Below are 57,671 nucleotides of genomic sequence, written 5' to 3'. Positions count from 1 at the left end.
GTTAAAAGTATATGGAAAGTTTAATGAACCTTGTTTATCATGTGGAACTAAGATAATAAAAGAAAAACATGCATCAAGAAGTAGTTATTGGTGTCCAACTTGTCAAGTTTAGTTAAATTTTATCTTTTTCATCAAGGCTGTATTAACTAAAGTTGGCAATAAATTTGATACGTCTCCGCCACAATAAGCCAATTCTTTTACTAGTGAAGAAGAAATAAAAGAAACATCTTTAGATGTTATAAAAAATATACTTTCAAGTGTTGGTAATAGGTGTTTATTAACTTGTGCCAATTTCATTTCATACTCAAAATCAGCTGAGGTACGTAATCCTCTGATTAAAACACTTATTCTCTGTGTTTTTGCAAAATGCGATAATAAACCATTAAAACCCATTATTGTGATATTAGATAAGTGTTGTGTAACTATTCTAGCTAAATTAATTCTTTCTTCTAGTGTAAATAAATTTTTTTTATTGGATTTAGCAGATATACCTATGATTACATAATCAAAAATTTTTGCAGCGCGCGTAACAATGTCTAAATGACCTAGTGTAATTGGATCAAATGTTCCTGGATATATAGCTCTTTTTGTTGTCACACAAATTCCTTATAATAACTATTTTTATAACTTAAAAATATATAGATATCATAAGTATACTAAATAAAGTAGTCATTCAATAACTAAATTAATTGCACAATCAACTTTTTGTTAATATTCAATATTAGTATAATAATTATAAATAATTACTAAAAATATATGATATTTATTCTAAATAATAGTATATATACTAATATGTTAGTAATGATCATTTACAGATATTTATAAACAATTAGTGTTTTATGAAAAACTATACATTCAATGTGAAGTAATAGATAATCAAGATGATCTAAAATTTAAATATTATATTACTTATTAGTTCTTGTGTAAGATCATTTTATCTTTAGCAACTAGTAAAAAACACATAAAACAACAAGCAATCTTTTAAAAGAAAATCAATTATTTTTAATAATTATCCATAGTAATAAAATCAATTTATTTATTAAATATGTAACTTATTGTTTTTATATTATATATACAAAATATTTTTGAAAAAACAAGCTCATTAATGTCAATTATTTAAATATTACTAAGAATTAAAGTAATTTTAATAAACCATAATAAAATTTTGATTATAAAATTATAAATACTATTCTAAGAACACGCCCTACAGGATTTGAACCTGTAACCTACGGCTTAGAAGGCCGTTGCTCTATCCATTTAAGCTAAGGGCGCACAAATCTTTTAATAGTAAAATATATTAATTAAAAAAAATCAACTATTATTTTTTAATAAATGTTAAATTTTTTTGATAAATTTAACATTTATTAGTTTTTGTATTATTAGACTGTAATTATGATATTATAATAAATTATGTTTCATCTAAGCTTTATGTAACATAGTGGATTTATTAATGATCGCAAAAATTATTGATGGTAAAATTGTTGCTCAAAAATTGAAATTTGAAATAACCGAAAAAATCAAGAAACGTCTTAAAATAGGAAGGCGAATACCAAGTTTAGCAATTATCTTAATAGGAGATAACCCAGCATCAAAGATTTATGTAATTAATAAGCGTCGTGTATGTAAAGAAGTGGGTTTATTATCTTTTCTATATGATTTACCAGCAACCACTAGTGAACATGAATTGTTGAAATTAATTGATAATCTTAATAAGGATAATAACATTGATGGCATTTTAGTGCAGCTTCCATTGCCTAGAAACATCAATTATTTTAATATTCTAGATAGAATTAAACCAGATAAGGATGTAGATGGTTTTCATCCTTATAATATTGGCCGTTTATGTCAAAGAATTCCTAAATTAAGTCCATGTACTCCTCATGGTGTTATCGCATTACTTAAGCATTACAACATTAATACTTATGGACTTAATGCTGTCATTATAGGTGCTTCCAATATTGTTGGTAGACCTATGAGTATGGAATTATTATTAGTTGGATGTACTACTACAGTTACACATCGTTTTACTAAAAATTTATATCAACATGTAAAAAATGCAGATCTTTTAATTGTAGCTGTTGGTAAGCCAAACTTTATTCCTGGTTATTGGGTTCAACCAGGTGCAATAGTCATTGATGTTGGAATAAACCGACTTAATAATGGTAAATTAGTAGGAGATGTAGATTTTGAAACTGCTTATCAAAGAGCGTCTTTCATTACTCCTGTTCCTGGAGGAGTAGGACCTATGACTGTTGCTATGTTAATGAAAAACACCTTGCAAGTTTGTGAAAATTTTCATGATTAGTTCCTCATATACTATGACATTATTAATTTCATCTGTGTCTCCATGTAGATTGATATAAATTATCTTCAATCACTATTCCTAAGTCGTTAAGTTTATCACGAGCTATATCAGCTTCTTGCCAGTTCTTTAATTTTCTCGCTTGGTTGCGAATTTTTATAAGATGATTAATTTCCTCTCTCTTTTCTGAATTGATTTTATGATTTTTTTGTAAAAATTGTTCTGGATCTTGTTGTAGGATTCCCAAAACACTAGCTATTTCACGCAATTTAAATGCTAATGTGTTTGCCATTATAATATCTTGTTTCTTAAGACTATTAATAGTATGTGCCATATCAAATATTATAGAATAAACTTCTGGAATATTAAAATCGTCGTTCATTGCATTACGAAAACGACTTTCAAAATTTGTATATTTTTGACCGTTTGTATCTATAATATTATTGGTATTAGTATTCAATAAAGCTGTATATAAACGTTTTAAAGCTATATTTGAATAATGCATTTTATTTGCAGAATAATTTATAGGACTGCGATAGTGAGAAGATAACAAAAAATATCTAATACTTTCTGGATCATAATTGGATAATAAATCTCGTAAAGTCAAAAAATTTCCTAATGATTTAGACATTTTTTTGTTGTCTATCATCATCATCCCGGTATGGATCCAATAATTAATTACAGTGTTTTTATGAGCGCAAATTGATTGTGCTAATTCATTTTCATGATGAGGAAACATTAAATCTGATCCTCCTCCGTGAATATCTACAAATGAACCAATTTTTTTATGAATCATCGCAGAACATTCTATATGCCATCCTGGTCGACCATTACCCCAAGGAGAACTCCAATAAGGTTCGTTTTTTTTAGATATTTTCCATAATACAAAATCTATAGAATTTCTTTTTGTACTTAATGTTTCATTGCGGTTACTATTTTGCAATTGTTTTAATTTTTGATTAGATAAAATCCCATAATTTTGGTGTTTGTTAACTTCAAACACTACATCACCATTATCAGCAATATAAGCATAACCACTATTAATAAGTTGGTTTATAAATTCGATAATTTCTAATATATGATTTGTAGCTCTTGGTTCACTTGATGGTACCAAAAGATTTATAGAACGAAAATCATCATGCATATTTTTTATCATACGATCGGTAAGATCTTTAATATTTTCATTGTTTGCTTTAGCACGTTTTATAATTTTATCATCTATATCAGTTATATTACGCACATAATTTAAATCATAACCCATATAACGTAAGTATCTGGCTATTACATCAAAATTTACAAAAGTCCTGGCATGCCCTATATGGCATACATCATATACTGTAACTCCACAGACATACATGCTAATCTTGTTTTTGCAAATGGGTGTAAATATTTCTTTTTTATGGCTTATAGTATTGTAAATTTTAAGCATTCAAAATTTCCGCTTATTATTAATATTATACTTAATATTGTATTTTTATCTTGATAACACAAGTATTGTCTAATATGATATATTTGTTTTTGTTGTAAATAATTTAAATAAAATAGTTTTATTTAAATTAAAACTTTAATATACAAATTACCTTTGACAATTACTATTAATAATTTTATTAAATGAAGGAATTATTTTTAATATTTAATGTAAATAACAAATATTGTTATATTAATTAGATAATGAAACAAATACAATGCTATTGTATTTAATATACTTCATTATATATCATAATAACAATTATTATTGTATTCAAATAATTTCAAAAAAAATAGATTAATAAAATTTACAAAAATTTTTGTGAGTTTATTTTTTAATTATCTAATTAAGGCTGTTAATTTAGAGTATTCGTTATTGTATAATAATATTGTATTATAATAGAGATTATATTTTATATTTATTTTTATTTTTTGAATTTAACATATATTATATGCTAGTTTAGTTATTTAAAATAAAAATGTTTTCTATAATTATCCGAACCCTTTTTCTTAACTTAACACTAATTATTTACGTTAATAATTTTAAATTTTATTTTTCTGCTTATAGAAATTATTTTAATTATATCTTTCAATTAAGTAATTAAGAGTTTTAAAAATATGAATTTAGTCAATATCGCAATTATTATGGGTTCTAAAAGTGACTGGTATATAATGAAATTTGCTGCAGAAATTTTACAAGAATTAGACATACCATTTCATGTCGAAATAATTTCAGCACATAGAACGCCAGATAAATTATTTGTCTTTGCTGAATGTTCTAATGAGAACAATTATAAAGTCATTATTGCTGGTGCAGGTGGTGCAGCACATTTGCCAGGAATGTTGGCAGCAAAAACTATAATCCCAGTATTAGGAGTCCCGATACCAACTACATATCTAAATGGAGTGGATAGTCTCTACTCTATTTTACAAATGCCTTCTGGCATACCAGTTGCTACACTAGCTATAGGTAAAACAGGCGCAATAAATGCAGCTTTATTAGCTACCGCAATACTTGCAATTAACGATAATAATTTAGCTTTACGTCTCACTAAATGGCGTAAATCACAAACTAATATGGTACTAAACAATCCAGATCCAAGGAAAAATTAATGCAGTCTATTATTGTTATCGGAAACGGACAGCTTGGTCATATGTTACGTCAAGCTGGAGAATTATTAGGTATTGTTGTTTATTTAGTTAACTGTGATAATAGCGATTTTAAAAATATTCCATCACTATCTGACAGTGTAATTATAGCTGAGATAGAACATTGGCCGAGTAATGCTTTAACAGAAATTTTAAAAAATCATGTTTCATTTGTAAACAAACATGTTTTTTCTCATATTGTTGATCGTTTACAACAAAAAAAAATGTTGGATGATCTTAAAATAGATAATGTACCATGGCTATATCTATCAGACAAAAAAGATTGGGATAATATATTTGATATTTTAGGTAAATCAGTGATCATTAAGCGTCGTTTAGGAGGTTATGATGGCCATGGTCAATATCATATTAATCCTCAAAAAATAAAAGAATTATCTGATTCATATTATGGTAAATGTATTGTTGAGAAAAATATTCATTTCATTAATGAAGTATCGCTTATCGGTGCACGTAACAGAGAAGGAAAAACCGTATTTTACCCTCTTACTAATAATTTACATCTTCAAGGTATTTTACGTATTAGCAGCACAGTACCAAAAGTTAATGAAAAATATCAAAAACAAGCTGAAAATATCCTTAATATGATAATGCAGTATCTTGATTATATTGGAGTAATGACAATGGAATGTTTTATAACTCCCAAAGGATTATTAATTAATGAATTAGCTCCTAGAGTTCATAACAGTGGCCACTGGACACAAAATGGTGCATCTATAAGTCAGTTTGAATTGCATTTAAGATCAATATTAAATTTAGCATTGCCACAACCTATTGTATTTGGTTATTCAGTAATGATAAACCTAATTGGGATTTTAATAAATTTTGAATGGCTTAAAAATCCTGCATTACATCTACATTGGTATAACAAAAAAGTTTTAAATAGAAGAAAAGTAGGTCATTTAAATATAACTGATTTTGATCCAAATCGTTTAAAAAGTATTCTTAAATCTTTAATATCAGAACTCCCAAAAGAATACTCTAAAGTAATTCAATGGGCAATGTCAAATTGTGTATCGTAAAACAAAGTGGCGTTCTGTATGCTGATATTTGGGAAACACTTAAACTAATCATATATAGTTATATTAATTTAATAACTTCTGCTTAATTTTTTAGATTTTTTTATACACTTTTGCACTGCTCTCATAACAGCAGATCGAAAATTATTCTGTTCTAATGCTGAAACTGCTTCAATTGTTGTACCTCCTGGTGAACATACCATGTTTTTTAACTCTCCAGGATGTTTCTTGGTGCTTAATAACATTTGTGCAGATCCTTTTAATGCTTGAGCCGCACATTGATAAGCTTGTGAATATGTCATTCCACTTAAAACTGCAGCATCAGCTATTGCTTCTATAAAAATAAAAACATATGCAGGAGCGGAGCTACTGATACCTATCACGGAATGAATTAACTCTTCACTAACTATAATGGTTTTACCAAAGCTTTTAAATATATCTGTAATTATATTAATATCAAATTGATTTAATATTTTATTTGGTGTAATTGAAGTCATTCCTTCGCCAATACTTGAATTAATGTTAGGCATAGCTCTAATAATTTTCTTATTGTTGCCAATTATTTGTTCTATTTGATTAATAGTAATACCAGCTGCTACTGATATCAGTATTGTATTTTGCTTAATGTGATGAGAAATGTTTTTTAATACTTTTAGTAAAGTATTAGGTTTTAATGTGAGAAATAAAATGTCAACCTTCTGTGCTAAGCATACATCAGTATCAGTACAATTAATATTGTATTTAGCACTAATTATTTTATTAGTAGTTGATTTGTGGTCATGAATCCATATTTTACTAGTTGAAATACATTCGCTTTTTAATAATCCTGAAATAACAGCTATTGCTATATTACCGATACCAATGAAACCAACTTTTTGTTCCAATTGAATGTCCTCTTATTTCTTAAATTTGATTTTTTCTAAAAAATTAATATTATTAAATTTATAAATTCTAATTCTAATAATGAAAATTATATTTGTAATAAAAATTATATTTGATATATTAATACGTCAAATATCGTATATAGATTTCATAAAAATTTGCAAGTTAGATTTCATAAAAATTTGCAAGTAAAGAAATTAATATTTTATTGATCATACAGTAATTTATGCTACAAGTATTTAACTAAATCATTATATCTCAATGATTATAGTATAATTAAGAGTAAGAGATAGGGTTTTATAATTTAAAATTCAAAAATTATCTATTTTAATTTAAAACATAGATTATACCTAAAACATAGATTATACCTATTAGTAATTTATAATTATACTAATTAAGGTAAAATCATTTCCACATAATGGCTCAAATAATAAAAAATATTATGAAATATAGTTTGTCCTTTAAGGATGTTGTAGCTTTAGGTTTTATGACTTTTGCTTTGTTTGTTGGAGCTGGCAATATAGTTTTTCCTCCCATGGTTGGTATTCAATCAGGTGAATATTTATGGATGGCAGCTCTTGGTTTTTTAATTACTTCTGTTGGTTTACCAATTTGCACCATAATTGCAATATCAAAAGTAAATGGAGGGATTGAAGTACTTAGTAATCCTATAGGTAAAACAGCTGGTTTTATATTAGCAATTATTTGTTATTTGTTAATTGGACCTTTATTTGCTATACCACGTACTGCAACGATTTCTTTTGAAGTAGGTATAGCACCTCTAATTACTAATAATAGTATTATTCCGCTACTATCTTATAGTTTGATTTATTTTTCATGTGTGTTTTTTCTTTCTTTATATCCAGGTAAATTATTAGACATAATCGGATATGTACTTGCCCCAATAAAAATTATCGCATTAATCGCTCTTAGTCTTTCAGTATTAATATGGCCTGCAGAAAGCAATGTATTAACATTAGCAACTAAAGACTTTCAGCAATCGGCATTTTGTAGCGGTTTCCTTAATGGTTACTTGACCATGGATACGTTAGGCGCATTAATATTCGGCGTTGTTATCGTTAATTCAATTAAATCTCGAGAAATCAGTGAACAGAAATTATTGGTGCGTTATACTACAATGGCGGGGTTAATCGCTAGTATTGGTTTAATTATCGTGTATTTGTGTCTTATGAAATTAGGTTCTAGCATGAGTGGGCTAGTAAATCAAAGTGCAGATGGTGCAACTATTCTAAATGTTTATGTTCACAATACTTTTGGAAATTTTGGTAGTATATTTCTTACATTACTAATTTTTATTGCATGTATAGTAACTGCTGTAGGTTTAACCTGTGCTTGGGCCGATTTTTTTTCAAAATATTTTAATAAAATATCATATAAATTACTATTATTCTGCTTATGCATTTTTTCAATGTTAGTATCTAATCTAGGATTAAATATTTTAATAAAGTTTTCTATTCCAATTTTAACCATAATTTATCCTCCTTGTATAATGCTAGTAATACTAAGTTTTACTGAAAATTTATGGTATAAAAACAGTAGGATTTTTATACCAACCATATTTGTTAGTTTAGTTTTTGGTATTTTAGATGCTATAAAGTCTACTGATATTAAAAACAAAATCGTTTCTTTTATTCATATACCTTTAATTAATGAAATTTCTTGGTTAGTACCAGTAATAATAGTTTTAATTGCTGCTATTTTAGTAGATCGTATAAAGGGTTAAAATTTATATTGTTATATTTATATGAATTATCAATAAGTAAATATTAAAAATTGGATAAAATATTTTTCGAATATAAATATTTATGTTAGTTAAAGATTTTAGTTTACAACTACCTATATCTTTATATTGTATATTTTCCTATAAAAATTGACTAATTGCATATTATTATTGATTGAAGTTACTGATATTTATATAAATCATCTTAAGTTTGATGACATATTAAATAAAATTAATCCTAATAATTTATTAATTATTGAATAATACTTGTATCATCTCATCTAGTATGTTTTTATATTAAGTGGAGAGAAGGTAGGGATATCAATAAAAAAATCTATAAGTAATATAGAATATTTTAGGTACAATATTAAATTATATGCATAATTTGCATTATTAGCTTCTAATTTATGATATGCAAAAATATTTTTTAGAAAAAACTAGATAAATTCGCAAATAAATTTTATCATAGGTTAGTTAAATTAATCTAATTATTATTAATAATACACAAATACCAATAATTTTTAACAGAGGTATATTTAATGAATTTTTTAATTTCTGATGCATTTGCTACAACAGGAGCGCCTTTTCAAAGAAATTATTATTCTTTAATAATTATGCTATTAACTTTTAGTATAATTATTTACTTTATGATCTTACGTCCTCAACAGAAACGTATAGAAGAATATAAAAAATTAACTAATTCTATTTCTAAAGGTGATGAGATCATTACTACTGGTGGTTTAGTTGGTTTAGTAACAAAAATAACAACATTAGGATATGTTACTATAGCATTAAATGAAACTACTGAAGTGATTATTAAGCGTGATTTTATATCCTCTATTTTACCAAAGGGCACCATTAAAAAATTATAATTTATTACAAGAGTAATCACTTTGTTAAATCGTTACCCGAGATGGAAGTATATTGTTTTATTTACAGTAACTTTCATCAGTTTATTATATGCACTTCCGAACTTGTATGGTGAAGACCCAGCTATACAAATTACAGGAAAAAAGGGCAGTTTTGCAGATCAACAATCCGTTGATCTTATTAAAAACACAATGAATGATCACAGCATAAAATATAAATTGATTTCAATGAAAAACGGTGTTGTTACCGTGTGTTTTGATAATATAGATATACAACTATTAGCAAAAGATATTATTACAAAAAGATTGGGAGAAAAATATATTACTGCTCTTAATTTAGTTCCATCAATGCCTAGATGGCTAAATTGGATATCTGCTAGACCAATGAAATTAGGATTTGATCTTCGAGGTGGAGTTCAATTTTTAATTGAATTAGATATAAATAATCTAATAAAGAAAAATCAAAACCATACTATTAATAATTTGCGTGATGATTTAAGAAAACATAATATGCCATATAATACAATATATATGAATAAATCATCAAAAACAGAAATAAATTTTAAAAATTTTCATGACGTTAGTAATGCTTTAGTCTATTTGAGATCTCACTATAACAATCTACTGTTAAAAAACAGTAATAATACTATAATAGTCAGTCTTACTCCTTCTTATATTAATAAATTGAGAGAAAATGCAATTCAACAAAACATTTATATCTTACGTAATCGTATAAACCAAATTGGTATATCAGAATCATCTGTCCAACGTCAAGGTGCTGAATATATTATTATTAATATTCCTGGTATACAGGATACAGCACATGCTAAAGAACTTATAGGAACAACAGCAACTTTAGAGCTCCGTTTGGTAAATACTAATATTAATCCCATATTAGTATCTAAGGACATCATACCATTCGATTCTGAAATAAAGTATATGAGTGATGGTAAACCAGTTGTTTTGCATAAAGATACTATTTTAACTGGCGATCATATTACACATTCTAATTCTAGTATTGACGAGTATGGCAATCCTGAAGTCAATATTACATTAGATAGTGTAGGTGGAGATATAATGTCTCTATTTACTAAACATAATATAGGCAAATTTATTGCAACTTTATTCATAGAATATAAAGATAGTGGCCTAAAAGATTCTAAAGGCCATTCTATTTTACTGAAAAATGAAGCAATAATTAATATTGCTAACATTAAGTCAATGGTAGGTAGTAAATTTAGTATATCAGGAATCAAAAACTTAAATGCAGCACGTCAACTTTCAATATTACTTCGAGCAGGAACTTTAGTTACTCCTATTCATATTATAGAAGAACGTATTGTTGGACCTAGTATGGGACAACAAAATATTATTAAAGGATTTCAAGCATGTTTATGTGGTTTAATTGCTTGCACTATTTTTATGCTCTTATGCTATAAAATATTTGGAATCATTTCTATCTGTGCATTATTAATAAACTTGATTATTATTATTGGAGTTACATCAATTTTACCTGGTATAACACTTACTATGTCAGGTATTGCTGGAATAGTATTAACTTTAGCAGTATCTATAGATGCCAATATTTTAATAAATGAACGCATTAAAGAAGAACTTTATATTGGATATTCTATCCAACAAGCTATTCGTAGAGGTTATCAAAAAGCATTGCCAAGCATAATAGATTCAAATATAACTACCTTAATTAAAGCTGTAATTTTATATTCCCTAGGAACCAGTTCTATTAAAGGTTTTGCCATAATGACTATTATAGGTATAATGACGTCAATGTTTACTGCTGTTATCGGTACTAGAACAATAATAAATTTGATCTACGTTAATAGAGAAACTAATAGATTATCCATATAGGACTATATAATTGATACAAATTAGTGATATTAGTAAATCATATGAAGGATATAAAACTATTGATTTCATGCGTTGGAATAAATTAGCATTCCTAATATTATTATTCCTAGTTATATCTTTTATTTTTATTATTTATATTTTTAATTTTAATTGGAGTATTGATTTTACAGGAGGAACTGTAATTGAAGCTAATTTTGAAAAATCAATTGATACTGATCAGTTACGTGATCAATTGATAAAGATTGGTTTTAACTCACCTATAGTTCATAATTTAGGTGATAGTAAAAGCATAATAATAAAAATTAGACCACAATTGGATTTAGAAAGATCTAAACAATTTTCTAGTAATCAAATTATTTCAGTAATTAAAAGTATTACAAAACAAAAAACAACAATTAATCGTATTGATTCTGTAGGACCTAGTATAGGTTCTGATTTAACATTCAATGGATTTATAGCACTTTTATTTGCAATAGTAGCCATTTTTTTATATATAGGAATCCGTTTTGAATGGTATATAGCATTTGGCACGGTAGTAGCTTTATTAAGTGATTTAGTTATTACCTGTGGGATACTATCTTTATTATGCATAGAAATTGATTTAACTATTATTGCATCACTTATGTCTGTAATTGGTTATTCACTTAACGACAAAATAGTTATTTCTGATCGTATTAGAGAAAATAGCCGAAAAATGCAAACCACATCCTATTATGATATTATCAATATTTCTTTAAATCAAGTACTAAAACGCACATTAATGACATCCTTTATTACTTTAATAATTGTTTTAATTTTATTGATATTTGGAGGATACTTACTCAAAGGATTTTCATTAACTATGGTTATAGGTATTATTGTTGGAACAATATCATCAATTTATATTTCTCTATCTTTAGCGTTAATAACAAGTATTATAAAGAATAAAACATCCTATTCATTTTACCAATAGTAAGTAGATATAGTTTATTAGTAATTACCAATGAAATTGGTATAGTTTCACTAATATTTTTCTAGCGCTAACTGTAGTATATTTTTTAATATAGGTAGTATTTTTTATATCATATAATTTTAATATTATATAATTGCATTTATATGTTTGTATTTTTAATTAATTATAATTAATACTTTTGATAAGAAATAATATCTAAAAATGTTTGGATGATTTACTGATAATAAAGTAATTAATTATATTTTATATCGAATTATTTTAATGAATTAAAGAAATTATTATTCAATAATAGGTTTATTCATTAATCAAATCAAACACTTTATATTTTCTAATTAGTAATGTTTATAAATTGAGCAATTCTGTTATATACACTTAAAGTTAAATTAACTTAAATAATAAAATATAAAACATCAACAAATTTTATTATTGTTTTAGTTATAATAAATTTTAATTTTAAAATTAAATAACATTAATTATATTATTTTTTATATTGAATAATTAAAGATGTCTTTAATTATTCAATTAATAAGTTATAGGAGTTCATTTATTTGCCAGATAAAGTATTTATGTCTCGTGCTTTAAAGTTAGCAAAACGGGGGATGTTTAGCACCGCACCTAATCCAAATGTAGGTTGTGTAATAGTAAATAATGGTAATATCGTGGGTGAAGGATGGCATCAACAAACTGGAAAAGATCATGCTGAAATACATGCATTAAAAAAAGCTGGTAGTAAAGCTCAAGATTCTACTGTTTATGTAACTTTAGAACCTTGCTGTCATTATGGTTTAACAGCACCTTGCTGTTATTCATTAATTAAAGCCGGAGTTAATAGGATAGTATGTGCAGTAAAAGATCCCAATCCAAAAGTATCAGGAAAAGGTTTAAGTCTACTTCAACAAGCTGGTATTACAGTCAACCATGGTTTAATGATGAAAGAGAGCAAAGAAATTAATCGTGGTTTCTTTAAAAGAATGCATACTGGACACCCATGGTTACAATTAAAATTAGGCACATCTCTAGATGGTCGTATTGCAATGAATAATGGGGAAAGCAAATGGATTACTTCACAAGATGCACGTAATGATGCTCAACTTTATAGAGCACAAAGTTCAGCTATCATTAGTACTAGTTCTACTGTTTTAGCTGATGACCCATGCCTTACAGTTCGTTGGTCTCAAATCAAACAAAAAACTAATTTTTTTTCAAATAAAAAACAATTACGCCAACCTTTAAGAGTAATTATAGATAGGAATAACAGGATTACACCTAAATACAAATTGATTAATCAACCTGGTGAAACTTGGTTAATAAGAAAGAAACAAGATGATAATGTTTGGCCTTCTAATGTAATCCAAATAGTATTACCTGATTTCAAGCAAAAAGATAATTTATCTCAAATACTTTCACTGTTAGGTAAACATCAAATTAATAACGCATTAGTTGAAGCCGGTGGGACATTTGCAGGTACATTAATACAATCTGGTCTTATTGATGAATTAATTATTTATATTGCTCCAAAAATATTGGGGGGTGATAGTATTAGTTTTTGTACATTATCAGGTTTGAGTAATTTAAAGGATGTTCCTACATTCTTGTACTCTGACGTAAAAAAAATTGGTAATGATATACGTTTGATATTAATACCAGTAAAATCAAGGAAAAATTTACTAATAACAGACAGATAATACGTGTATAATATATGTTATTAAATAACAAGGATAAACATGAAAATAATTGAAGCTGCTGTTTCGGCTCCTGAAGCTAAGATAGGTGTTGTTATATCTCGTTTTAATAAATTTATTAATCTTAATCTATTAGATGGTGCAATCTCATCTTTAAAGCGCATAGGTCAAGTAAATCATGATAATATCACTGTTATCTGGGTACCAGGAGCTTTTGAATTACCTTTAGCTACAGAAACATTAATCAAAACTAATAAATATGATGCAATAATTGCTTTGGGTACTGTTATTCGAGGACATACTTCCCATTGTGAATATATAGCCAATGAAGCAAGTGCAGGTATTGCTAGAATATCAATAAATAACAATATACCAATTGCTTTTGGGTTGTTAACTACTGAAAATATCGAACAAGCTATTGAACGTTCTGGTACTAAATTAGGCAATAAAGGATCTGAAGCAGCAATTACCGTACTTGAAATGATTAATGTATTAAAAGCTATCAAATTAATTATCTGAAATTAAAAGGATTATACTTTATGAATATTGTTTATCGTCGTCGTGCTCGTGAATGTGCTGTCCAGGCACTTTACTCATGGGAAGTATCTAAAAATGATATATCTGAAGTAGAATTATATGTGTTAACAGAACAAAATATTGCTGATGTTGACGTTAATTATTTTCATAAATTATTATTTGGAGTAATAAATAATAATTTTTATTTAGATCAACTAATGAAACCATATTTATCTCGTCAGTTAGAAAGTGTAGGAAATATTGAAAAATCTATTCTGCGAATTGCTCTTTTTGAAATTAGCAAATGCAGTGATATGCCCTATAAAGTTGCAATTAATGAAGGGATTGAATTAGCAAAAACATTTGGAGCTCAAGACAGTCATAAATTTATCAATGGAGTATTAGATAAAGCTACTTTACAATTTAGATCAAATATTAAATAATTTAAATTATTAATTTTTTTATATATTTATTAAACAGAGATTTATTGAAATGAGTTTTGGTGAATTTGAATTAATCAAAAAATACTTCAATTATAAAAAAAAATATCACTGTGATTACATCGAGTTAGGTATTGGTGATGATTGTGCATTAATCAAACCACCAGATAATCAAATTTTAGCATTTAGTACTGATACATTTATTGCTAATGTACATTTTTTGCAAAATGTTCACCCTTCTGATTTAGCTTATAAAACATTATCTGTTAGCATCAGCGATTTAGCTGCTATGGGAGCTAATCCAACATGTCTAACATTATCAATAACTTTGCCTAAAATAAATAATCAGTGGCTATTTAATTTCAGCAAAAATCTTTTCAAATTTTTAGATTATTATAATATGCAATTAATTGGCGGTGATACTACACGTGGACCACTAAGTTTAACTTGTAATGTTTTTGGTTTTTTGCCAAATGGTTTTGCTATAAAACGTTCAGGAGCAAAATTAGATGACTTGATATACGTTACTGGTACTTTAGGTGATAGCGCAGCTGGTTTAAAATTACTACAAAATTGCATAAAAATAAAAGATAATAAAGTATATAGGTCATTAGTTAAAAAACACTTACGTCCAGTACCTCGCCTTATACAAGGAAAAGCATTACGTTGTATTGCATCTGCTGCAATAGATATTTCAGATGGATTAATATCAGATATTAAACATATTTTGAATAAAAGCAATTGCGGTGCTTATATTAATATAGATAATATTCCATTATCAACCAATTTGGTAAAAAATTTTAAATTTGAGCAAATATTATACTGGGCTTTAGCTGGAGGGGAAGATTATGAACTCTGCTTTACTATTCCTGAATCCAATTGTGATCAATTAAATATAGCTTTCAGTAATTTTAAAGTACCTTACACCTGTATTGGTAGAATAGTACATAAATCAAAAGGATTAGTATTATTTAAAAATGGTCAACCTTTAAAATTTCATTATAAAGGTTTTGATCACTTTATATGAAAGAATAAAAATGTATATTATGTTTATATAATTAACAACTATTTTTTAACCATTCATCAATTTGCTTTTGTATACCATAAGCATCTAATTTGTAGTCTTGGCGAATTTCATCTTGACTACCTTGAGGAATAAATTCATCTGGTAATCCGATATTTAACACTGGAATTTTTAATCTTTTTTTCATTATAAATTCATTGACCCCACTACCGGCACCACCTTTAATACTCCCTTCTTCTAAAGTAACTAAATCTTCATGACTAATTGCCAGTGTGTAAATTAGTTCTTCATCCAGTGGTTTCACAAATCGCATATCTACTAAAGTTGTATCTAATATTTCTGCAACATGAATAGCTTCTATTAATAGTGTTCCAAAATTAAGAATCGCCAATTTTTTTCCTTGTCTTTTAATCACACCTTTACCTACAGTAATTTCTGTTAATGGTGTTAACGGGATCCCAATTCCACATCCTCGCGGATACCTTACAGCTGTTGGTCCTTTTCCATATGTATAACCTGTATAAAGCATGTGCCGACACTCATTTTCATTACTAGGGGTCATTATAACTATGTTTGGAATGCACCGTAAAAAAGCAAGGTCAAATACACCTTGATGCGTCGGTCCATCAGCACCCACAATTCCTCCCCTATCAATCGCAAACAGTACTGGTAATTTTTGAATCGCTACATCATGAATTACTTGATCGTAAGCTCTTTGTAAAAAAGTAGAATAAATAGCTACAACAGGCTTATAACCACCAATGGCTATTCCTGCAGCAAATGTTACTGCATGTTGTTCAGCAATTGCTACATCAAAATATTGTTTTGGATATTGTTGCGAAAAGTTTACCATGCCAGAACCTTCACTCATAGCAGGTGTAATTGCTATAAGTTTCGGATCTGTAGATGCAATTTCACATAGCCAATTACCAAAAATTTTTGAATAGCTCGGTAAAGATCCTAAATGTTGGGGTAAAGTACCACTTGTAGGATCAAATTTAGGAACAGCATGCCATGTAATTGGATCCCTTTCAGCAGGAGCATATCCTTTTCCTTTTTTTGTAATTACATGTAGAAATTGAGGACCTTTTAATTTGCGCATATTTTTTAAAGTACTAATTAAATTTAATACATCATGTCCATCAATAGGCCCTATGTAATTAAATCCCAATTCTTCAAAAAGTACTCCTGGTGTAGTCATGCTCTTTAAATATTCTTCAGTACGCCTAAATATTTCTTTAATAGGTGGTAATCCATTAAGTATTTTTTTACTGCTTTCTCGAAGTCTAGAATAAGTTTTGCCGGAAAGAATTTGTGCTAATCTGCTATTAAGAGCACCTACATTCTTAGAAATAGACATTTTGTTATCATTTAAAATCACAAGTATATTTGGTTTAATATCACCAGCATGATTCATTGCTTCAAAAGCCATTCCAGCTGTAATTGCACCATCACCAATAATACATACAATATGCCGTCCGTTATTTTCATATTTTTCAGTTATTGCTATACCTATTCCAGCACTAATAGATGTAGAGGAATGTCCTACACTTAAAACATCGTATTCACTTTCTTCTCGCCAAGGAAAAGAATGTAATCCATTCCTTTGTCTAATAGTATTAATAAAATCACGTCTGCCAGTTAAGATTTTATGGGGATAAGCTTGATGACCTACATCCCATATTAAATAGTCAAACGGTGTATTATATACATAATGTGATGCAACTGTTAATTCGATAACTCCTAGACCAGAAGCAAGGTGCCCGCTAGAATGGCTGACACTACTTAATAGGTATTGACGTAATTCATCACATAACTCTACAAGAATTCCCATTGGTAAAGTACGTAATTCTTGAACTGTTTTTGTTAATGATAGTATCGGATATTTTATATTATCAAAATTCATGAAAAACTCATTTAATACTAATAATTAATTCAAGTTATAATATTTAAATATAATGAAGGAAATATAAAAATTCTATGAATAATATTCATTATATTAAAATTAATTTTAATATATACTGTATATTGTGAAAAAAATATTAATTAAATGCAAAAATTTTTGCATTTTAAATTAAAAAATTATTTTAGATAAATTTTGTTATTTTTATTAGAAATTTAAGTTCATTTTAATAGAAATCTTTTGTTTTTTTATTAAAATTTGTTAAAATTATTTACAAATAAAATTATTATCATTCATGTAATTTTTAAACTTTTTATTTAAAAGCAAGGGGTATCTAACATGCAAGCAAAAAATACAATATATTCTAATGATAGAGAGGGTATTATTGACATTCGATCTATTGATGAGCAAAAAAAAAACCATTAAAGTTAAATAATAATATTAGAGTTGTATCAATGCCGTTTTATAATCTTAATTCAAATTTTAAAAAACTAGATCAAAGTAAAACTTGGTTACTTTACTGTGATAGTGGTTTAATGAGTCGTTTACAGGTGTTATATTTGATTGAACAAGGATTTCATAACGTAAAAACATATAGATAAACATTATATTAATTTATAATTATAAACAATTAAGAAATTTTTCTATCTTACTTCTATCAGTTAATTTATTATCTATCTTAATATATAAACTTTTTTCTTCAGGTATGATTAGGGTTTCAAAAACTCCTTTTTGTTGTTTTATTTTTTGTTCCAAATTAGAAATAGCCAATATTTTATCATTTAATTTAATACGCATACTAATAATATATAGTGGTTCTGACATGTTTAAGCATATTATTAACCATACAACAGAAACTAATATACAATATAAAAATACAGCTTGAGCATCAAAATGACCAAATATCCATCCACCTATACTACTACCAAAAGCTACACCTAAAAATTGGCTAGTTGAATAAAAACCCATAGCAGTACCTTTATATCCTAAAGGTGATTCTTTGCTAACCCAAGAAGGTATAATAGCTTCTAGTAAACTAAAAGCAATAAGAAAAAGCTGTAAACCAATTATTATTGTCCAAAAGTAATTAAGAAAACTGTGCAATAAAATCTCTGCTATCAAAATAGTCATAATGCCAATTAAAAATACCTGTTTTGTAAATCGATTAATTTCAGTAAAAATAATAATAGGTATTACAGAAGCAAATGCAATTAACATAGTTATTAAATAAATCTTCCAATGATTTGATATCGGTATACCAAGTAATTCAAATTGATGTGGTAATACAATAAGAATACACATCAGTAATGTATGTAAACAAAAAATACTAATGTTTAATTTAATTAATTTATAATTACGTAATACTTTAAAAAAACTATTTTGTACTACACCAATTTCCCTGTTAATAATAAATTTATGGTTGGTTTCTATTGGAACAAAATATATAACTATAAAAAAACAAATTATTGAAAGAAAAGCAATAATCCAAAATAAAGAATGCAAACCAAAAGCATTAGTAACTATGGGACTAATTATTATTGCAATAGCAAATGTAATTCCAAAATTAATGCCAATACAAGCAGTTACTTTGCTTAAGTTTTGTTCACGAGTTAAGTCAGATAATAAAGCCATAATTACAGCAGAAATTGCACCGGAACCTTGCAAAGCACGACCAATAATCACACTCCATATAGAATTACTATTAGCTGAAATTAAACTACCAACCATAAGCAAAGATAAACCAAATATAATCATTGGCTTACGTCCAACACGATCAGAAATTAAGCCAAATGGAATTTGAAATATTGCCTGCGTAAATCCATAAATACCTATTGCTATACCAATAAGAGTTTTATTTGCATGTTGCAATAACATACCATAAGTAGTAAGCACAGGTAATACCATAAACATTCCTAACATTCGCAATGAAAAAACAATTCCTAATCCTACACTAGTACGTAATTCTGTAGTATTTAGTTTTTTATCTTTCATTGCATTCACCATATTCCTAAAAATTATTAACAACAATTTAAAATATTATTGTTTTATATTTTTTAATAATTAATCTATAGAAATCATAATACTTACTATCGTAATAGTAAAAATAGAATACATAAATAATTGACGTGCCCAAGAAGTATTATTATCTGTTTTATATCCTGATAAAGCTATAATAAACCATATCAAACTTACTATTAATGAAACAATTAAATACATATAACCAGCATATCCACCGATTGTTAACATTATAATGGATATAATAAACAATAAAATATAAAATATAATATGATTTTTTGTCGTTTGTATACCTTTTATTACAGGTAATACTGGAATATTAGCTGATTTATAATCCTTTAAAAATAATATAGCAATGGAATAAGAATGAGGAATTTGCCATAAGCTAAAAATTAACGCTAAAATCAACGCGCAAATATTAAATTTACTAGTTACCGCGCAGTAACCAATTACAGGAGGAGTTGCTCCAGCAATACTACCAATTAATGTACTATAAATAGATCTTCGTTTCATATAAAAACTATATATAACTACATAAATACCAGATCCTAATACTGCTAATATAGTTGATATGTGATTAACATAGAAATATAATAAAAAGAGACCTATAATTCCAGATATAACAGCATAAAAAATACTCGATCTTAATGACATAAAACCTGAAGCTAGTATTCTGTTTTTTGTCCTTTCCATTTTTTTGTCTATATCACGATCTATAATATTATTCAAAATGCAACTTGAAGCAATTACCAAAGATACACCAATGAGAGTAAACATTAGTAATATATAATTAACATTACCTTTCGCAGCAAGTAAAAAACCTCCTGCAACAGAAACTAAATTGCCAAAAATGATTTTCGGTTTTACTAATTGCACATGTTTTTTAAACATTAATAACTAATTTTAAATAATATTTAAATAATGCATTTTCTATTTAAAACATTATTAATTAGGCATCATATTATAATTTAGGTTAGACATAATCCAAATAGAACCTGTTACTATAATTAAAATAATCAATGCAGAAAAAACTAATGATATCATATTCCACCCATTTTCAGATTTACTATCTAAATGAAGAAAACAAAATAAATGAACTAAAATTTGAATAATTGCACAACTCACAATTATACCAAGCATAACATAATGAGATGTACTATGCGATATTACCATCCAAAAAGGAATATTAGTTAAAACAACAGATAAAATGAAACCAAAAATATATGATTTTGCATTTACAGGCGATATATAATCTGTATTTTCATTAAAGACATTATTCATTATATAACCCCCATTAAATAAACAATAGTAAATACTAAAATCCAAATTATATCTAAAAAATGCCAAAAAAGACTAAAACACATAATACGTGTTATATTATTTATGTTTTTACCGTATACTAATATCTGAAAAACGAGAACTAATATCCATATCAAACCACAAACAACATGAATTCCATGAGTACCTACTACTGTAAAAAAACTCGACAAGAACCCACTTTTATTTGGACCATATCCTTGTTTAATTAAGTTATAAAATTCATAAAATTCCATACCTATAAATACTAAGCCTAATAAAAAAGTAATAGTTAACCAGAAAATAATATTTGATGTTTTTTTGTTTATTGATACTACACTCATACCACACGTAACAGAACTAAGTAGTAATAAAGAAGTTTCTATTAAAACGAATGGTAATTCAAATATATCCTTTCCTGTTGGTCCATCTGCAGTATTATTGATCATGACCACATAAGTTGCAAACAGAATTGCAAATATTATACAGTCACTCATAAGATAGATCCAAAACCCAAATATTTTGTTGGATTCCATATGATTATAATGTTTAAGAGATTCACTTGACATTTTTAAAACCTGTTTCTCTAATCCTGTTAAGATGCTGTTTTTCAATTTCTTTAATTTTGTCTACTGAAACATAATAATTTGTATTATAATCAAAACTTTTTACGATCAAAGTAATAATCATACTAAAAAAAGATATTATAGCTAGCCACCAAATATACCACACTAATGCAAACCCTAGCGCTGTCCCAAAAGCACAAATTACTATTGCTGCAGAACTATTTTTGGGCATATGAATTCTTTCGTATTTTTCTGGTATTGTATAAGCTTTGCCTTTTTGTTTCATATCCCAAAATGCATCTAAATCTTCTACTTTAGGAATAAACGCAAAATTGTAAAATGGTGGAGGAGAAGAAATAGACCACTCTAATGTTCTGCCATTCCATGGATCACCAGTTAAATCTCGATTATTTTCACGATCACGTATAGAAACATAAAACATAATCAATTGACATAATATACCTGCTGCTATTAAACCCACTCCGCATGTTGCTATAACTAACAAAAAATGAAATTGAGGATCGATGTTCTGACTAATACGACGAGTCATACCCATAAAACCTAATGCATACAATGGCATAAATGCGACAAAAAAACCAGTTATCCAAAAAGCAAAAGAAAGTTTTCCCCAAGTTTCATTTAGGGTAAAACCAAATATTTTTGGAAACCAATAACTTATTCCAGCCATACAACCAAATACTACACCGCCAATAATTACATTATGAAAATGTGCGATTAAAAATAAACTATTATGCAACACAAAATCAGCACCAGGCATAGCTAACAAAACACCGCTCATACCACCTATAGAAAATGTAATTAAAAAACCGATAGTCCACAACATGGCAGAATGCATCCTTATACGTCCTTGATACATAGTAAATATCCAATTAAAGATTTTCACACCAGTTGGAACTGCTATAATCATAGTCATAATGCCAAAAAAAGCATTAACGTTAGCTCCTCCTCCCATAGTAAAAAAATGATGTAACCAAACAATAAATGATAAAACAGTAATAGCGATTGTAGCCCATACTAAAGAATTGTAACCAAATAAACGTTTTCTAGAAAAAGTTGCGGTGATTTCTGCAAATATCCCAAATACTGGTAATACTAATATATATACTTCTGGATGTCCCCAAATCCAAATTAGATTAATATACATCATCATATTACCGCCCATATCATTTGTGAAAAAATGGAATCCTAAATAACGATCAAGTGTCAATAGAAATATTGTAGCGGTAAGTACAGGAAATGATATTATGATCAAAACATTTGTGCACAAAGATGTCCAGGTAAATACTGGCATTTTAAATAAATTCATACCTGGTGCACGCATTTTTAAAATAGTAACAAAAAAATTAATTCCAGTTAAAGTACTACCAATACCTGCTAACTGCAAGCTCCATATCCAATAATCAACTCCTACTCCTGGGCTTGAATCAATTCCAGCTAAGGGTGGGTAAGCCAACCAACCTGTTTGTGCAAACTCACCTATACCTAGTGATAAATTAACTAGTACTACACCTATAATTGTAAACCAAAAACTTAAACTGTTTAAAAATGGAAAGGCAACATCTCGTGCTCCAATTTGTAATGGAACAATAATATTCATCAAACCAACAACTAAAGGCATCGCTACAAAAAATATCATAATGACACCATGAGCAGTAAATACTTGGTTGTAATGGTGTTCTGGTAAAAAACCTAATTTTCCGGCTGAAGATAAAACTTGTTGCATACGCATCATTATAGCATCAGCAAAGCCACGCAATAACATTATAAAAGCGACAATAATATACATAATACCTATTTTTTTGTGATCTAAAGATGTTAACCACTCTGACCATAAATATGACCATTTTTTAAAATAAGTGATAGCCGAAACTATCAACAAACCAATCAATATTATACAAGAAACTGTAACCATAATAATTGGTTCGTGATAAGGTATTGAATTTAATGTTAATCTTCCTAACATATTGGTATCTTTATTCCTCCAATCATTGCTCACATAAAAAATTTAGTTTACATCTTTTGTGTTAAATAACACTTAATTTAAAATACAATATTTTATCTATTTTTATGATGTATTTTATGATTCATTTTAAATTTTTCAATCACCTTTAAGAATAGATTAGGATCTACTTTAGAAAAGTACTTTACTGGATCATCTTTGCTGGGTATTGCAATATTTTCAAAATCCTTCATGTTATTTATTACATTTTTGGAGTTTTTAATATTAATTATCCATTTTTCAAATTCCATGTTATTTCTAGTAACAATAGTTTTAAATTTCATATTAGAAAAACCTAAACCACTGAAATTAGAAGAAATTCCATCATAAACTCCTGGTTGATTAGCAATTAAATTAAGTTTAGTTTGCATACCTGCCATAGCATAAATTTGACTACCAAGCTGTGGTATAAAAAAAGAGTTCATAACAGAATTAGAAGTAACTTTAAATAAAATTGGAGTGTTTACTGGAAATGCTATTTGATTAATAGTAGCAAATCCTTGTTTTGGGTAAATAAACAGCCATTTCCAATCTAAAGATACAACATCAATTTCTATCGGTCTAACATTAGATCTAATTGGTCTACTCGGTTCTAGTTCATGAGTTGATTTCCAGCTTAATATACTAAGAAAAAGAACAATTATTATTGGAATAGTCCAAACTACAGCTTCTATCTTATTAGAATGTGACCAGTTAGGACTATATTTTGCATTTATATTGGTCTCTCGATATTTCCATGCAAATAATATTGTCATAAAAATAGCAGGAATAACAACAATTAACATTAAGCAAAAAGCAGTTAATATCAATGAGCGCTGTTGTAATGCAATTTGTCCTTTTGGGTTTAATAATGCACTTTCACATCCACTTAATAATGTGGCGCACGAGGTAAATAAAAAAAAATTCTTTATTATTTTACTGCTGTAGTTTTTAGATATCATTTGATTACCTCATTAACAAAGGTTTTTAACTTCCTATGTTAAACAAATCTCCAATATTAGTATGGAAAAACTTTAATAAAAAAGAAAATATTAGAAAACAGTTTAATATTAATGTATTTATTTTAATATTAATGTATTTATATTGATTATTACAGTATTAATTACATAATCATTTATGATAAATAATTTAGTATTAGCTGCTAAACAATAAAGTTAATTAATAATTAACAGGGCTAATGGATTATAAATTTAATTAAATTACATAGTACTTTAAATATATGAAATAATTTTCAAAATTAATAAAATATTATCAATATACATTTTTATTAAGATAAATAAAATTTAATTTGCATAACTATAAAATATTAATAATATTTAGATATGATTTTTATCATTTACATGATATATGAAACAAAATTATAAATTAATGATTTTGAACAAACACAATATATAAAATAAAATTATAAATTAATGATTTTGAACAAACACAAGCAATATCGAATAATCGAATATTTGATTTAATTCCATAATGGATTAATACAAATAACATTCTATTCTGTAATACATATAACTAATAATTATTTAAATTGTTTTAAAATATTATAAATATAAATAACGATCTTTTACGGTTTCGTGTTATATTTCCTTGTTGAATGCTTCATTAAAGCTAATATTTATATATATTACAAAATAAATTAAATAAAAATTTTCGATCTTTATTTAATTGTTTAATATTTAAGCATTTAATTTATTGACCGAAAACATTGAATTATTCTTCGAGCATATTGTTATTGTGCCTTTATTGCTATTTAATATAGAAATATTTAATAATATTAGCCATTTAAATTAAAATAAATATTATTAAAGTATTTATGATATTAATTGTTTATAACTTATTAATAAATTAATAAAAATGTATTTTCATAACTGAATCCTATATTAGGAAAAGAGTTTGTAAAGATATTAATATTTAAATATATGCGATATGAAGTTTTCTATTGAAGGAGCAAAATAATGATTCGCGAGCAAATAGAAGAAAAACTTCGCTTAGCTTTTAATCCCTTTCATCTAGAAGTAAACGATGAAAGTTATAAGCATAATGTTCCTGCTGGATCAGAAAGTCATTTTAAGGTAATTATTGTTAGTGATTTTTTCAAAGGGGAACGTTTTCTTATCCGTCATCGTGCTATTTATAGCGAGCTTACTATTGAATTATCAAAAATACACGCTTTAGCATTACATACATATACTTTGAAAGAGTGGTCAGTATTACAATATGCTGTACCTAATTCTCCTTGTTGTAATAGTAAAAAAACCCAACAACTTGCTTAGGTTGCTTTCATTTCAACGGCCTAAGGGCCGTTTTCCCACCTTGAAAGGTTATTTTATTAATTCGACTTACTTTAATGATTTAGCTATAATATTTCAACTAATTTTGCCTGAAAATAATTTGAAATATTTTTACTAATTTTTATTAAAATGTTGTTTAAGTACGTAAATTAATTTTTTATTATATAAATTTCATAAATGTGTTAATGATGAGTTGGAGCTATGATATGCAATTAGCAGAAACTAATCAGGACTTAAATCGTAAAATCACTATTACTATAAGCTCTGAAAAAATTAATGCCGCTATAAAAAAAGAACTAGATGACATATCAAAGACAATTAGAATAAATGGTTTTAGAAAGGGAAAAGTACCAATGCAGATAGTCTCTCATAGATACAAAAATTCTATTGTTCTAAATATTTTAAGTAATTTAATGACAAATAATTTTATTGATTTAATAATGAAACAAAAACTAAATTTAGTTGGTTTACCAAAATATATACCAGGAAAATACACTGAAAATAAAGATTTTGAATATATAGTTGAATTTAAATCTTATCCATTAATTGAGTTAAAAAAATTAAAAAGCATTAAAATCGAAAAACCATTAGTTACCATTACAGAATCTGATATTGATGTAACTGTAGAAAGTATTAGGAAACAATATATAAAATGGATAGAAAAAAATGTTAAAGCAGAAAAGGAAGATCGCGTCACTATAGATTTTATTAGTTACATTAATGGAAAAGAGGTCAAAAATGGAACGGTGTTTAATTTTATTCTACCGTTAGGCAAAGGATATATGGCATCTAGTTTTGAAGACAATGTTATAGGTTATAAACCAGGAGATCATTTTGATATTGATTCACATTTTCCTGATAACTATCACTTAAAAAGTCTTAGAGGAAAAAAGGTACATTTTAATGTAACACTTAAAAAAGTTGAAAAACCTTCACTTCCTGAATTAAATAAAGAATTAATTGAATCTTTAGGTATAAAAGATGGATCAATATCTAGTTTGCGAAATCAAGTACGTAAAAATATGGAGCTAGATCTAAAAACAGCAGTGTATCAAGAATTGAAATATCAAATAGTTAAAGAAGTAATAAGTGTAATTCATGTACCAATGTCATTAATTGATTATGAAATTGAAATGATGAATAAAAAATATTCGCAAGAATCTTGTCTAAAGAATAAAGAAGTATCAAAACAGTATCAAAATATGCCTAAAAATTTATTAATAGATAAAGCAACAAGAGAAGCTGCCATTAAGTTACTTTTAAATAATATAATCACTCAATATGACTTGCAAGCTGATGAACATAGTATTAATGAAATAATAGAAGAAATAGCAGTTGGTTATAAAAACCGAAAAGAAGTTATCAACTTTTACAAAAAAAATGATAATATAATAAGAAATATTAAGAATTTAATAATAGAAAGGAAAGCTATTGACATAGTACTTAGCAATGCTGAGGTAACAGAAAAGAAAATTAATTTCAATATGATAGTAAATAATACAAATATAAGATAATTTTTAACGATTATGTATATTATTAAATTGGAAAAATGAAATTAATATTATTCATAATAGGTATCAAATGAATATAAATTAACATATTTAGGAGATCTTATAGTGTCATATAGTAGTGATAATTATAAAATTTTCACACCTTACAATACTTTGATACCAATGGTAGTTGAACGTACTGCTCATGGTGAACGTTCCTATGATATATATTCTCGTCTGTTAAAAGAAAGAGTTATCTTTTTAACTGGACAAGTTGAAGATTATATGTCTAACTCAATTGTTGCACAGATGTTATTTTTAGAAGCAGAAAATCCGAAAAAAGATATAAATATATACATTAATTCACCAGGAGGAATCATTACATCAGGAATGTCCATTTATGACACTATGAAATTTGTTACGCCAGATGTGAGCACCATTTGTATTGGTCAAGCTTGCTCAATGAGTGCTTTTTTATTAGCTGCAGGTACTGAAGGGAAGCGTTTTTGCTTACCCCATTCACGAGTGATGATACATCAACCTCTAGGAGGATATCAAGGACAGGCAACTGATATTGAAATTCATGCAAGGGAAATACTAAAAGTAAAAAAATGTATGAATGAATTACTAGCAAAACATACTGGTAAATCTTTAAAACAAATAGAAAATGATACTGAACGTGATTATTTTTTATCAGCAAAAGAGGCATTAGAATATGGAATTGTAGATTCAATTCTAACGTCTCGTTAATAAATACTGTATTATAACAAAACACAGTATTTACTAAAACGATTTAACTAACATAATAAAAATAAGATGCAATTAATGTGACAAATAGACAAATAATTGAATACATTCACCTAGTTTCTATCATATATTAAAACATAAAGAAGGGGTTGAATGATGACAGACAAACATGATAAGGATAATTCAGATAAATTGCTTTGTTGTTCTTTTTGCGATAAAAATCAACATGAAACACGCAAATTGATCGCTGGACCTTCGGTATATATATGTGATGAATGTGTGTTTATGTGTAGAGATATCATTTACGAAGAGAATAAAAAAGAGATTTATTCAGAACAGGAATCACATAAAATTCCCACACCACATGACATTCGTAGTTATCTTGATGATTATGTAATAGGTCAAGAATTAGCAAAAAAAGTATTAGCTGTAGCTGTCTATAATCATTATAAACGTTTATATAGTAATAATCTCACTAATAAGATAGAATTAGGAAAAAGCAATATCTTGCTTATTGGTCCTACAGGAAGTGGAAAAACGTTATTAGCTGAAACTTTAGCTAAATTACTTAATGTACCTTTCACTATAGCAGATGCAACTACATTAACAGAAGCAGGTTATGTGGGTGAAGATGTAGAAAATATAATACATAAATTATTGCAAAAATGTAACTACGATGCAAAAAAAGCACAACATGGCATTATATATATTGATGAAATTGATAAAATTTCTCGCAAATCTGATAATCCATCTATCACAAGAGATGTTTCTGGTGAAGGGGTTCAACAGGCTCTTCTAAAATTAATTGAAGGTACCTTAGCTTCAGTAGCTCCTCAAGGTGGACGTAAACATCCGCAACAGGAGTTTTTACAAGTCGACACTTCAAAAATTCTTTTTATTTGCGGAGGTGCTTTTGCAGGATTAGATAAATTAATTGCTCAACGTATTAAAATAGGTTCGGAAATTGGTTTTATTGCGAACATAAATGATCAATCTAAAAATCTTACTGAAAATAAATTACTTTCTCAATGTCAATCAGAAGATTTAATTAAATTTGGTTTGATTCCTGAATTTATTGGTCGTTTACCTGTTGTTACAATTTTAAATGAACTAAATGAAGAAACATTAATTAAAATTTTACACAAACCTAAAAATGCTCTTACTAAACAATATCAGGCTTTGTTTGAATTAGAAGGAGTTGAACTTAAATTTCTAGATAATGCATTAAATGCCATAGCTAAGAAAGCTATAATACATAAAACAGGTGCTCGTGGGTTACGTTCGATCATTGAAGGTATATTATTAGATACCATGTATAACCTACCTTCAATGAAAGGAGTAGGAAAAGTATTAATTGATCAATTAGTAATAGAAGGCAAATCAGAACCTACTTTTATTTATGTTAATTCTGATTCTAAAGAATCTTGTAAAGAACAAAATACAGCATTGATTTGATTTCATAAATTGAAAAAGGGAAATCAATAATCCCTTTTTCTTAATAATTGTAATATTGAATGTTATACAATCATCCCCATATGATTATCATCTATTCGATTTTAAATAAACTTTTATACAGATAATACCTATCTAGCAAATTTAGAATTAAGAGAGAGTTTCATGAATCCTGAGCGTTCTAAATGTATTGAAATACCCGTATTACCTTTGCGGGATGTGGTAGTGTACCCACATATGGTAATTCCGTTGTTCGTTGGAAGGGAAAAGTCAATTAGATGCTTGGAAGCTGCAATGGATCAAGACAAAACTATCATGTTAGTTGCACAAAAAGAAGCATCAACAGATGAACCCGGAATTAATGATCTCTTTTCCGTAGGAACTATATCATCAGTATTACAAATGTTGAAATTACCAGATGGAACTGTTAAAGTTCTAGTTGAAGGTTTACAACGTGCTCATATTAAAACATTAGCTGATAACGGTGATCATTTTGTTGCAAAAGCTGAATATTTAATTTCACCTAAAATTGAAGATAGAGAACAAGAAGTGTTAGTTCGTACGGCAATTAATCAATTTGAATGTTATGTAAAACTAAATAAAAAGATTCCACCTGAAGTTTTAACTTCTCTTAGTAACATTGAAGATGCAGCACGATTAGCCGATACTGTAGCTGCACATATTCCTTTAAAATTAGGAGATAAACAATCAGTACTTGAAATGTCAGATGTTAATGAACGTTTAGAATATCTTATGGCTATGATGGAGTCTGAAATAGATCTGATGCAAGTAGAAAAAAGGATTCGAAATAGAGTTAAAAAACAGATGGAAAAAAGTCAGCGAGAATACTATTTAAATGAACAATTGAAAGCAATTCAAAAAGAATTAGGTGAAATGGATGATTCACCAGATGAATATGAAATTTTAAAAAGAAAGATTGAAAATGCAAAGATGACTTCCGAAGCACATGATAAAGTCAAGTCTGAATTGCAAAAACTAAAAATGATGTCACCAATGTCTGCAGAAGCAACAGTAGTACGTGGCTATATTGATTGGATGATTCAAGTTCCTTGGTATAAACGCAGCAAAATAAAGAAAGATTTATGTGAAGCTCAAAAAATATTAGATTTGGATCACTATGGTTTGGATCACGTAAAAGAAAGGATATTAGAATATCTTGCAGTACAAAGCAGAATAAATAAAATTAAAGGACCAATTTTATGTTTAGTAGGACCACCTGGAGTAGGTAAAACATCTCTAGGGCAATCTATTGCTAGAGCAACAGGTAGGAAATATATTAGAATGGCATTAGGAGGCGTTCGAGATGAAGCGGAAATTAGAGGACATAGACGCACATATATTGGTTCGATGCCAGGCAAAATAATACAAAAAATGTCTAAAATCAAGGTGAAAAATCCACTTTTTTTATTAGATGAAATTGATAAAATGTCATCTGACATGCGTGGAGACCCTTCCTCTGCTTTATTAGAGGTGCTTGATCCTGAACAAAATATTTCTTTCAATGATCATTATCTAGAGGTAGATTACGATCTATCAGATGTAATGTTTATAGCTACTTCTAACTCAATGAATATTCCTGCTCCTCTACTAGATCGTATGGAAGTAATTCGTCTTGCAGGTTATACTGAAGATGAAAAATTAAATATAGCAAAACAATATCTTTTACCAAAACAAATTAACTGTAATGCACTTAAGTCGGGAGAGATTACTATTGAAGACAATACTTTTTTAGTAATCATTCGATATTATACTCGAGAATCAGGAGTTCGTAATTTAGAACGTGAAATTTCTAAGTTATGTCGCAAAACTGTAAAATTATTATTGATTGATAAAACAAAAAAAAGCATCTTAATTAGCAAAGAAAATTTACGTGATTTTCTAGGAGTACGTAAATTTGATTACGGTCGAGTAGACAATAAAAATAGAATTGGTCAAGTCACAGGATTAGCTTGGACTGAAGTAGGAGGAGATTTACTTACAATCGAAACTGCATGTGTTCCTGGTAAAGGAAAGCTAATTTATACTGGTTCTTTAGGTGAAGTTATGCAGGAGTCTATTCAAGCAGCATTAACTGTTGTAAGAGCTCGTGCTAAAAAGTTAGGTATAAACGAAGATTTTTATGAAAAAAGTGATATTCATGTTCATGTTCCAGAAGGTGCAACACCAAAAGATGGTCCTAGTGCTGGTATAGCTATGTGTACAGCTTTGGTATCTTGTTTAACTTGTAATCCAGTTCGTTCTAATTTAGCAATGACAGGTGAAATTACTTTACGGGGCCAAGTGTTGCCAATTGGTGGCTTAAAAGAGAAGCTGTTAGCTGCACACCGAGGTTATATTAAGACAGTACTTATACCTGATGATAATAAACGTGATTTACATGATATACCGAAAAATATAATCTCTGATTTAAATATTTATCCAGTAAAACGAATTGAAGAGGTGTTAAATTTAGCTTTTGAGAATGAACCATTATAGTATATAGATATGTGGTATTAGATATAAAAATATTATTTGTATTTTATTTATTATAATATTAATTGTATATAAGAAATTAAGTTATCATTATACAAACTATTTTAATATTATTTATACAAACTATTTTAATATTATTTTAAAAACATAAAGGAAATATTAAAAGTGAATAAATCACAATTAATTAATAAAATTGCTTTAGATTCTTCTTTACCTAAAGCGGTAGTAGGACGTGTCCTAAATGCATTTACTGGTTCTATTTCATCTGCATTAAAACAAGGAGATGATGTTGTTATAATAGGGTTTGGTACTTTTTCTGTACGTAATCGAGCAGCTCGAGTAGGGAGAAATCCTCAAACCGGACAGGAAATTAATATTCCTGCTGGTAAGATTCCAGGTTTCCGAGCAGGTAAAACATTAAAAAATTCTGTTAATTAAAGAAATATTATGATTAAACGTATAATATTTTTATTTTAAAATCAAGATAACATGTTTACATTAAGTTGAAATTATTTTTAAACATATTTTATAGAGTTCTATTATACTATGACAAGTAGTTTTCATAATTTATATAATTCATTACTAATTAAAGTTATTTTAAGTATTTCAATTTTACTGTTTATTATAACCAGTATCGGTACATATGTAATAAGTAACAGAAGAAATGATTATATTGCTAAAGTTAACGGTCAAAAAATTACCAATACAGAATTAGATCAAGCTGTTCAAGATGCAATTAATGATCAACAAAAATATTTAGGTGATGACTCTCAAAATCTTTTAAATAATGAATTTTATATAAATCAAGTACGTCAACAAGCTTTAGTTTATTTAATTGACAAATTATTATTACATAATTATGTGAATAATTTAAAATTTCATGTTGGCGATGATCAACTTAAACAAGTTATTTTAAATCAAAAATATTTTCAAGTTAAAGGTGTTTTTGATAATAATCAGTATAGAAATGTTATAAAAAAAATAGGATTAACTACTAATCAATATGTAGAGTTATTACGTAGAGAACTTTTAATTCAACAACTAGTGGGTACTATAGTAAATAGCGATTTTATATTACCTAATGAGATTTATAGATTGTCTGATTTAATTGCCCAAAAAAGATCTATTCGTCAAGCAACTATAAACGTAAATGCACTAGCTAAAAAACAGCATACAACTAATGATGAAATCGATCAGTATTATCAAAGATATAAAAATACATTTTTAATACCAGAAAAATTTCGCATTAGCTATATCAAACTTAGTGCTAATAAACTTAGTGCTAATAAATTAAAAAAATCTGTTAGCAAATCAGATATTAGTCAGTGGTATGATGATCATAAAAATGAATATTATATCCAGTCTCGTAATCATTACAGAATTATTCAAACTAATACTAGTGCAGATGCTAAAAAAGTTTTAGATAAATTTAATAAAGGAATACCTTTTTCTAGTTTAGCTAAAACTATGTCTACTGATCCAATTTCTGCTCGTAAAGGAGGAGATATAGGATGGATAGATATGACAAATATACCAGATGAAATAAAAGATTCAGGGCTTAAGAAAAAAGGAGAAATATCAAAGATAATTAATACAGGTAGGATGTTTTTAATTGTATATCTAGAGGATGTTATACCTGGTAGAATTAAATCATTATCAGAGGTTCATGACACTATTGTTGATCAAATCAATAAAAAGAACATTATTGATTTTTTTAGTAAGTTTAATCAAAAAGTTAGTTCATTAGCTCTTAATAATAATTCACTGAAAGATGTTGAGCTAGTCACTGGAGTTAAAAAAGTAAAAACCAATTGGTTTAATTTAAATAATATACCTAAAGAAATTAATTCTAGTGGATTCAGAGAAGCTTTATACAGCAAGGCTCTAAATATAGGTATGAATTCTGATGTAATTAAGATAGATGACTATAATGCAATAGTAATACATATTGATGATCATAAAAAAGAAACTGTAAAAACAATTGAGCAAGTTAAATTACAAATTGTAAATATGCTTAAAAAAGATAAAGCACACCAGCAAGCTAAGTTTCAAGCTAGTAAACTGTTAAACTCACCAAATAAACAAAAAGCGCTGGCTGCTGCAGGTATAACTTTAGGAAATAATAAAATAATTAGTCGAGGCGATATTCGTGATCCTATAAATAGAACAGCATTTAGCTTACCAGAACCTAATAAAGGTGAGTCTTCTTGGGGAATAACTGAAGATATTAATGGTAATATAGTATTGATTATGTTAAATAAAATAATTCCAAATCACATGCCTGAAGATAAATTAAATGAATTGGTTGTATTAATTAATAAAAGCAATTCCCAGCTTATACTAAAAATGCTACTAAATAATTTATCTAAAAAAGCAGTTATTAAATATAATCACATTAATAATCAAGTATGATATTATGACAGATAATTTATGATAAAATGTATTTTACATCCAATTTAATTTTATAAACATATATTTAATATTCAACTAAAAAAGAATATTACTGCCAGGAATAGATGTATTTGGAAAATAGGGATTTATATTGTTTTTATAATGTGTTACTGTTTATGACACATCACAATTACTATCAATAAATTAATTAAGCGCTTAAATATTTATAATTTTATTTGTATGAACACTTAATTTAGATGATAATTAATAAGCTATATTGAATATTAAACAGTAAAACGTTTCTTGATGGTAATTTGTAATAAAATATTATCTACATAATTTATTACAAATTAAATAAATCACATATGTTTATAATAAGATCTGAATGAATTCAGGAATTATTTGTTAAAAATTCCTTTCTGCAATGTTATGATTTTATAAACTACCTGCCTTAAAATCTTTAATAAAATATTTTACTAAAAATTGATTACAATATCTTACGATAGTTCCATTAATGAATTTTATGTAATTAACATATGTAAAATATATTAATTAATTTGGTATCCTATTCTGATAATATAAAAACTGAGAATAATTCTGTGCGATTATTTAATAAACTAAGTTGGTATTTTATACGTGAGTGGAAACGGTACTTAGGTGCTATTATTTTATTAATTATTGTTGCTATTATGCAATTATTACCACCATATGTAGTAGGTATTTTGATAGATGGTGTTAATCATAAAAACATGACTAATAACGACATATGTATTTGGATTGGTGTGATGTTAACAACTGCAATTATAATTTACATATTACGTTATGTTTGGCGTGTTTTATTATTTGGCGCTTCATATAAATTAGCAATTAAGCTAAGAGATGATTTTTACCGACAATTAAGTTTACATCAAAAAGCATTTTATTTAAGATATCGAACTGGAGATCTTGTCGCTAGAGTTACACATGATGTTGATTGTGTAGTATTTGCTGCTGGTGAAGGAGTATTAACATTAGTTGATTCTATAGTTATGAGTTTAATAGTTCTCGTAACTATGATTGTTCAAATAAACTGGCAATTAACCCTAATTGCACTAATGCCTATGCCATTTATGGCTTGTTTTATACATTATTATGGTGAAAAATTACATCAAAATGTTAAAATAGCTCAAGCTTCATTTTCTATTCTTAATAATTATATACAAGAAAGTATCACTAGTATTCGTATGATTAAATCATTTGGCATCGAACAAACGCAGTTAAATAAATTTGTTAAAATTGCAAATGATAATAGTAAAAAAAATCTTAATGTAACTAAAATAGACGCCTGTTTTGATCCTACAATTTATGTTGCAATAGGTATATCAAATATATTAGCTGTAGGTTTTGGAAGTTGGTTAGTATGGCATAATCAAATAACTTTAGGACAATTAACACGATTTATAATGTATCTTAGTTTAATGATTTGGCCAATGTTGGCATTAGCTTGGACATTTAATATTATAGAACGTGGCAATGCATCCTGGAATCGTATTAATATAGTATTATCCGAAAAATCTGCTGTAGAAGATATTCAAAATGATACTATTTTGCCTAACTGTCCAGGAATTTTAGAAGTTTCAATTAATAAATTTTTTTATCCTAATAATTCTGATTTGATTTTAACAAATTTACATTTCAAGTTAGAACCAGGTAAGATATTGGGTATATGTGGTCCAACCGGCAGTGGTAAAAGTACTTTAATTAGTTTAATTCAGCGACACTTCGAAATTCAAGAAGGTGAAATATTTTATCATGGTATATCGCTAAGAAATTTAAGTTTAGATACCTGGCGGAATAGATTAGCTGTAGTGAATCAAAATCCTTTCCTTTTTTCTGATACTATAGCTAATAATATTACTTTAGGAAAACCTGATGCTGATCAAGAAGAAATAGAATTTGTTTCAAAAATAGCTTGTGTACATAATGATATATTACTTTTAACTAAAGGTTATGATACGGAAGTAGGGGAAAGAGGTACAATGCTATCAGGTGGACAAAGGCAACGTATTATTCTAGCAAGAGCATTATTAATTAATTCTGAAATTTTAATTTTAGATGATTCATTATCTGCTATTGATAGTTCTACTGAAAATCAAATCTTAATCAATTTAAAACATTGGATTAAAAGTCATACATTAATTATGATTACAAATCATTTATCATCTCTAATTGACGCAGATGAAATTTTGGTTTTACATGAAGGCAAAGTGCTAAACTGCGGCAAACATAGTAAACTTATTAAAAAACCTGGTTGGTACAAAGATATGTATCGCTATCAACAGTTGGAAGCAGCGCTATATACTAATTAATATTAAAGGACTGCTTTATGAATAAATCACAACAACATTGGTGGCCAGTTTTAAAAAGGTTATTATATTATGCTCAATCTTGGAAAAGATATTTATTAATTGCTATAGGCATGTTATGGATTACTGTAATTATTGAAGTGAGTGGTCCACTATTAATCACTTATTTTATAGATCACTTAGTATCACAACATCAAATACCAGGAACGCTATTTAAATGCTTAATAGGTGTTGTTATAACTTTGCAGTTACTAGCAGCTGTTTTACATTATTGGCAGGTTTTTTTGTTTAATATTGTTTCTATTAATGTTATCAAAAAATTGCGAATAGATTTAATGAAAGTGGCATTGTCTCAACCAATGAATATTTTTGATGAAAAACCAATTGGTCAAATAATTTCACGAATCACTGATGATACAGAAGTCATTAAAAACTTGTATGTAACGGTAATTGCTACGGTTTTAAGAAGTACAATTTTAATTGTTACTATGATAGTTGCTATGTTGATATTAGATTGGCGAATGGCATTATTAGCAATGCTATTATTTCCTATGGTATTATTAGTAATAATAATTTATCAATACTATAGTACTCCGATCACCAGAAAGATAAAAAATTATCTTGCTGATATAAACAATAGTTTTAATGAAGCAATTATTGGTATGACAGTAATACAACAATTTAGACAGCAGGAACGTTTCAGAAAACGTATTAATGAAATTAGTAGATTGCATTATCTAGCTCGTATGCAGACTCTACGTTTAGATGGCTGGTTGCTTAGACCATTATTAAATTTATTATCTTCGGTAATATTATGTGGATTATTAATATTTTTCAACTTATACATAAATAACATTTTAAAAATAGGTATATTGTATGCCTTTATAACCTACCTCAGTAGACTAAATGAACCTCTAGTACAATTTGCTGCTCAACAATCTGTAATACAACAAGCAGTAGTTTCTGGAGAGCGAGTTTTTGAATTGATGGATTCTATCAAACAAAAATATGGATACGATAATAAACCGCTAAGTTCAGGAAGCATTATATTAGAAAAATTACATTTTTCTTATAACAAAGATCATAATATTTTAGTTGATATTAATTTAAGTATTCCATCATGTAGTTTTATGGCTATTGTAGGATATACTGGTAGTGGAAAAAGTACAATTGCAAATCTGTTAATGGGTTACTACTCTAGTAATCATGGTGAAATTTACCTTGACAATAGACCAATAAAGCAATTAACACGTCGGGTACTAAGAAAAGGGATAGCAATGGTTCAACAAGAACCAGTAATTTTAGCTGATTCTTTACTGGAAAATATAAGTTTAGGAAGGAATATAAAAGAACAAGTAATTTGGGATGTATTGGAAAAAGTTAAATTAATAGATTTAGTTAACTCTATGCCTAATGGTATTTATACAAAATTAGAGGAGCAAGGTAGTAATTTATCAGCAGGGCAGAAGCAACTGTTGTCTTTAGCACGCGTTTTAGTAGAATTACCTAAAATTATTATTTTAGATGAAGCGACTGCAAATATTGATATTGGTACAGAACAAGCAATACAGCAAACATTAGACGAATTACGTCATAATACCACGTTAGTAGTAATAGCTCATAGACTTTCTACTATAATAAAAGCCGACAATATTGTAGTATTATATAAAGGAAAAGTTCTTGAAAAAGGTAATCATAATAAATTAATTTTAAATAAAGGACATTATTGGAACATGTATCAATTGCATAAATCTCAAAAAGATTTTATTAGGAATGATTTTTCATCCAAATAAAAATATTATTTTAAGTGTTATTCCTGTTTTAACTGTTTATAAAATATAATTAAATCAAAACAAGGTTGTTGAATATATCTTTTTGTATAAAACTTGAAATATTTTTAATTTAATATTATTATTAATAGTAATTGGTCAATGTATAATTGAAGTATTGGTGAACTTGTTGGTTATTCTGCAATGTTTGTCCGTTAAATTGGTCAGGTCTGGAAAGAAGCAGCCAAAACGAAATAGGCATGTGCTGGAATGTGACTAACAGGGGCACCAAAAAAACAATCAATAAATTTGTGTCCTGCTAGTTGCTAGTATAATATGCTACTGTAATGCTACTTGCTTAAAGCAACTCTTTTTATTGTGATCTTTTATTTATATGTATTGATTGATGATTAGGCAAAAATGAGATCAACATAATTAACAGACACAACATGAAATAACAATCAACTTCAACGTATAAATATCCATACCATATATAGCTGTGAACTTTATCTTACAATTTATTCATAGTTAACTCCGCTAGTCTATGGTCTGCTGCTGAGTAAAATATTGCTAATTCATCATCTGACAACTTATATTTATTTTTTTCGATTATTCTTTCAAGTGTATCAATGAACGGAATCTTCTTAATCTCATTAAATAATCTATCTTTGTCATGTATTTGTTCGTAAATAAGCCATTTTAAATGTGTACTACAAATATAATAAATATTTTAAGATAATAATTATATTTTCTGAATATCTTAAAATATGGTGTAAATTATATTTAAATAACATTTAATTGAAGACATAAACTCATACCTATGTCTATCTAAGTTATATAGGATATATATTGATAAAAAATTACTTAACATATGTACTTTTATGTAAGCAAACTAAATTTTCGGTCTAATTTTCCTATTGTTTGTATGATATTCTATATATATACTATTATAGTAAAAATTATGTGTTATGATTTTAAATTACAATTGATAATATTTTATTATCAATAGCAATATGTGTTTAATTAACATTTTAAATTTATTAATAGTTTTTTTACAGTTAAATTTTGTTTTTACTAGTAAATTTTATTTAGAAAAACAATTAATAAAAAGTCGTAAAATAATTTCTTAACTAACAGTAAAGTCGTAAAATAATTTCTTAACTAACAGTATTATATATACAAAAATAAATCTCTATGATCTATAAAGTACTTGCTACAAAATGGCGACCAAAATTTTTTTCTGATGTAGTAGGACAAGAACATGTTCTTTTAGCACTAGTGAACAGTTTTTCATTAGGTAGGGTTCATCATTCTTATATTTTTTCAGGTGTAAGAGGTGTAGGTAAAACTACCATTGCTCGCATTTTAGCTAAGTGTTTTAGTTGTGAAGTTGGTGTTTCTGCTAATCCATGCGGAGTTTGTAATAATTGTTTGGCAATTAATCAAGGTAAATTTATTGATTTGATTGAAATCGATGCTGCTTCGCGCACTAGAGTTGAAGAAATGCGTGATTTACTTGATAATATACAATATTTACCAATTAAAGGTAGATTTAAAATTTATTTAATAGATGAAATACATATGCTATCACGCCATAGCTTTAATGCTTTACTAAAAACCTTGGAAGAACCACCATCTCATGTAAAATTTTTACTTGCTACTACAGATCCTAATAAAATACCTGCAACTATCTTATCGAGATGCATAAAATTTTATCTTAAAAAACTTAGTATAGATCAAATACATACAAAATTAAGTTTTATTTTAAAGAAAGAAAAATTTTTCAGTGAATCTGATGCAGTGGAAATATTATCAAGATCAGCTGATGGTAGCATGAGAGATGCATTAAGTCTAGCTGATCAAGCTATTGCATTATGCAATGGTAGGATTACTAATAATAAAGTAAAATCTATGATAGGTATTGCTGACAAAGAATATCCTTTGTGCTTGATCGAATCTTTAGTAAAAGGCGATGGTGAGCAACTTATTAAGTTGTTAAATAAAATAGAACTCAATGGTTATATAGATTGGGAAATACTTTTGGCAGATATATTGCGTTTGTTACATCGTATATTAATAATGCAATTATTACCAAATGCAAATATAAATAAAGGAGACAAGCGTTCTTTTCGATTATATAAATTAGCAGAGATATTATCTCCTAATGATTTACAACTTTATTATCAAATAATTTTATTAGGAAGAAAAGATTTGCCAATTGCTCCTAATTACCGTATAGGAACTGATATTACATTATTGCGTGCTTTAGCATTCAGTTACGAAAATCATATTCAATAATAGTCAATAACGAATAAATCATTTATACTGAATTAGTTATTTATATGATTATTAAAAATAAAATATAGTTATACAACTATATTTTTTGATTTAAGTATCAAATGTTAATATTTATAACCTTCTTTAAAATTTTAAATCAATAATTATTAAATATCTTGTCATATTAAATAAAAACTTAATTGGTTGTAATACATTATTTACATTGAAATATATTACTATAATTATTTAAAATAACTTACATTAATTAAAAATAAGTATTGTAAATTTAGCTGAGAGAGAATTATGTTTGGCAAAGGTGGATTAGGTAATATAATGAAACAAGCTCAACAAATGCAAGATAAGATGGCTAAGGTTCAAGAAGAAATAGCTTCATTAGAAGTTACAGGTGAATCTGGTGCTGGTTTAGTAAAAGTTACTATCAATGGAGCACATAACTGTCGGCTTGTTGAGGTTTCTCCAAGTTTATTAGAAGAAGATAAAGATATGTTAGAAGATTTAATTGCTGCAGCATTTAATGATGCTGCTCGTCGTATTGAAGTTATTCAAAAAGAAAAAATGGCTTTATTATCTTCTGATATGCAAATTCCGTTGGGTTTTAAAATGCCTTTTTAAGCAAAAATATAGACAGAACAATGATTAATAATTTTTAAGAAAGTTATAATATTTGTCTTAAATTATATTTAATATATATATATACGATATAGTTTTGTTATTTATTTATTGACTCGAAGAAATAATATTAAAACAGCTAATTATAGATAGCAAAATAAATATAATTTGTATTTAAGTATTTTAAGATTATTAATCATATATTGACAATTATGTTAAAAACAAAACATTTATACATGAATTGTTTTTAAATTATTATTCCTAATAATTATATCATTAATAATATACTAATAACTAATTATTACATTATTTATTTGTTTATTTAATATTAAGTTAATTGAGGTACTAATTAACATGAAAGGACAAGAAACTCGAGACTTTCAATCCGAAGTTAAACAACTTTTACATTTGATGATTCATTCACTTTATTCAAATAAAGAAATTTTTTTAAGAGAACTGGTATCTAATGCATCTGATGCAGCTGATAAATTACGTTTTCTGGCTTTATCAAATCCAAAATTATATGAACATGATAAGGAATTACATGTAAGGATATCTATAAATAAAAGTAATAGATCGATTAAAATCAGCGACAATGGTATTGGCATGTCTCGTCAAGAAGTTATTGATAATATAGGTACTATTGCAAGATCTGGTACAAAATCATTTATTGAAAAAATTAATTCTAATAATTATCAAGACGAACTTATTGGTCAATTTGGGGTGGGTTTTTATTCTGCTTTTATTGTTGCAGAAAAGGTATCATTACGTACTAGATTAGCAGGAAAATCTTTGGATGAAGGAGTTTTATGGGAATCTAACGGGGAAGGCAACTACATAATTTCAGATGTTAAAAAATTTGATCGGGGTACTGATATTACCTTGTATTTACGTAAAGAAGAAGATGATTTTCTTGATATATGGAATATACGCCGTATCATTAGTAAATATTCAGATCATATTGCATTGCCGATAGAAGTTGAAATTAAAGATAAAGATAGCAATATTACTAAATGGGAAAAGATAAATAAAGCTCAAGCACTGTGGATTCGTAACAAATCTGAAATCACCAATGATGAATATAACGAATTCTATAAGCATATTACAAATGATTTTAAAGATCCTTTAATATGGAGCCATAATAGAGTAGAAGGTAAACAAGATTATACCAGTTTATTATATATTCCTGCTCATGCACCTTTTGACATGTGGAATCGTGAGCATAAAGGAGGAATAAAACTTTATGTAAAACGAGTTTTTATAATGGATAACGCCAAGGAATTTTTACCTAATTATTTACGTTTTGTTCGTGGTTTAATTGATTCTAGTGATTTACCACTTAATGTATCTAGAGAAATATTACAAGACAGCAGAATTACTAAAAATTTATGTATGGCGTTAAGTAAACGTGTGCTTCAAATGTTAGAAACATTATCAAAAAATAATACTGAAAAATATAAAATCTTTTGGAAAGAATTTGGCTTGATTCTAAAAGAAGGTCCAGCTGAAGATAATTCCAATATTGAAACTATTGCAAAATTATTACGGTTCACTTCAACAAAAAATAATACAAGCGATGAAACTATATCATTAAGCGATTATGTCAATCGCATGGTAGAGGGTCAAGAAAAAATTTATTTTATTACTGCTGATAGTTATACTGCAGCCAAAAGTAGCCCTAATTTAGAAATATTTCATAAAAAAAATATAGAAGTACTATTACTTTCAGATCGTATCGATGAATGGATGATGAGTTATTTAAATAAATTCAATGATAAAACTTTTCAATCTGTTAGTAAATTAGATAATTCATTAAATAAATTACTAGATAAAGAAATTAAAGAACAAAAACAAATTGAGGAAAAATTAGAACCATTTGTAAAAAGAGTAAAAAAAATACTAATTAATAGAGTAAAAGAAGTTAGATTAACTCATCGTCTTACTAATACACCTGCGATGGTTACTACTGATGCAAATGAAATGACAACACAAATGGCAAAATTGCTATCAGCAGCTGGTAAGGAATTACCCGAAGTTAAATATATTTTTGAAATAAATCCTAATCACCCTTTAGTAAAACGTATATCAGATATTGAAGATGAAAATAATTTTAAAGATTGGATTGAATTATTACTAGAACAGTCTCTTTTAGCAGAATGTGGCACGTTAGAAGATCCTAATAAATTTGTTTGTCGAATGAATAAATTACTATTGATGTAGCAAAAAGCTAGTATATTATACTAGCTTTATTTGTTTTTTAACTATTGTAATATAGTGAGGATATTATCGCAATGCGTCTTATTTTGCTTGGAGCTCCAGGTACAGGTAAAGGTACTCAATCTCAATTTATTGCGAAAAAGTATGGTATTCCCCAAATCTCTACTGGAGATATGTTACGTAAATTAGTAAATGAAGATACAAAAATTGGTAAATCTACAAAAATTGTTATGGATACAGGACAATTAATTACTGATGATATAGTAATTAATTTAGTAAAGAATCGTATTAACTATAGGGATTGTAAAAATGGTTTTTTATTAGATGGTTTTCCTAGAACTATTATACAAGCAGAATCTATGAAAAAAGTTGGAATTAAGATAGATAAAATATTAGAATTGATAGTTCCTGACGATTTAATCATTAAACGCATAACAGGTCGTAGAGTACATATACCATCAGGCCGTGTTTATCATGTACTATTTAATCCTCCTAAATCAGATAATAAAGATGATATAACAGGAGAAGAACTTAATATACGTAGTGATGATCGAGAAGAGATCATCATTAATAGACTTGATGAATATTATAAAACAACAGCTGCATTAATTAAGTATTACATAAAAGAATCACAGTTAGGTAATATTCGTTATTTTAAAATAGATGGAACTAAAAAAGTATATGAAGTAAGTTCACAATTAATTGAAATTATTGAAGATAAATAGTATTTTTTGTAAAAATATTTGATATATTAAGTGAGTTTTATTATTAAAGGGTTGTTAATGAAAACAAGTAAAGCAGGTGTACTATTGGTTAATTTAGGTTCTCCTGATGCTCCAACAAGAAAAGCTATTAAACGTTATCTTAGACAATTTTTAAGCGATAAACGTATTATTGATATTCCTGCCTGGATTTGGTGGCCAATTCTAAATAGTATTGTTCTACCATTTAGATCAATATATTTATCAAAAATGTATTCTTCTATTTGGAGAAAAGAAGGATCACCGTTAATGATATACAGTAAAAACCAAAGAGATGCTTTAGCTGCTATGTTAAATTTACCAGTAGAAATTGGTATGAATTATGGAAATCCTAGTATAAAAAGTTCCATAGATAAATTGATGTTACAAGGAATAAACAGATTAATTGTGTTGCCTTTATACCCTCAATTTTCTTCTGCTACTGTTGCTTCAGTATGGGATAGTTTATATAAAGTTTTTAAAAATTATAAATCTTTGCCAAATATTTGCTTTATTAGAGATTATGCGGATCATCCAGCCTATATTAATGCTCTTAAAATTTGTATCAACCGTTCTTTTAAGAAACATGGCAAACCAGATCTATTGCTGATTTCTTATCATGGTATTCCAAAACGTTTGGTAAATGAAGGGGATGATTACTTTCAGCGTTGTTTAGATACTACCAATGCATTAGTTAAAGAACTCAAATTAAAAGAGAATCAATTTACATTAGCATTTCAGTCACGTTTTGGATATGAACCCTGGTTAACTCCTTATATTGATAAAATAATACAAACTCTTCCTGCTAAAGGAATAAAATATATTCACGTGATAAGTCCTGGTTTCTCATGTGACTGTTTAGAAACTTTAGAAGAACTAGATAGTCGCAATAGAAACGACTTTATTAAAGCAGGAGGACAAAGATTCGAATATATTCCTGCTTTAAATGCAGAAAATACACACATAGATATGATGTGCCAATTAATTGATAAATTTTTATAATTATTTTAATTTTTATTAATTATCTGCAGATAATTAATAACTAAATAATAGATGTTTCCTTCTCTTTTTGGATAGCATGTTCAAGCATTTGTAATATACTGTTTGCAATTTCCCTTTCTCCCATCACAACTTTATTAGCTCCTCTTTCCATAATATAATCTACTTCATCATCGTAATGTGCTCGTGCAATAATTTCAATATTTTGATATTTTTCTCTTACTATTGTAACAACCTCACCAGCTTCATATCCGTTTGGGATAGTAAGTAATAACCAGCGTGCACAATGTAAATTAGTAAGATTTATGATTGCTTCATGAGTAGCATTTCCAAGAACAGCATTAATATTCTGTTTACGTAATGATTCAACCATTGGACGAGAATTTTCAACTACTACCAAAGGTATACCAGCATCATCTAATTTTTTTCCTACTATACTACCAACACGGCCATAACCTATAATGATTGCATGATTGCATATGTTAACTGGTATCTGTTTTTCTTCTTTGGTTATTGCTTTTAGGTTTTGTTTTTTAATATCTTGATTTTTAGCTAAATAACTTTCTACCAAAGTAAAAAGAATTGGATTAATCATTATAGAAAGAATAGCTGCCGCTAATACTAAACTACGTACTTCATTATTTAATAATCCTAAAGACACACCTAATCCAGTAAGAATAAATGCAAATTCACCAATTTGCGCTAAACTAACTGAAATTGTTAAAGCAGTTTGACGAGAGTGACCTAATAATATAACTAAAGTCCATGCTACTAATGATTTTCCAACTACAACAATAATTAGTGATCCTAATACTGCTAAGGGCTGTTTAACTAAAATCATTGGATCAAATAACATGCCTACAGAAACAAAAAATAGTACAGCAAAAGCATCTCGTAAAGGTAGAGTATCATGAGCCGCTCGATGGCTTAATTCAGATTCATTTAATGCCATACCAGCAAAAAAAGCTCCTAGCGCAAAAGAAATTGTAAAAATTTTTACAGCCCCAAATGCAATACCTAATGCTAGTGCTAAAACAGCTAAAGTAAACAATTCTTGAGAACCTGTTGCTGCACTTTTGGCAAGTATCCAAGGTATAGCACGACGTCCTACTATCATCATTAATGCCATAAAAGCAATGACTTTACTAATCGTGATAGAAAAATCTAACAGTAATAGACTAATACTTATATTACCTTTTTCTAACATTTCAGCTATACTGGGTAATAGTACTAGTGTGAGTACCATTACAATGTCTTCTACAATTAACCATCCTATAGCGATCTGGCATCTATGGCTGTTTATCAACTTTCTTTCTTCTAAAGCGCGCATTAGAACTACTGTACTTGCAGTTGATAATGAAAGACCGAAAAATAAACCAGTGATCAACGACCAACCTATTGCCCAAGATAATCCTGTTCCTAATATGGTAGCCATAGTAATTTGAGCAATAGCACCAGGAATTGCTATATTTTTGACCGATAGTAAATCTACCAAAGAAAAATGCAAGCCAATACCAAACATAAGCAAAATGACACCTAATTCTGCTAATTCAGGTATTAAACTAATATCAGCGACAAATCCCGGGGTAAAAGGACCAGCTAATACACCAGCAGCTAAATAGCCTACTAGAGGAGAAATTCTTAGACGATTTGCTAGCATACCAAAGATAAAAGACAAAATAAATGCACCGACAATAGTATTAATCAATGGAGTGGGATGATGCATCATTATTTCCTCTTTATCTTATCTCTTACATATGCGTATTGTTTTAATAATTTTTTATATATATTGATAGTATTAATTAATAGAGTTATATGGTATATCATTAACAATGTTTCCTCATAAATTTATCTCCTATATTTACGTATTGTTTTCTTATACTTATATATATGTATGCAATAACGGTTGTGTATTACAAATTAATATATTTTTCAATATATTAATATCAATCCATTTATTATTTTATATATCATTAAACAAATATAGTGTATTTCCTTTGTTTAAGAAATAGAAAACATAAGCTACTATATTTAAATAAACATATTTTATTAGAAAAAAATTTCTATTACTATATGTATGATCAATGAAAATAATATTTTATATTATCAATTTATAACTTATATAACATTGATAATGTGATGTGACAGTAAGATCTAATATTAAAAAATATTTTATTTATCTATTAATTGAGTATATTTGTTTAATAATTTCTATCAAATACAAAATTTAATGTCATTGAAAATATATAATTTATATATCAGTTATACTTTATATTTCAAATGTATTACATTACTTAATATTGCGATGTCTGTTTTTTAGATAATAGTTTATAAATGATTTGTTTTTTCTCCTAAAGTTTTATTATTTAATTAATAATTATATGTTTTATTTTTTACATATTCGTATTATTTAATATGTTGATATCATATAATTATTATAAATAAATGTGTTTTTTTAATTTAAATTAGGAATATATTAATATTCAGCTTTTTTTTTAATAATATTACAAATCCCATCAGAATAAGCCTGTAAAGATAATGCTATATCATTAATATCAACAGATTCTTCTGGGTTATGACTAATACCTCGATAGTTACGTATAAATAACATAGCAACTGGCCAACGTTCAGAAATAGCAATTGCATCATGTCCTGCTCCACTTGGTAATAATATACTTTTTCCTTGTATTTTTTGAATTGAGGTACATAAAATATTGCGTAATATAGAATCACATATTACTTCAGAGGTACGATAGTATTCTTTATATTCAAATATCAAATGACGATTGTTAGCAATTACCTTTCCTTGTTTCAATAACAGAGATGATAACGATTCTAACATAATATCTTGAGGTCCTCTAATATCAAGTGAAAAATTTACTATTCCAGGAATTACATTTGTGGACCCAGGATTACAACTAATCATTCCTACAGTAGCTACTAATTGAGAATTTTTTTTAATAGTGGTATATTCTACATATTTCATCCATTCAGCAAAAGCAAAAAGAGCATCTTTACGGTACTTCATGGGAACTGTACCAGCATGTCCTGATTCTCCTATAAAACTACACTTGAAACGCCGTGCTCCATGTATATTAGTTACTACACCAATAGGTAAATTTTCTTGTTCTAAACAAGGTCCTTGTTCTATATGTAATTCGACATAAGCAGCAATATCTTTTTTATCCCTAGACGCCTGATATATATTTTTAATATTCAGTCCAAATTTAATCATAGCTTGTTCAATAGAAATTCCTTGATTATCAGTATAAGATAACCACTTATTTTTCCAAGTACCAGTTATACCTCTGCTTCCTAAAAGTGTTATTCCAAATCTGGCTCCTTCTTCATCACCAAAACCTATAACTTCAATTGCTAATTCTAATCGAATGTTTTTTTTATTTAACCAATATACTATTTCAATACCACTTAAGACACCTAATATACCGTCATAACGCCCAGCATTCTTTACTGTATCTAAATGCGATCCTAAAATCACTGCAGGAGAGCAAATAAATTTTGCGTTATAACGACCACAAATATTACCCACTGCATCTTGCCAAACTGACATTCCGGATTCCTTCATCCATTGTCCTACTAATTTGTTAACAATCAAATGTTCTTTAGATAAATAAAGACGTGTAATTCCAATGTCCTCACAAGTTATCTTAGCTAGTTCATTGCAGCGAGATATAATGCGCAGTGCTGAAATTTTAGCTTCATTACTATCTAACAGCATCACTAGTTGTCTCATAATAATTCCAAACAGCTTGCAATGCAGCTCCTTGTACAGTCTTAAAACCAAGATGATTCAATACCATTTCTAATGCTGATAATGTTTGCATAACGCAATCTTTGCGGGCATTATATCCCATAGAGCCGATTCGCCAAATCTTTCCTTCTAGTTGACCAAAAGAAGTACCTATTTCAATTGAAAAATCTTCCAACATTAATTTCCTTACTTGATTTCCATTAATACTGCTGGGGATAACAACTCCTAAAATATTATTCATTTTATGTTTTATATTTCCAAAAATTTCCAAACCCATGCCTTGTATTCCTTTTAACATTGCTTCACCATGAATTTTATGTCGCAAAATATTTTTATTTAATCCTTCCTGTAAAATAATACGTGCACACTCTCTAGCACCATACAGAGCTGTAGTAGCTTCAGTATGGTGATTAAGACGTTGTGGACTCCAATAGTCTATTATCATTCCAAGATCAAAATAATTAGAATATATCATTTCATTACAACCATTTTCATGTGATTTAGTGCGAATACCTTCTTCTATACATTTACGATTTCTAATTATTTTTTCTATTTTAGAATTAATAGTAATAGGTGCAGTTCCTGGTGGTCCTCCTAGACATTTTTGCATTCCAGCTGATACAGCATCCAACCTCCATTTATCAGTTTCTAATTTATTACCACCTAGTGATGCAGTTGCATCAGCATAAAATAGCACATCATATTTTTCACATATAATGCCAATTTCTTCTAAAGGTTGTAACATAGTAGTAGATGTGTCTCCATGAACTGTTAATAATAATTTTGGTCTGTTTTTTTTAACAGCATCTTCTACTTTATCTGATTCAACAATTTCACCCCAAGGAACTAAAATTGTGTCAACTAATGCACGACAACGACGAGCAATTTCACATAATAAATGGCCAAATCTTCCAAAAACCAAAACTAACACTCTATCTCCTGGGTGAATTATTGAAACTAAAATAGATTCAATTCCTGCTCTTGAAGTTCCGTTTATTAATATGGACCAATGGTTTTTGGTTTGAAATAAATACCGGTAAAGCATCATAACTTCGTTCATATAACCTGTCATATCAGGATCATATTGACCGATCAATTGAGTTGACATAGCACGTAGAACTCGCGGATCAGCATTTATAGGCCCAGGACCCATCAATAAACGCTGTGGTAAATTAATCTGCTGATATTGAGTAATATCCATATTGTATTTCCTAATAAATGAACATCTATTATCATAATTTATACACTATTCTTTAAAAGAAGAATACTATGATTTAGTAGTTTGTTATATACAAAATATTTATTGTTTTTAAAACATATTTAAATATGTTAATTAAACAAATATATAATGAACATTAATTATATGTAATCTTATTTTGCTATAAAAGGTTGCTATGATTGATTATCATGAATTTAATATTAACTATTATTATGATTATATAATTAATCATAATTATTAAATCTTTAATAAAAAAATACTAATAATAGATTAATTATATTAAATAATAAAATTATATAAAGTAAACTATTACTGTTAATAAATATTTGCTTCTAATTAAATGATTTTTAGTTTAGAGTAAATATATTAATTTTTTTTATTAACTAAATAAAAATGATTTATAGTAATATGGCATTATACGGTATGGTTGTAACACCTCATCATTTAGCAAGCGAAACAGCAATATCGATATTAAAAGAAGGAGGGAATGCAATTGAAGCTATAGTTGCAGCAGCTGCAACTATAGCAGTTGTTTATCCTCATATGAATGGGTTAGGAGGTGATGGTTTTTGGCTCATTATTCCTCCTGATAACAATCCAATAGCAATTGATGCTAGCGGTGCTGCTGGTTCTCTAGCTAATGTTGATTTTTATAGAAATGATCTTGTAATTCCATATCGTGGGTCAAAAGCAGCTTTAACAGTAGCTGGTACTTTAAGTGGCTGGAAAGAAGCTTTATCTGTTTCTGAAGAATTAAATATATATAATAAATCATCATCATTGCCATTGGTTCGTTTATTAAATGATGCAATTACATACGCTGGAGATGGAATTCCAGTTTCGGAATCACAATATATAGCTACTAAAACGAAAATAATGGAATTAAAAGATCAACCTGGTTTTGCATCTACTTTTTTACCTAGAGGAAAGATTCCAGAACCAGGTAGTATATTTTTACAAAAAGAATTAGCAATAACGTTAAAACAGTTAGCTTTAGAAGGAATAGATACTTTTTATAAAGGAAATTTTTCTTATTATTTAGCTGCACAAATGTCTAAACTCAAAATACCTATTACTCTTCAAGATCTTCAAAAACATCAAGCTTATCGATATAAACCATTACATATTACTCATAGTTTGGGTGACATATGGAATACAAGACCACCTTCACAGGGAATTGTATCTTTATTAATTTTAGGTATTATTGATCAATTAGATATGGCAAAAGTTGACGATGTACAAACAATACATCTTATAGTAGAAGCTACAAAACAAGCTTTTTTACTACGTAATAAATATCTTACAGATCCTAGATATATTACCAAAGATTTGCAATATTTACTCAACAAAAAAAATTTTGTACGATTGGCCAACCAAATCAATGATCACAAAGCTCTAAATTATTCAACATTAGGACATGGTCCTAGTGATACAGTGTGGATGGGCGCTATAGATAAAAATGGTTTGGCTGTATCATTTATTCAAAGTATCTATTATGAATTTGGTAGTGGAGTGGTTATACCAAATACAGGGATTATTTGGCATAACCGTGGTGTTTCTTTCAGTCTTAATCCAAAACATATTTTAGCATTATCTCCTGGTAAAAAGCCATTTCATACATTAAGTCCAGCTGCTGCCAGACTAAAAGACAATCGCATTATGGTTTATGGTTCTATGGGTGGTGATGGTCAACCACAAATTCAAGCAGCTATTTTTAACAGATATGTTGTTCAAAAGATCCCACTTCAAAAAACAATAACTATGCCAAGATGGATATTTGGAAGAACTTGGGGAGAATCTTCTGATTCTTTAAAAATTGAAAAAGGATTTAAATTAGATATTATAAAAAATTTATATAAATTAGGACATAAAATAGAAATATTATCTGCATTTAGCGAAGATGTTGGTCATGCTGGCGCTATAGTACGCCATGAAAATGGAATTCTAGAAGGAGCTAGCGATCCTCGTTGTAATGGTAGTGCAACAGGATTTTAATATAAGATGAAATAATAATGAACAATAAAATTAATTGGCAAAATTATATAATGCAAATGGAAAAGTTGATGAATTTAAATTTAAATCATTCAAGTCGTTTAGAATTAGCTATACAGATGGAGTATATTGCTGATATAGCTGTACCTTTAATGGCATTTCCTTTAGAAGATCGTTTATCAGTAGCAGGAGTGTATAAAGCATGAAACTGAGTGATATATCAATTTTAAACTTACATAAAGCGATCCAAAAGGGTGATATTAGCGCAAGTGAAATTGCAAATAAAACCATTGCAATGATAAAACAATATAATCCGAAATTAAATGCTTGGACTGAAATCACCGAACAACGCATCTTAAAAGAAGCAAACATAATAGACAAAAAAAAGAATAAAGGTGAATTTTTAACAAAATTAGCTGGTATTCCATATGCTGTTAAAAATTTATTCGATGTAAGTGGATATACTACTATATCAGGATCCAATATTTTTATTGGTCATCCTATAGCTCAAAATGACGCTTGGATTATATCTAAATTATCTAAATTAGGCGCTCTACTTTCAGGTATGTTAAACATGGATGCTTATGCATATGGATTCACAACTGAAAATAGCTATTATGGTACTACGCATAATCCACATGATTTAACAAGAATAGCTGGTGGCTCTTCTGGTGGTTCAGCTGCAGCAGTAGCATCTGGATTAGTTCACTTTTCATTAGGCACAGATACCAATGGTTCGGTTAGGGTTCCGGCATCATTATGTGGTATTTTTGGTTTAAAACCAACCTTTGGTCGATTATCCCGTAGAGGAACACATACTTTTGTTCATAGTCTTGACCATGTTGGTGTTTTTGCACGAAGAGTAGAAGATTTATCATTAGTTTATGATTATATACAAGGCAGAGATATTAAAGATCCATTTCAAGCAGATTTTTCTATAACACAGACTTTATTACAATTAGGCAAAAAAAATAAAGAACTAAGGTGTGCTATACTAGGAGGTTTTTTTTCACGTTGGTGTGGTGAAGATGCTCAACACGCAATCAATATAGCAGGTAAAGCACTACAAGCAAATGATGAAATCATGATTCCTGAAGCTGAAATAGCACGTTCTGCTGCATTTATAATAACAGCAGGAGAGAGTGGTAATCAATATTTACCATCCCTGCGTAAAACACCTGAAAAATTTGAATGTAATTCACGAGAACGTTTACTAGCTGGTGCAATAATTCCAGGTACTTGGTATATACAAGCACAAAGGTTTCGTCGCCATTTTCAAAAACAAGTATTACCACTTTTTAAGCAATTCGATATATTAATAGCACCTGCAACACCATGTACTGCAATTACTATAGGTCAAAAAAGTATTCGTATTAATGGTCATGATTTACCTGCAAAATCTAATATGGGAATGTTAACACAACCAATTTCTTTTTTGGGATTGCCTGTTTGTACAGTGCCATTGAGAACAAGGAATGGATTACCAATCGGTATTCAACTTATCGCTGCTCCATGTAAAGAAGAAACTACTTTATGTGCGGCATATTTTTTAGAAAAAAGAGGATTAACTATGCCACAAATCAGTATGTTTGATAAGTAAAATATGATTATGTTTTTATATAATAATAATTAATTAATTATTAGTTAATGTTTAAGCAGAATAAATTATTAATTAAGATGATTTTCCAACCAATGATCAGCAATCTGTTGGCGAGTACAAATCCAAATGTTTTCATAATTCTGTATGTAATCAAGAAATTTCTTTAATGCATAAAATTTTCCTGGACGACCTAATAGTCTGCAATGCATACCAATAGACATCATTTTTGGTGCGATTTTCCCTTCCTCATAAAGAATATTAAAGGTATCTTTAAGATATACAAAAAAATGTTCAGCTGTGTTAAACCCCTGAGGTAATGCAAAACGCATATCGTTACACTCAAGTGTATATGGAATTATTAAGTGTTGTTTTAAAGTTCCATCATATCTTTGTATATTTATCCAAAAGGGCAAATCATCTCCGTAATAATCACTATCATATGTAAATCCACCTTGTTCTACAAGTAAATTTCGGGTATTAGGACTATCTCTGCCAGTATACCAACCTGTAGGAAATTTACCAAATAAATCATAGTATAGTGCTATCGATTTTTGCATATGTTTACGTTCTGTTTTGATATCTATATTTTGATAATTAATCCAACGCCATCCATGATTAACTACATCATAATTTGCTTGTTTTATAGCTTGAACAATTTCTAAATTTTTAGCCAATGCTAAAGATACTCCAAAAATTGTTAATGGTAATTTACGTAGTTGAAATTCATTATGAATACGCCAAAATCCAACTCGAGAACCGTATTCATAAAGTGAATCTATAGACATATGGCGATTTGGATAAATATCAGGATCAATAAGATCTGAAAGAAATTTTTCGGAGTACTGATCTCCGTTAAATATATGACTTTCCGCTCCTTCTTCATAATTCAAAACAAATTGTATTGCTATAAAAGCATGTTTTGGCCAATTAGCATAAGGTGGTTTAGATGCATAACCAATTAAATCACGTTGATAATTTTTACTAATATTCATTTTGAATGTATTACCATTAATGTTATAAATTAATCAATTTAGATATTGAAATATACCTGAAACTGTTTGTTTTGAAGGAAAATTTAAATCACCATTTTTACTAGTAGCCAAACCTAATTTATTTAATGATTCAACTATCATCACTGCAGTGCTAATGCCATCTATTACTGGCATTTTAAGTTCTTGTGTTAATAAAGGAGCTAAATTAGACATAGCAGCACATCCTAAAATAATAGCTCCAATATCATCTTTATTTTTTGATTCCTTACAACATTTAAATATTTTTTCTTTAGCTATATTTACATTATTTGCTAATTCTAAAACTGAATAATTAATATTTCTTATTTTCGCGCATTTATTTGTCAATCCATATTGTTGCAATAATTGTTTTATAATCACTAATGTGCGTGGTAATGTAGTTATTATAGAGAATCTAGTTGCTAATAATGTAGCAATATACATAGCTGTTTCAGCCATTCCAACCACAGGTCTGACAGCTATTTCACGTGCTGCAAGTAATCCTGGATCTGCAAAACAAGCTATAATATGTCCAATAGCACCTTGTGATTTCCCAATGTTTATTTGTTCTAGTACACCCATAGCTCCAATGGTTCCATCAAAATGGCCTTCTATTGCTGCAAGACCTCCTTTAGTTGGAGAAACTATTGAAATATTAATATTATCCGACTTCACTCTATTAACTGATTGGTTAATGATATTATTAACTAATATGTTAGTATTTGGATTAATTACTTGAATGAAATTCATTGTGTTATTCTCTTGAATTGCAAAAATTATTATAGAATAATTTTTTTAAATGAAAATAATATTAATTTTTATATATTTATTAAACTTAAATATTATTAATATATTATGAAATATAAATATGAAATTATTTTTAATTGAGATAGGTTAATATAAGAAAAATATTTTAATAATTAAAAGATTGTCATGCAATGTAATAATAAATCAAAAACAATAATTTAAAAAAAATATCATATACATAAATAATAACATAAATACTATTTATCATTTTTAATAAATGGATGGGGATTATCTCTCCACAAGCACAAGCCTTTTTTGCTCTTTATTAAATCTAGATTTTTCTCATGAGATAATATTTCTTCCTTATTAGCAATAATTATTTTTAAGGGTATTTTGTTTTTGACTCTATTAAAAATTTTGATATAACTTTTTTTATGATCCTTATCTTTTACAAAAGAAAGAGATATTTGACCGCTAGTCATAATTAAAAATACTTTAGATAAAATCGTGGCATCTAAAATAGCACTATGTAATTTACGTTCATCATGATCTATGTTATAACGAGAACATAAAGCATCTAGACTGTTTCTTTTACCAGGAAAGATTTTACGTGCTATTGCAAGACTATCTGTAACATGACAAATTTTTTGAATTTTTTTTATATCTAGTTGTAGATTGTTTAGTTCATAATTTATAAAATCAATATCAAATGAAGCATTATGAATTATTAATTCAGTACCTCTAATATAATTAATAAATTCTTGAGCTATTTCTCTGAAAGTTGGTTTGTTAATTAGAAAGCTATTTGAAATACCATGAATTTTAAATGATTCATAACTGACTGTTCTATTAGGATTTAAATATTTATGAAAATTATTGCCTGTTGGAAGACGATTAATAAATTCAACTGCTCCGATCTCTATTATCCTATGACCTTCATAATAAATTCCAGTCTTATTAATTCCTGTAGTTTCAGTATCCAAAAATATTTGACGATTATAAATATTTTTCATTTATAAACAATTGATTAGAGTGTATAAAATGTATAAAGAGATAAAAATATTCACAGATGGTTCCTGTATTAAAAATCCTGGTCCAGGGGGTTGTGCTTATATTTTAAAATATAACTCTTATGAGAAGATATATAGTGCTGGATATTATCTTACTACAAATAATCGCATGGAACTTATGGCTACTATTATCTCATTAGAAATATTAAAACAACCCTTCAATATATTATTGACTACAGATAGCCAGTACGTGCGTTACGGCATTACCACGTGGATCCACAAATGGAAAAAACATAATTGGAAAACCTCTAATAAAACAACAGTTAAAAATATAGATCTCTGGCAGCGTCTTTATTTAGTGATTAATGGTCATATAATTAATTGGCAATGGATAAAAGGTCATACTAATCATCCAGAAAATAATTATTGTGACATATTAGCTCGGAAAGTAGCAAAAAATCCCACTTACTATGACCTGGGATACAAAAATAAAGAAACTAAATAAAATATATATGGAACGATTTGTAAATTATTAATAATACAAAAAATAATATTGTTGTATTGCTAATAATATATCAGACAATTTATGTAGGTACTACATAGACAAGCATTACAATTTTTATTAAGGAGGTGATCCAACCACAGGTTCCCCTACGGTTACCTTGTTACGACTTCACCCCAGTCATGAATCACAAAGTGGTAAGTGCCCTCCTTTAGCAGGTTAAGCTACCTACTTCTTTTGCAATCCA

Annotated in this window: 45 protein-coding genes, 1 tRNA gene, 1 rRNA gene, 1 other RNA gene and 3 pseudogenes (1 of these 51 running past the window's edge); 32 read left to right on the top strand and 19 right to left on the bottom strand. The window is 27.8% G+C overall.

Annotation, left to right across the window (positions count from 1 at the left end; genetic code table 11):
* Nucleotides 1–112: the final stretch of a bifunctional DNA-formamidopyrimidine glycosylase/DNA-(apurinic or apyrimidinic site) lyase gene (mutM, locus tag CRV11_RS03375; protein WP_136131926.1), read on the top strand. Its footprint begins 692 nt before the window's first position; only the last 112 of its 804 coding nucleotides appear in the window; the start codon falls outside the window, past its left edge; its stop codon occupies nucleotides 110–112.
* On the opposite strand, the gene coaD is transcribed toward mutM, so the two are convergent.
* Both coaD and CRV11_RS03365 read right to left on the bottom strand, forming a co-directional pair.
* On the bottom strand, nucleotides 109–597 hold the full coding sequence (gene coaD, locus CRV11_RS03370; protein ID WP_136131925.1) for a pantetheine-phosphate adenylyltransferase: 489 nt from the start codon (nucleotides 595–597) through the stop codon (nucleotides 109–111). The two genes, mutM and coaD, sit on opposite strands and share 4 nt — an antisense overlap.
* Nucleotides 598–1,198: 601 nt before the next feature.
* Nucleotides 1,199–1,272, bottom strand: a tRNA-Arg gene (locus CRV11_RS03365).
* Nucleotides 1,273–1,450: 178 nt separating this feature from the next.
* On the opposite strand from CRV11_RS03365, the gene folD reads away from it, so the two are divergent.
* Nucleotides 1,451–2,305 carry a bifunctional methylenetetrahydrofolate dehydrogenase/methenyltetrahydrofolate cyclohydrolase FolD gene (gene folD / locus CRV11_RS03360; RefSeq protein WP_136131924.1) on the top strand — a complete coding sequence of 285 codons (855 nt, stop codon included), beginning with the start codon at nucleotides 1,451–1,453 and terminating at the stop codon, nucleotides 2,303–2,305.
* Nucleotides 2,306–2,333: 28 nt separating this feature from the next.
* Here the strand turns inward: folD and cysS are convergent, their stop codons facing one another.
* On the bottom strand, nucleotides 2,334–3,731 hold the full coding sequence (gene cysS, locus CRV11_RS03355) for a cysteine--tRNA ligase (RefSeq protein ID WP_136131923.1): 1,398 nt from the start codon (nucleotides 3,729–3,731) through the stop codon (nucleotides 2,334–2,336).
* A 656-nt stretch (nucleotides 3,732–4,387) separates the two neighbouring features.
* Here cysS and purE point away from each other — a divergent pair.
* Nucleotides 4,388–4,882: a 5-(carboxyamino)imidazole ribonucleotide mutase gene (gene purE, locus CRV11_RS03350; RefSeq protein ID WP_136131922.1), complete on the top strand. Its 495-nt coding sequence runs from the start codon at nucleotides 4,388–4,390 to the stop codon at nucleotides 4,880–4,882.
* On the top strand, nucleotides 4,882–5,958 hold the full coding sequence (gene purK, locus CRV11_RS03345) for a 5-(carboxyamino)imidazole ribonucleotide synthase (protein ID WP_136131921.1): 1,077 nt from the start codon (nucleotides 4,882–4,884) through the stop codon (nucleotides 5,956–5,958). Before purE ends, purK begins: the two co-directional genes overlap by 1 nt.
* A 68-nt stretch (nucleotides 5,959–6,026) precedes the next feature.
* Here the strand turns inward: purK and proC are convergent, their stop codons facing one another.
* Complete coding sequence (gene proC, locus CRV11_RS03340; RefSeq protein ID WP_136131920.1) at nucleotides 6,027–6,839, bottom strand: pyrroline-5-carboxylate reductase; 813 nt, start codon at nucleotides 6,837–6,839, stop codon at nucleotides 6,027–6,029.
* Between the two features lie 440 nt (nucleotides 6,840–7,279).
* Here proC and brnQ point away from each other — a divergent pair, with 440 nt between their 5' ends.
* The 8 genes from brnQ to thiL all read left to right on the top strand — a co-directional run bounded on the left by brnQ (nucleotide 7,280) and on the right by thiL (nucleotide 15,933).
* Nucleotides 7,280–8,581, top strand: coding sequence for a branched-chain amino acid transport system II carrier protein (brnQ, locus tag CRV11_RS03335; protein WP_136131919.1), 1,302 nt, complete (start codon nucleotides 7,280–7,282; stop codon nucleotides 8,579–8,581).
* A gap of 536 nt (nucleotides 8,582–9,117) precedes the next feature.
* Nucleotides 9,118–9,450, top strand: coding sequence for a preprotein translocase subunit YajC (gene yajC, locus CRV11_RS03330; RefSeq protein WP_136131918.1), 333 nt, complete (start codon nucleotides 9,118–9,120; stop codon nucleotides 9,448–9,450).
* 21 nt (nucleotides 9,451–9,471) lie between these two features.
* Nucleotides 9,472–11,316, top strand: a complete 1,845-nt coding sequence (secD, locus tag CRV11_RS03325; RefSeq protein ID WP_136131917.1) for a protein translocase subunit SecD — start codon at nucleotides 9,472–9,474, stop codon at nucleotides 11,314–11,316.
* A 10-nt stretch (nucleotides 11,317–11,326) separates the two neighbouring features.
* A complete protein-coding gene (gene secF, locus CRV11_RS03320; RefSeq protein ID WP_136131916.1) occupies nucleotides 11,327–12,268 on the top strand; it encodes a protein translocase subunit SecF in 942 nt (313 codons plus the stop codon).
* Between the two features lie 548 nt (nucleotides 12,269–12,816).
* Nucleotides 12,817–13,953 (top strand): bifunctional diaminohydroxyphosphoribosylaminopyrimidine deaminase/5-amino-6-(5-phosphoribosylamino)uracil reductase RibD, encoded by a 1,137-nt coding sequence (gene ribD / locus CRV11_RS03315; RefSeq protein ID WP_136131915.1) that lies wholly within the window; start codon nucleotides 12,817–12,819, stop codon nucleotides 13,951–13,953.
* A 39-nt stretch (nucleotides 13,954–13,992) separates the two neighbouring features.
* On the top strand, nucleotides 13,993–14,469 hold the full coding sequence (ribH, locus tag CRV11_RS03310; RefSeq protein WP_136131914.1) for a 6,7-dimethyl-8-ribityllumazine synthase: 477 nt from the start codon (nucleotides 13,993–13,995) through the stop codon (nucleotides 14,467–14,469).
* Between the two features lie 20 nt (nucleotides 14,470–14,489).
* Nucleotides 14,490–14,909: a transcription antitermination factor NusB gene (gene nusB, locus CRV11_RS03305; RefSeq protein ID WP_136131913.1), complete on the top strand. Its 420-nt coding sequence runs from the start codon at nucleotides 14,490–14,492 to the stop codon at nucleotides 14,907–14,909.
* Between the two features lie 49 nt (nucleotides 14,910–14,958).
* Nucleotides 14,959–15,933 carry a thiamine-phosphate kinase gene (gene thiL / locus CRV11_RS03300; protein WP_136131912.1) on the top strand — a complete coding sequence of 325 codons (975 nt, stop codon included), beginning with the start codon at nucleotides 14,959–14,961 and terminating at the stop codon, nucleotides 15,931–15,933.
* A gap of 31 nt (nucleotides 15,934–15,964) precedes the next feature.
* On the opposite strand, the gene dxs is transcribed toward thiL, so the two are convergent.
* Nucleotides 15,965–17,836 carry a 1-deoxy-D-xylulose-5-phosphate synthase gene (gene dxs, locus CRV11_RS03295; protein WP_136131911.1) on the bottom strand — a complete coding sequence of 624 codons (1,872 nt, stop codon included), beginning with the start codon at nucleotides 17,834–17,836 and terminating at the stop codon, nucleotides 15,965–15,967.
* A gap of 381 nt (nucleotides 17,837–18,217) precedes the next feature.
* On the opposite strand from dxs, the pseudogene thiI reads away from it, so the two are divergent.
* Nucleotides 18,218–18,435: pseudogene (gene thiI, locus CRV11_RS03290) on the top strand (thiazole biosynthesis protein); the annotation flags it as partial.
* A 19-nt stretch (nucleotides 18,436–18,454) separates the two neighbouring features.
* On the opposite strand, the gene CRV11_RS03285 reads toward thiI, so the two are convergent.
* From CRV11_RS03285 to cyoA, 6 genes are all read right to left on the bottom strand, one after another.
* Entirely contained in the window at nucleotides 18,455–19,825 is a 1,371-nt protein-coding gene (locus CRV11_RS03285; RefSeq protein WP_136131910.1) for an MFS transporter, read from the bottom strand.
* Nucleotides 19,826–19,894: 69 nt separating this feature from the next.
* Nucleotides 19,895–20,740, bottom strand: a complete 846-nt coding sequence (gene cyoE, locus CRV11_RS03280) for a heme o synthase (protein ID WP_136131909.1) — start codon at nucleotides 20,738–20,740, stop codon at nucleotides 19,895–19,897.
* Between the two features lie 54 nt (nucleotides 20,741–20,794).
* Nucleotides 20,795–21,130, bottom strand: a complete 336-nt coding sequence (gene cyoD / locus CRV11_RS03275) for a cytochrome o ubiquinol oxidase subunit IV (protein ID WP_136131908.1) — start codon at nucleotides 21,128–21,130, stop codon at nucleotides 20,795–20,797.
* Nucleotides 21,130–21,714, bottom strand: a complete 585-nt coding sequence (gene cyoC, locus CRV11_RS03270; RefSeq protein WP_136131907.1) for a cytochrome o ubiquinol oxidase subunit III — start codon at nucleotides 21,712–21,714, stop codon at nucleotides 21,130–21,132. The genes cyoD and cyoC overlap by 1 nt, the downstream gene beginning before the upstream one ends.
* Nucleotides 21,704–23,695, bottom strand: a complete 1,992-nt coding sequence (cyoB, locus tag CRV11_RS03265; protein WP_136131906.1) for a cytochrome o ubiquinol oxidase subunit I — start codon at nucleotides 23,693–23,695, stop codon at nucleotides 21,704–21,706. The genes cyoC and cyoB overlap by 11 nt, the downstream gene beginning before the upstream one ends.
* A gap of 92 nt (nucleotides 23,696–23,787) precedes the next feature.
* On the bottom strand, nucleotides 23,788–24,672 hold the full coding sequence (gene cyoA, locus CRV11_RS03260; RefSeq protein WP_136131905.1) for a ubiquinol oxidase subunit II: 885 nt from the start codon (nucleotides 24,670–24,672) through the stop codon (nucleotides 23,788–23,790).
* A gap of 1,011 nt (nucleotides 24,673–25,683) precedes the next feature.
* On the opposite strand from cyoA, the gene bolA reads away from it, so the two are divergent.
* The 10 genes from bolA (at nucleotide 25,684) to ffs (ending at nucleotide 38,994) form a co-directional block, all read left to right on the top strand.
* Entirely contained in the window at nucleotides 25,684–26,004 is a 321-nt protein-coding gene (gene bolA, locus CRV11_RS03255; RefSeq protein ID WP_199732492.1) for a transcriptional regulator BolA, read from the top strand.
* A gap of 203 nt (nucleotides 26,005–26,207) precedes the next feature.
* On the top strand, nucleotides 26,208–27,536 hold the full coding sequence (gene tig, locus CRV11_RS03250; protein WP_136131903.1) for a trigger factor: 1,329 nt from the start codon (nucleotides 26,208–26,210) through the stop codon (nucleotides 27,534–27,536).
* 129 nt (nucleotides 27,537–27,665) lie between these two features.
* Nucleotides 27,666–28,262, top strand: a complete 597-nt coding sequence (clpP, locus tag CRV11_RS03245; RefSeq protein WP_277870343.1) for an ATP-dependent Clp endopeptidase proteolytic subunit ClpP — start codon at nucleotides 27,666–27,668, stop codon at nucleotides 28,260–28,262.
* A 153-nt stretch (nucleotides 28,263–28,415) separates the two neighbouring features.
* A complete protein-coding gene (clpX, locus tag CRV11_RS03240) occupies nucleotides 28,416–29,714 on the top strand; it encodes an ATP-dependent Clp protease ATP-binding subunit ClpX (protein ID WP_136131902.1) in 1,299 nt (432 codons plus the stop codon).
* Between the two features lie 162 nt (nucleotides 29,715–29,876).
* The gene (gene lon, locus CRV11_RS03235; RefSeq protein WP_136131901.1) at nucleotides 29,877–32,207 is read left to right on the top strand and encodes an endopeptidase La; all 2,331 of its coding nucleotides are present in this window, start codon (nucleotides 29,877–29,879) and stop codon (nucleotides 32,205–32,207) included.
* A gap of 162 nt (nucleotides 32,208–32,369) precedes the next feature.
* Nucleotides 32,370–32,642: an HU family DNA-binding protein gene (locus CRV11_RS03230; protein ID WP_136131900.1), complete on the top strand. Its 273-nt coding sequence runs from the start codon at nucleotides 32,370–32,372 to the stop codon at nucleotides 32,640–32,642.
* A gap of 108 nt (nucleotides 32,643–32,750) precedes the next feature.
* Complete coding sequence (ppiD, locus tag CRV11_RS03225) at nucleotides 32,751–34,616, top strand: peptidylprolyl isomerase (protein ID WP_136131899.1); 1,866 nt, start codon at nucleotides 32,751–32,753, stop codon at nucleotides 34,614–34,616.
* Between the two features lie 578 nt (nucleotides 34,617–35,194).
* Nucleotides 35,195–36,943, top strand: a complete 1,749-nt coding sequence (locus tag CRV11_RS03220; RefSeq protein WP_136131898.1) for a SmdA family multidrug ABC transporter permease/ATP-binding protein — start codon at nucleotides 35,195–35,197, stop codon at nucleotides 36,941–36,943.
* A gap of 17 nt (nucleotides 36,944–36,960) precedes the next feature.
* Complete coding sequence (locus tag CRV11_RS03215) at nucleotides 36,961–38,733, top strand: SmdB family multidrug efflux ABC transporter permease/ATP-binding protein (RefSeq protein WP_136131897.1); 1,773 nt, start codon at nucleotides 36,961–36,963, stop codon at nucleotides 38,731–38,733.
* Between the two features lie 164 nt (nucleotides 38,734–38,897).
* Nucleotides 38,898–38,994, top strand: an RNA gene (gene ffs, locus CRV11_RS03210) — signal recognition particle sRNA small type.
* A gap of 226 nt (nucleotides 38,995–39,220) precedes the next feature.
* Here the strand turns inward: ffs and hha are convergent.
* Nucleotides 39,221–39,384, bottom strand: a pseudogene (hha, locus tag CRV11_RS03205) (hemolysin expression modulator Hha).
* 519 nt (nucleotides 39,385–39,903) lie between these two features.
* On the opposite strand from hha, the pseudogene dnaX reads away from it, so the two are divergent.
* From dnaX to hemH, 5 genes and pseudogenes are all read left to right on the top strand, one after another.
* Nucleotides 39,904–40,983: pseudogene (gene dnaX, locus CRV11_RS03200) on the top strand (DNA polymerase III subunit gamma/tau); the annotation flags it as partial.
* A gap of 306 nt (nucleotides 40,984–41,289) precedes the next feature.
* Nucleotides 41,290–41,619: a YbaB/EbfC family nucleoid-associated protein gene (locus tag CRV11_RS03195; RefSeq protein WP_136131895.1), complete on the top strand. Its 330-nt coding sequence runs from the start codon at nucleotides 41,290–41,292 to the stop codon at nucleotides 41,617–41,619.
* A gap of 345 nt (nucleotides 41,620–41,964) precedes the next feature.
* Nucleotides 41,965–43,836: a molecular chaperone HtpG gene (htpG, locus tag CRV11_RS03190; protein ID WP_136131894.1), complete on the top strand. Its 1,872-nt coding sequence runs from the start codon at nucleotides 41,965–41,967 to the stop codon at nucleotides 43,834–43,836.
* Nucleotides 43,837–43,907: 71 nt separating this feature from the next.
* The gene (gene adk, locus CRV11_RS03185) at nucleotides 43,908–44,558 is read left to right on the top strand and encodes an adenylate kinase (protein WP_136131893.1); all 651 of its coding nucleotides are present in this window, start codon (nucleotides 43,908–43,910) and stop codon (nucleotides 44,556–44,558) included.
* Between the two features lie 57 nt (nucleotides 44,559–44,615).
* On the top strand, nucleotides 44,616–45,575 hold the full coding sequence (gene hemH, locus CRV11_RS03180; protein WP_136131892.1) for a ferrochelatase: 960 nt from the start codon (nucleotides 44,616–44,618) through the stop codon (nucleotides 45,573–45,575).
* Nucleotides 45,576–45,615: 40 nt separating this feature from the next.
* Here hemH and ybaL read toward each other — a convergent pair whose 3' ends face one another.
* From ybaL to CRV11_RS03165, 3 genes are all read right to left on the bottom strand, one after another.
* Nucleotides 45,616–47,298 (bottom strand): YbaL family putative K(+) efflux transporter, encoded by a 1,683-nt coding sequence (ybaL, locus tag CRV11_RS03175; RefSeq protein WP_136131891.1) that lies wholly within the window; start codon nucleotides 47,296–47,298, stop codon nucleotides 45,616–45,618.
* A 750-nt stretch (nucleotides 47,299–48,048) separates the two neighbouring features.
* Complete coding sequence (gene hpxK, locus CRV11_RS03170; protein WP_136131937.1) at nucleotides 48,049–49,311, bottom strand: allantoate amidohydrolase; 1,263 nt, start codon at nucleotides 49,309–49,311, stop codon at nucleotides 48,049–48,051.
* The gene (locus tag CRV11_RS03165) at nucleotides 49,298–50,545 is read right to left on the bottom strand and encodes a pyridoxal-phosphate-dependent aminotransferase family protein (protein ID WP_136131890.1); all 1,248 of its coding nucleotides are present in this window, start codon (nucleotides 50,543–50,545) and stop codon (nucleotides 49,298–49,300) included. Before CRV11_RS03165 ends, hpxK begins: the two co-directional genes overlap by 14 nt.
* A gap of 411 nt (nucleotides 50,546–50,956) precedes the next feature.
* Here CRV11_RS03165 and CRV11_RS03160 point away from each other — a divergent pair, with 411 nt between their 5' ends.
* Genes CRV11_RS03160 through CRV11_RS03150 form a run of 3 tightly spaced genes read left to right on the top strand, consistent with a single transcriptional unit; the run spans nucleotide 50,957 to nucleotide 54,155 of the window.
* Nucleotides 50,957–52,558 (top strand): gamma-glutamyltransferase family protein, encoded by a 1,602-nt coding sequence (locus tag CRV11_RS03160; protein ID WP_136131889.1) that lies wholly within the window; start codon nucleotides 50,957–50,959, stop codon nucleotides 52,556–52,558.
* A gap of 17 nt (nucleotides 52,559–52,575) precedes the next feature.
* Nucleotides 52,576–52,761 carry an oxalurate catabolism protein HpxX gene (gene hpxX, locus CRV11_RS03155; RefSeq protein WP_136131888.1) on the top strand — a complete coding sequence of 62 codons (186 nt, stop codon included), beginning with the start codon at nucleotides 52,576–52,578 and terminating at the stop codon, nucleotides 52,759–52,761.
* Entirely contained in the window at nucleotides 52,758–54,155 is a 1,398-nt protein-coding gene (locus tag CRV11_RS03150; protein ID WP_136131887.1) for an AtzE family amidohydrolase, read from the top strand. Before hpxX ends, CRV11_RS03150 begins: the two co-directional genes overlap by 4 nt.
* A 68-nt stretch (nucleotides 54,156–54,223) precedes the next feature.
* On the opposite strand, the gene puuE is transcribed toward CRV11_RS03150, so the two are convergent.
* The 3 genes from puuE to dnaQ all read right to left on the bottom strand — a co-directional run bounded on the left by puuE (nucleotide 54,224) and on the right by dnaQ (nucleotide 56,925).
* Nucleotides 54,224–55,147, bottom strand: coding sequence for an allantoinase PuuE (puuE, locus tag CRV11_RS03145; RefSeq protein WP_136131886.1), 924 nt, complete (start codon nucleotides 55,145–55,147; stop codon nucleotides 54,224–54,226).
* Nucleotides 55,148–55,180: 33 nt separating this feature from the next.
* On the bottom strand, nucleotides 55,181–55,915 hold the full coding sequence (locus tag CRV11_RS03140) for an aspartate/glutamate racemase family protein (RefSeq protein ID WP_136131885.1): 735 nt from the start codon (nucleotides 55,913–55,915) through the stop codon (nucleotides 55,181–55,183).
* A gap of 254 nt (nucleotides 55,916–56,169) precedes the next feature.
* On the bottom strand, nucleotides 56,170–56,925 hold the full coding sequence (gene dnaQ, locus CRV11_RS03135; RefSeq protein ID WP_136131884.1) for a DNA polymerase III subunit epsilon: 756 nt from the start codon (nucleotides 56,923–56,925) through the stop codon (nucleotides 56,170–56,172).
* Between the two features lie 28 nt (nucleotides 56,926–56,953).
* Between dnaQ and rnhA the strand changes: the two genes are divergently transcribed.
* A complete protein-coding gene (rnhA, locus tag CRV11_RS03130; RefSeq protein WP_136131883.1) occupies nucleotides 56,954–57,427 on the top strand; it encodes a ribonuclease HI in 474 nt (157 codons plus the stop codon).
* 118 nt (nucleotides 57,428–57,545) lie between these two features.
* On the opposite strand, the gene CRV11_RS03125 is transcribed toward rnhA, so the two are convergent.
* A 16S ribosomal RNA gene (locus CRV11_RS03125) occupies nucleotides 57,546–57,671 on the bottom strand; the annotation flags it as partial.

It is taken from the genome of Candidatus Pantoea edessiphila (assembly GCF_002933335.1).
Lineage (GTDB): Bacteria > Pseudomonadota > Gammaproteobacteria > Enterobacterales > Enterobacteriaceae > Pantoea_C.
Note: the sequence above shows the minus strand (reverse complement) of the source record. Positions and strands in the feature narration are given on the sequence as shown.

Coding starts and splice junctions, on each gene's coding strand:
- folD (WP_136131924.1), top strand. CDS start 1,451: ATGATCGCAAAAATTATTGATGGTAAAATTGTTGCTCAAAAATTGAAA.
- cysS (WP_136131923.1), bottom strand. CDS start 3,731: ATGCTTAAAATTTACAATACTATAAGCCATAAAAAAGAAATATTTACA.
- purE (WP_136131922.1), top strand. CDS start 4,388: ATGAATTTAGTCAATATCGCAATTATTATGGGTTCTAAAAGTGACTGG.
- purK (WP_136131921.1), top strand. CDS start 4,882: ATGCAGTCTATTATTGTTATCGGAAACGGACAGCTTGGTCATATGTTA.
- brnQ (WP_136131919.1), top strand. CDS start 7,280: ATGAAATATAGTTTGTCCTTTAAGGATGTTGTAGCTTTAGGTTTTATG.
- yajC (WP_136131918.1), top strand. CDS start 9,118: ATGAATTTTTTAATTTCTGATGCATTTGCTACAACAGGAGCGCCTTTT.
- ribH (WP_136131914.1), top strand. CDS start 13,993: ATGAAAATAATTGAAGCTGCTGTTTCGGCTCCTGAAGCTAAGATAGGT.
- nusB (WP_136131913.1), top strand. CDS start 14,490: ATGAATATTGTTTATCGTCGTCGTGCTCGTGAATGTGCTGTCCAGGCA.
- thiL (WP_136131912.1), top strand. CDS start 14,959: ATGAGTTTTGGTGAATTTGAATTAATCAAAAAATACTTCAATTATAAA.
- dxs (WP_136131911.1), bottom strand. CDS start 17,836: ATGAATTTTGATAATATAAAATATCCGATACTATCATTAACAAAAACA.
- CRV11_RS03285 (WP_136131910.1), bottom strand. CDS start 19,825: ATGAAAGATAAAAAACTAAATACTACAGAATTACGTACTAGTGTAGGA.
- cyoE (WP_136131909.1), bottom strand. CDS start 20,740: ATGTTTAAAAAACATGTGCAATTAGTAAAACCGAAAATCATTTTTGGC.
- cyoD (WP_136131908.1), bottom strand. CDS start 21,130: ATGAATAATGTCTTTAATGAAAATACAGATTATATATCGCCTGTAAAT.
- cyoC (WP_136131907.1), bottom strand. CDS start 21,714: ATGTCAAGTGAATCTCTTAAACATTATAATCATATGGAATCCAACAAA.
- cyoB (WP_136131906.1), bottom strand. CDS start 23,695: ATGTTAGGAAGATTAACATTAAATTCAATACCTTATCACGAACCAATT.
- cyoA (WP_136131905.1), bottom strand. CDS start 24,672: ATGATATCTAAAAACTACAGCAGTAAAATAATAAAGAATTTTTTTTTA.
- tig (WP_136131903.1), top strand. CDS start 26,208: ATGATGAGTTGGAGCTATGATATGCAATTAGCAGAAACTAATCAGGAC.
- clpX (WP_136131902.1), top strand. CDS start 28,416: ATGACAGACAAACATGATAAGGATAATTCAGATAAATTGCTTTGTTGT.
- lon (WP_136131901.1), top strand. CDS start 29,877: ATGAATCCTGAGCGTTCTAAATGTATTGAAATACCCGTATTACCTTTG.
- ppiD (WP_136131899.1), top strand. CDS start 32,751: ATGACAAGTAGTTTTCATAATTTATATAATTCATTACTAATTAAAGTT.
- CRV11_RS03215 (WP_136131897.1), top strand. CDS start 36,961: ATGAATAAATCACAACAACATTGGTGGCCAGTTTTAAAAAGGTTATTA.
- CRV11_RS03195 (WP_136131895.1), top strand. CDS start 41,290: ATGTTTGGCAAAGGTGGATTAGGTAATATAATGAAACAAGCTCAACAA.
- adk (WP_136131893.1), top strand. CDS start 43,908: ATGCGTCTTATTTTGCTTGGAGCTCCAGGTACAGGTAAAGGTACTCAA.
- hemH (WP_136131892.1), top strand. CDS start 44,616: ATGAAAACAAGTAAAGCAGGTGTACTATTGGTTAATTTAGGTTCTCCT.
- ybaL (WP_136131891.1), bottom strand. CDS start 47,298: ATGCATCATCCCACTCCATTGATTAATACTATTGTCGGTGCATTTATT.
- hpxK (WP_136131937.1), bottom strand. CDS start 49,311: ATGCTGTTAGATAGTAATGAAGCTAAAATTTCAGCACTGCGCATTATA.
- CRV11_RS03165 (WP_136131890.1), bottom strand. CDS start 50,545: ATGGATATTACTCAATATCAGCAGATTAATTTACCACAGCGTTTATTG.
- CRV11_RS03160 (WP_136131889.1), top strand. CDS start 50,957: ATGATTTATAGTAATATGGCATTATACGGTATGGTTGTAACACCTCAT.
- hpxX (WP_136131888.1), top strand. CDS start 52,576: ATGAACAATAAAATTAATTGGCAAAATTATATAATGCAAATGGAAAAG.
- CRV11_RS03150 (WP_136131887.1), top strand. CDS start 52,758: ATGAAACTGAGTGATATATCAATTTTAAACTTACATAAAGCGATCCAA.
- puuE (WP_136131886.1), bottom strand. CDS start 55,147: ATGAATATTAGTAAAAATTATCAACGTGATTTAATTGGTTATGCATCT.
- CRV11_RS03140 (WP_136131885.1), bottom strand. CDS start 55,915: ATGAATTTCATTCAAGTAATTAATCCAAATACTAACATATTAGTTAAT.
- dnaQ (WP_136131884.1), bottom strand. CDS start 56,925: ATGAAAAATATTTATAATCGTCAAATATTTTTGGATACTGAAACTACA.
- rnhA (WP_136131883.1), top strand. CDS start 56,954: ATGTATAAAGAGATAAAAATATTCACAGATGGTTCCTGTATTAAAAAT.